58 protein-coding genes (2 of these 58 running past the window's edge) are annotated in these 55,243 nt (G+C 64.4%); 29 read left to right on the plus strand and 29 right to left on the minus strand.

The genetic code is table 11. From position 1 onward, the window contains the following. The 3 genes in view from C7G41_RS21910 to C7G41_RS21920 are tightly spaced (at most 46 nt apart) and all read left to right on the plus strand, a layout consistent with a single transcriptional unit that may run on beyond the window. Nucleotides 1–80: the end of an O-acetyl-ADP-ribose deacetylase gene (locus C7G41_RS21910; RefSeq protein ID WP_106944474.1), read on the plus strand. Its footprint begins 472 nt before the window's first position; only the last 80 of its 552 coding nucleotides appear in the window; its start codon lies off the left edge, out of view; it ends in the stop codon at nt 78–80. Between the two features lie 46 nt (nt 81–126). Next, nucleotides 127–1,413, plus strand: coding sequence for a serine hydrolase (locus tag C7G41_RS21915; protein WP_199198529.1), 1,287 nt, complete (start codon nt 127–129; stop codon nt 1,411–1,413). Between the two features lies 1 nt (nt 1,414). Continuing rightward, nucleotides 1,415–2,674, plus strand: coding sequence for a serine hydrolase (locus C7G41_RS21920; RefSeq protein ID WP_199198530.1), 1,260 nt, complete (start codon nt 1,415–1,417; stop codon nt 2,672–2,674). A gap of 98 nt (nt 2,675–2,772) precedes the next feature. Here the strand turns inward: C7G41_RS21920 and C7G41_RS21925 are convergent, their stop codons facing one another. The 6 genes from C7G41_RS21925 to murI form a co-directional block, all read right to left on the minus strand. Continuing rightward, nucleotides 2,773–3,840 carry a low specificity L-threonine aldolase gene (locus C7G41_RS21925; protein ID WP_106944477.1) on the minus strand — a complete coding sequence of 356 codons (1,068 nt, stop codon included), beginning with the start codon at nt 3,838–3,840 and terminating at the stop codon, nt 2,773–2,775. A gap of 279 nt (nt 3,841–4,119) precedes the next feature. Continuing rightward, nucleotides 4,120–4,737, minus strand: a complete 618-nt coding sequence (rpsD, locus tag C7G41_RS21930; protein WP_106944478.1) for a 30S ribosomal protein S4 — start codon at nt 4,735–4,737, stop codon at nt 4,120–4,122. 196 nt (nt 4,738–4,933) lie between these two features. Beyond that, nucleotides 4,934–5,701 carry an acyltransferase gene (locus C7G41_RS21935; RefSeq protein WP_106944479.1) on the minus strand — a complete coding sequence of 256 codons (768 nt, stop codon included), beginning with the start codon at nt 5,699–5,701 and terminating at the stop codon, nt 4,934–4,936. A 105-nt stretch (nt 5,702–5,806) separates the two neighbouring features. Beyond that, nucleotides 5,807–6,190, minus strand: coding sequence for a cupin domain-containing protein (locus C7G41_RS21940; protein ID WP_106944480.1), 384 nt, complete (start codon nt 6,188–6,190; stop codon nt 5,807–5,809). Between the two features lie 62 nt (nt 6,191–6,252). After that, nucleotides 6,253–7,026 (minus strand): HpcH/HpaI aldolase/citrate lyase family protein, encoded by a 774-nt coding sequence (locus C7G41_RS21945; protein ID WP_106944481.1) that lies wholly within the window; start codon nt 7,024–7,026, stop codon nt 6,253–6,255. A 61-nt stretch (nt 7,027–7,087) separates the two neighbouring features. Next, the gene (gene murI / locus C7G41_RS21950; RefSeq protein ID WP_106944482.1) at nt 7,088–7,885 is read right to left on the minus strand and encodes a glutamate racemase; all 798 of its coding nucleotides are present in this window, start codon (nt 7,883–7,885) and stop codon (nt 7,088–7,090) included. Between the two features lie 173 nt (nt 7,886–8,058). On the opposite strand from murI, the gene C7G41_RS21955 reads away from it, so the two are divergent. Beyond that, nucleotides 8,059–8,610 (plus strand): cytochrome b, encoded by a 552-nt coding sequence (locus C7G41_RS21955; protein ID WP_106944483.1) that lies wholly within the window; start codon nt 8,059–8,061, stop codon nt 8,608–8,610. A 165-nt stretch (nt 8,611–8,775) separates the two neighbouring features. Continuing rightward, a complete protein-coding gene (locus C7G41_RS21960; RefSeq protein WP_106944484.1) occupies nt 8,776–9,417 on the plus strand; it encodes a glutathione S-transferase family protein in 642 nt (213 codons plus the stop codon). Between the two features lie 18 nt (nt 9,418–9,435). Here the strand turns inward: C7G41_RS21960 and C7G41_RS21965 are convergent, their stop codons facing one another. Both C7G41_RS21965 and C7G41_RS21970 read right to left on the minus strand, forming a co-directional pair. Then, entirely contained in the window at nt 9,436–10,242 is an 807-nt protein-coding gene (locus C7G41_RS21965) for a Crp/Fnr family transcriptional regulator (RefSeq protein WP_085384281.1), read from the minus strand. A 278-nt stretch (nt 10,243–10,520) separates the two neighbouring features. Next, nucleotides 10,521–11,618: a preprotein translocase subunit SecD gene (locus tag C7G41_RS21970; protein WP_106944485.1), complete on the minus strand. Its 1,098-nt coding sequence runs from the start codon at nt 11,616–11,618 to the stop codon at nt 10,521–10,523. Nucleotides 11,619–11,878: 260 nt separating this feature from the next. Between C7G41_RS21970 and C7G41_RS21975 the strand changes: the two genes are divergently transcribed. From C7G41_RS21975 to C7G41_RS21990, 4 genes are all read left to right on the plus strand, one after another. Further along, nucleotides 11,879–13,786, plus strand: a complete 1,908-nt coding sequence (locus C7G41_RS21975; RefSeq protein WP_106944486.1) for an acyl-CoA synthetase — start codon at nt 11,879–11,881, stop codon at nt 13,784–13,786. A gap of 194 nt (nt 13,787–13,980) precedes the next feature. Beyond that, complete coding sequence (locus C7G41_RS21980) at nt 13,981–15,822, plus strand: caspase domain-containing protein (protein WP_373681142.1); 1,842 nt, start codon at nt 13,981–13,983, stop codon at nt 15,820–15,822. Nucleotides 15,823–15,852: 30 nt separating this feature from the next. Next, nucleotides 15,853–17,661: a caspase domain-containing protein gene (locus C7G41_RS21985; protein WP_199198531.1), complete on the plus strand. Its 1,809-nt coding sequence runs from the start codon at nt 15,853–15,855 to the stop codon at nt 17,659–17,661. Nucleotides 17,662–17,785: 124 nt separating this feature from the next. Further along, nucleotides 17,786–19,111 (plus strand): LVIVD repeat-containing protein, encoded by a 1,326-nt coding sequence (locus C7G41_RS21990; RefSeq protein ID WP_106944487.1) that lies wholly within the window; start codon nt 17,786–17,788, stop codon nt 19,109–19,111. A gap of 143 nt (nt 19,112–19,254) precedes the next feature. Here C7G41_RS21990 and C7G41_RS21995 read toward each other — a convergent pair whose 3' ends face one another. Beyond that, the gene (locus C7G41_RS21995) at nt 19,255–20,427 is read right to left on the minus strand and encodes a M20 aminoacylase family protein (RefSeq protein ID WP_106944488.1); all 1,173 of its coding nucleotides are present in this window, start codon (nt 20,425–20,427) and stop codon (nt 19,255–19,257) included. Nucleotides 20,428–20,534: 107 nt separating this feature from the next. Then, nucleotides 20,535–21,842 (minus strand): adenylosuccinate lyase, encoded by a 1,308-nt coding sequence (gene purB, locus C7G41_RS22000; protein WP_106944489.1) that lies wholly within the window; start codon nt 21,840–21,842, stop codon nt 20,535–20,537. Nucleotides 21,843–22,420: 578 nt separating this feature from the next. On the opposite strand from purB, the gene C7G41_RS22005 reads away from it, so the two are divergent. Further along, the gene (locus C7G41_RS22005; protein WP_199198532.1) at nt 22,421–23,005 is read left to right on the plus strand and encodes a TetR family transcriptional regulator; all 585 of its coding nucleotides are present in this window, start codon (nt 22,421–22,423) and stop codon (nt 23,003–23,005) included. Between the two features lie 46 nt (nt 23,006–23,051). Here C7G41_RS22005 and C7G41_RS22010 read toward each other — a convergent pair whose 3' ends face one another. From C7G41_RS22010 to C7G41_RS22020, 3 genes are all read right to left on the minus strand, one after another. Then, nucleotides 23,052–23,354: a hypothetical protein gene (locus C7G41_RS22010; RefSeq protein WP_106944491.1), complete on the minus strand. Its 303-nt coding sequence runs from the start codon at nt 23,352–23,354 to the stop codon at nt 23,052–23,054. Nucleotides 23,355–23,495: 141 nt separating this feature from the next. Further along, the gene (locus C7G41_RS22015) at nt 23,496–24,146 is read right to left on the minus strand and encodes a response regulator transcription factor (protein WP_106944492.1); all 651 of its coding nucleotides are present in this window, start codon (nt 24,144–24,146) and stop codon (nt 23,496–23,498) included. 7 nt (nt 24,147–24,153) lie between these two features. Further along, the gene (locus C7G41_RS22020) at nt 24,154–25,524 is read right to left on the minus strand and encodes a sensor histidine kinase (RefSeq protein WP_106944493.1); all 1,371 of its coding nucleotides are present in this window, start codon (nt 25,522–25,524) and stop codon (nt 24,154–24,156) included. Nucleotides 25,525–25,722: 198 nt separating this feature from the next. On the opposite strand from C7G41_RS22020, the gene C7G41_RS22025 reads away from it, so the two are divergent. From C7G41_RS22025 to C7G41_RS22045, 5 genes are all read left to right on the plus strand, one after another. Continuing rightward, on the plus strand, nt 25,723–26,538 hold the full coding sequence (locus C7G41_RS22025; RefSeq protein WP_106944494.1) for a MotA/TolQ/ExbB proton channel family protein: 816 nt from the start codon (nt 25,723–25,725) through the stop codon (nt 26,536–26,538). Then, nucleotides 26,535–27,221: a hypothetical protein gene (locus C7G41_RS22030; RefSeq protein ID WP_106944495.1), complete on the plus strand. Its 687-nt coding sequence runs from the start codon at nt 26,535–26,537 to the stop codon at nt 27,219–27,221. The genes C7G41_RS22025 and C7G41_RS22030 overlap by 4 nt, the downstream gene beginning before the upstream one ends. Beyond that, nucleotides 27,214–27,819, plus strand: coding sequence for a hypothetical protein (locus tag C7G41_RS22035; protein ID WP_106944496.1), 606 nt, complete (start codon nt 27,214–27,216; stop codon nt 27,817–27,819). Before C7G41_RS22030 ends, C7G41_RS22035 begins: the two co-directional genes overlap by 8 nt. A gap of 114 nt (nt 27,820–27,933) precedes the next feature. Next, nucleotides 27,934–28,674, plus strand: a complete 741-nt coding sequence (locus C7G41_RS22040; RefSeq protein WP_106944497.1) for a metallophosphoesterase — start codon at nt 27,934–27,936, stop codon at nt 28,672–28,674. A 6-nt stretch (nt 28,675–28,680) separates the two neighbouring features. Beyond that, nucleotides 28,681–30,105 carry a bifunctional serine/threonine-protein kinase/universal stress protein gene (locus C7G41_RS22045; RefSeq protein ID WP_106944498.1) on the plus strand — a complete coding sequence of 475 codons (1,425 nt, stop codon included), beginning with the start codon at nt 28,681–28,683 and terminating at the stop codon, nt 30,103–30,105. Nucleotides 30,106–30,130: 25 nt separating this feature from the next. Here C7G41_RS22045 and C7G41_RS22050 read toward each other — a convergent pair whose 3' ends face one another. The 3 genes from C7G41_RS22050 to rpe form a co-directional block, all read right to left on the minus strand. Beyond that, on the minus strand, nt 30,131–30,322 hold the full coding sequence (locus C7G41_RS22050) for a hypothetical protein (RefSeq protein WP_007602380.1): 192 nt from the start codon (nt 30,320–30,322) through the stop codon (nt 30,131–30,133). A gap of 202 nt (nt 30,323–30,524) precedes the next feature. Next, nucleotides 30,525–30,665, minus strand: coding sequence for a hypothetical protein (locus tag C7G41_RS37885; protein ID WP_199198533.1), 141 nt, complete (start codon nt 30,663–30,665; stop codon nt 30,525–30,527). 150 nt (nt 30,666–30,815) lie between these two features. After that, on the minus strand, nt 30,816–31,517 hold the full coding sequence (gene rpe / locus C7G41_RS22055; protein ID WP_106944499.1) for a ribulose-phosphate 3-epimerase: 702 nt from the start codon (nt 31,515–31,517) through the stop codon (nt 30,816–30,818). Nucleotides 31,518–31,767: 250 nt separating this feature from the next. Between rpe and C7G41_RS22060 the strand changes: the two genes are divergently transcribed. Then, entirely contained in the window at nt 31,768–32,562 is a 795-nt protein-coding gene (locus tag C7G41_RS22060) for an EF-hand domain-containing protein (protein WP_106944500.1), read from the plus strand. Between the two features lie 12 nt (nt 32,563–32,574). Here C7G41_RS22060 and C7G41_RS22065 read toward each other — a convergent pair whose 3' ends face one another. From C7G41_RS22065 to C7G41_RS22075, 3 genes are read right to left on the minus strand one after another with little or no spacing between them, the layout of a single operon-like run. Further along, entirely contained in the window at nt 32,575–32,787 is a 213-nt protein-coding gene (locus tag C7G41_RS22065) for a KTSC domain-containing protein (protein WP_106944501.1), read from the minus strand. Nucleotides 32,788–32,836: 49 nt separating this feature from the next. After that, entirely contained in the window at nt 32,837–33,832 is a 996-nt protein-coding gene (locus C7G41_RS22070) for a P1 family peptidase (RefSeq protein WP_106944502.1), read from the minus strand. 58 nt (nt 33,833–33,890) lie between these two features. Continuing rightward, on the minus strand, nt 33,891–36,701 hold the full coding sequence (locus C7G41_RS22075; protein WP_199198534.1) for a PAS domain S-box protein: 2,811 nt from the start codon (nt 36,699–36,701) through the stop codon (nt 33,891–33,893). Between the two features lie 240 nt (nt 36,702–36,941). On the opposite strand from C7G41_RS22075, the gene C7G41_RS22080 reads away from it, so the two are divergent. Beyond that, complete coding sequence (locus C7G41_RS22080; RefSeq protein WP_106944504.1) at nt 36,942–37,328, plus strand: response regulator; 387 nt, start codon at nt 36,942–36,944, stop codon at nt 37,326–37,328. 83 nt (nt 37,329–37,411) lie between these two features. On the opposite strand, the gene C7G41_RS22085 is transcribed toward C7G41_RS22080, so the two are convergent. The 5 genes from C7G41_RS22085 to C7G41_RS22105 form a co-directional block, all read right to left on the minus strand. Beyond that, nucleotides 37,412–38,530, minus strand: coding sequence for a branched-chain amino acid ABC transporter substrate-binding protein (locus tag C7G41_RS22085; protein ID WP_007602405.1), 1,119 nt, complete (start codon nt 38,528–38,530; stop codon nt 37,412–37,414). 158 nt (nt 38,531–38,688) lie between these two features. Next, complete coding sequence (locus C7G41_RS22090; RefSeq protein WP_106944505.1) at nt 38,689–39,429, minus strand: ABC transporter ATP-binding protein; 741 nt, start codon at nt 39,427–39,429, stop codon at nt 38,689–38,691. After that, nucleotides 39,426–40,259 (minus strand): ABC transporter ATP-binding protein, encoded by an 834-nt coding sequence (locus tag C7G41_RS22095; protein WP_106944506.1) that lies wholly within the window; start codon nt 40,257–40,259, stop codon nt 39,426–39,428. The genes C7G41_RS22090 and C7G41_RS22095 overlap by 4 nt, the downstream gene beginning before the upstream one ends. Continuing rightward, nucleotides 40,256–41,575 (minus strand): high-affinity branched-chain amino acid ABC transporter permease LivM, encoded by a 1,320-nt coding sequence (gene livM, locus C7G41_RS22100; RefSeq protein WP_306768047.1) that lies wholly within the window; start codon nt 41,573–41,575, stop codon nt 40,256–40,258. The genes C7G41_RS22095 and livM overlap by 4 nt, the downstream gene beginning before the upstream one ends. Nucleotides 41,576–41,586: 11 nt before the next feature. Next, nucleotides 41,587–42,504 (minus strand): branched-chain amino acid ABC transporter permease LivH, encoded by a 918-nt coding sequence (locus tag C7G41_RS22105; RefSeq protein ID WP_106944508.1) that lies wholly within the window; start codon nt 42,502–42,504, stop codon nt 41,587–41,589. A 265-nt stretch (nt 42,505–42,769) separates the two neighbouring features. On the opposite strand from C7G41_RS22105, the gene C7G41_RS37890 reads away from it, so the two are divergent. Both C7G41_RS37890 and C7G41_RS22115 read left to right on the plus strand, forming a co-directional pair. Beyond that, on the plus strand, nt 42,770–42,964 hold the full coding sequence (locus C7G41_RS37890; protein ID WP_199198535.1) for a hypothetical protein: 195 nt from the start codon (nt 42,770–42,772) through the stop codon (nt 42,962–42,964). 195 nt (nt 42,965–43,159) lie between these two features. Then, nucleotides 43,160–43,696: a hypothetical protein gene (locus tag C7G41_RS22115; protein WP_106944509.1), complete on the plus strand. Its 537-nt coding sequence runs from the start codon at nt 43,160–43,162 to the stop codon at nt 43,694–43,696. Here the strand turns inward: C7G41_RS22115 and C7G41_RS22120 are convergent. From C7G41_RS22120 to C7G41_RS22130, 3 genes are all read right to left on the minus strand, one after another. Beyond that, entirely contained in the window at nt 43,658–44,050 is a 393-nt protein-coding gene (locus C7G41_RS22120; protein ID WP_027567707.1) for a carboxymuconolactone decarboxylase family protein, read from the minus strand. The genes C7G41_RS22115 and C7G41_RS22120 overlap by 39 nt on opposite strands. Nucleotides 44,051–44,179: 129 nt before the next feature. Next, nucleotides 44,180–44,962: a 3-oxoadipate enol-lactonase gene (gene pcaD / locus C7G41_RS22125; protein ID WP_106944510.1), complete on the minus strand. Its 783-nt coding sequence runs from the start codon at nt 44,960–44,962 to the stop codon at nt 44,180–44,182. A gap of 36 nt (nt 44,963–44,998) precedes the next feature. Beyond that, nucleotides 44,999–46,354 (minus strand): 3-carboxy-cis,cis-muconate cycloisomerase, encoded by a 1,356-nt coding sequence (locus C7G41_RS22130; protein ID WP_106944511.1) that lies wholly within the window; start codon nt 46,352–46,354, stop codon nt 44,999–45,001. Between the two features lie 185 nt (nt 46,355–46,539). On the opposite strand from C7G41_RS22130, the gene C7G41_RS22135 reads away from it, so the two are divergent. The 8 genes from C7G41_RS22135 (at nt 46,540) to C7G41_RS22170 (ending at nt 53,337) form a co-directional block, all read left to right on the plus strand. Next, nucleotides 46,540–46,986: a carbon monoxide dehydrogenase subunit G gene (locus C7G41_RS22135; RefSeq protein WP_018455582.1), complete on the plus strand. Its 447-nt coding sequence runs from the start codon at nt 46,540–46,542 to the stop codon at nt 46,984–46,986. A gap of 135 nt (nt 46,987–47,121) precedes the next feature. Continuing rightward, on the plus strand, nt 47,122–47,607 hold the full coding sequence (locus C7G41_RS22140; RefSeq protein ID WP_007602418.1) for a (2Fe-2S)-binding protein: 486 nt from the start codon (nt 47,122–47,124) through the stop codon (nt 47,605–47,607). A 33-nt stretch (nt 47,608–47,640) separates the two neighbouring features. Next, a complete protein-coding gene (locus C7G41_RS22145; protein ID WP_106944512.1) occupies nt 47,641–48,447 on the plus strand; it encodes a xanthine dehydrogenase family protein subunit M in 807 nt (268 codons plus the stop codon). A gap of 62 nt (nt 48,448–48,509) precedes the next feature. After that, on the plus strand, nt 48,510–49,433 hold the full coding sequence (locus C7G41_RS22150) for a MoxR family ATPase (RefSeq protein ID WP_106944513.1): 924 nt from the start codon (nt 48,510–48,512) through the stop codon (nt 49,431–49,433). 63 nt (nt 49,434–49,496) lie between these two features. Next, entirely contained in the window at nt 49,497–50,699 is a 1,203-nt protein-coding gene (locus tag C7G41_RS22155) for a VWA domain-containing protein (RefSeq protein WP_106944514.1), read from the plus strand. 9 nt (nt 50,700–50,708) lie between these two features. Then, nucleotides 50,709–51,032 carry an XdhC family protein gene (locus C7G41_RS22160; protein ID WP_007602422.1) on the plus strand — a complete coding sequence of 108 codons (324 nt, stop codon included), beginning with the start codon at nt 50,709–50,711 and terminating at the stop codon, nt 51,030–51,032. A 2-nt stretch (nt 51,033–51,034) separates the two neighbouring features. Then, the gene (locus tag C7G41_RS22165; RefSeq protein ID WP_106944515.1) at nt 51,035–51,736 is read left to right on the plus strand and encodes an XdhC family protein; all 702 of its coding nucleotides are present in this window, start codon (nt 51,035–51,037) and stop codon (nt 51,734–51,736) included. Next, complete coding sequence (locus C7G41_RS22170) at nt 51,733–53,337, plus strand: NTP transferase domain-containing protein (protein ID WP_106944516.1); 1,605 nt, start codon at nt 51,733–51,735, stop codon at nt 53,335–53,337. Before C7G41_RS22165 ends, C7G41_RS22170 begins: the two co-directional genes overlap by 4 nt. 153 nt (nt 53,338–53,490) lie before the next feature. Here C7G41_RS22170 and C7G41_RS22175 read toward each other — a convergent pair whose 3' ends face one another. After that, nucleotides 53,491–53,982 (minus strand): avidin/streptavidin family protein, encoded by a 492-nt coding sequence (locus C7G41_RS22175; protein ID WP_106944517.1) that lies wholly within the window; start codon nt 53,980–53,982, stop codon nt 53,491–53,493. A gap of 183 nt (nt 53,983–54,165) precedes the next feature. Between C7G41_RS22175 and C7G41_RS22180 the strand changes: the two genes are divergently transcribed. Further along, nucleotides 54,166–54,555, plus strand: coding sequence for a DUF4189 domain-containing protein (locus tag C7G41_RS22180; RefSeq protein ID WP_007611990.1), 390 nt, complete (start codon nt 54,166–54,168; stop codon nt 54,553–54,555). Nucleotides 54,556–54,618: 63 nt separating this feature from the next. Next, entirely contained in the window at nt 54,619–55,029 is a 411-nt protein-coding gene (locus C7G41_RS22185; protein WP_106944518.1) for a DUF2000 family protein, read from the plus strand. A 162-nt stretch (nt 55,030–55,191) separates the two neighbouring features. Here C7G41_RS22185 and C7G41_RS22195 read toward each other — a convergent pair whose 3' ends face one another. After that, nucleotides 55,192–55,243 carry the final stretch of a GFA family protein gene (locus C7G41_RS22195; RefSeq protein WP_106944519.1) on the minus strand. The gene runs 362 nt beyond the window's last position, so 52 of the gene's 414 nt are visible here — the last part of the coding sequence; the start codon falls outside the window, past its right edge — the gene reads right to left on this strand; it ends in the stop codon at nt 55,192–55,194.

Below are 55,243 nucleotides of genomic sequence, written 5' to 3' on the forward strand. Positions count from 1 at the left end.
TCATATTTTGTTGTTTCTCGGAAAAGAGCGCCGCGCTCCACGCGGACGTTTTGGCGCGGTACGGCGGCCCTTGTGGTTGATGACGCGGTCGGTACACTCCCCCGGGCCATGTTCCGGGGAGGGGATATGATTTCACAGTCTGGACTGCGTGCGCTGGCCTGCGCCGCGCTTGTGTCGTTGGGTACGATGTCGTTCGCGCGGGCGGAGGGCACTTACGAGATTCCGGCCGGCGCGCATTTCAATCCGGACAAGCTGGCCAAAGTCACCGAGTTCTTCAAGAACGAGGTCGCGACCGGCAAGATCGCAGGGGCTAACGTCCTCATCAAGCAACATGGCAAGCCGGTCTACCACGAAGTCTTCGGCGTGCAGGACGCGGTCAGCAACGCGCCGATCACCGACAAGACGATCTTCCGCCTGTTCTCGATGAGCAAGGCGATCACTTCCGTCGTCGCAGTGAAGTTGATCGAGGAAGGCACGATCAAGCTCGACGATCCCGTCTCGAAATACATTCCGTCCTTTGCCAATGTGAAAGTCGGCGTCGAGAAGAAGGCCGAGGACGGCACCAAGTCGCTCGAGCTGGTGCCGCCCAACCGGCCGATGACGGTGCACGATTTGATGACGCACACCTCGGGCGTCACCTACGGCTTCTATGGCGACAGCCTGGTCCGCAAGGCCTATCGCGAGGCCAACATCTATGCCGGCGATTTCGACCTCGCGGAGTTCGCCGAGCGAATCGCAAAACTTCCGCTGCACAACCAGCCGGGCGCGCTGTGGCAATACGGCCATTCCACCGACATCCTGGCGCGGGTCATGGAAGTCGCGGCCGGCAAGCCGCTCATCGAGATCGAACGGGAGAAGCTGCTCGACCCGCTCGGCATGGTCGACACCGGCTTCTTCGTCACCGATCCCGAGAAGCAGAAGCTGCTGGCGCAGCCGGTGCCGAACGACAGCGATTTCCGGGTCGGGCGGATCAACGATCCGACGGTCGTCAAGAAAATCCAGTTCGCCAGCGGCGGTATGGTCACGACCATGGCCGATTATGAGCGCTTTACGCAGATGCTGCTCCAGGGCGGCAATCTCGACGGCAAGACGATTCTCAAGCCCGAGACGTTCAAGCTGATGGTGACCGACCGGATCGGCCCCAAGTCGGGCGTCGATCGCGATTATTTCTATTTCCCCGGCGACGGTTTTGGCTTCGGTCTCGGACTTGCGGTCCGCACCGACCCCGGCAACGCGAAACCGCCGCCACCCGGCGATCTCGGCGAATTGAAATGGGACGGCGCCTCCGGCTGCTATTTCGTGGTCGACCCCAAGCAGGAGATGTTCTTCGTGCTGCTGGAGCAGACCCCGACCGAGCGTCAGCGCGTGCAGCGAACATTGAAGCAGCTGGTTTATGAAGCGATGGAGAATTGACATGTTCGGGCGTCGCGCGCTGGTCGCGGCGCTCGTTGTTCTGTTCGGCGTCGTTGGCGCGAAGGCCGGCTCCGAGCGCGCCGCGCACAATCTCTCGCCCGAAGGCCTGGCAAAAGTCTCCGACTACATTCGGAAAGAAATCGCCGCTGGCACGTTTCCGGGCGCGATCCTGCTGCTCCAGCAGCACGGCAAGCCGGTCTATTACGAGAATTTCGGCGTCCGCGACGTCGCGACCGATTTATCGATGAGCGCGGACACGATCTTCCGCCTCTACTCGATGTCGAAGCCGGTCACGTCAGTCATGGCGATGATGCTGGTTGAGGAGGGCAAGCTTTCGCTCGACGACCCCGTCTCGAAATACATTCCGGCCTTTGCCGGCATGAAGGTTGGCGTCGAGAAGAAGGCGGAGGACGGCAAGGTTGCGCTGGCGCTGGAGCCGCTGGAGCGACCAATCACGATCAAGGATCTGTTGCGCCACACCTCGGGACTGCCTTACGGCTATCAAGGCGGCGGCGCGGTGCGCGAGCTCTATGCTGAGGCCAATCTCTTCAACAGCGAACTCACCAACGCCGACTTCGTCGCCAAGATCGCCACGCTGCCGCTGGTCGAGCAGCCGGGCACGGTGTGGGACTACGGCTTCTCCACCGACGTGCTCGGCCGCGTCGTCGAGGTGATCTCCGGAAAGACGCTGCTGCAGTTCGAGAAGGAACGGTTGCTCGATCCGCTTGGGATGACCGAGACCGCGTTCTTCATCGCCGATTCCGCCAAATTTCCGCGCATCGCCGAGCCGATGCCTGGGGATCGCAACATCAATCCGACGACGCAGGTCCGCGACATCAGGCGGCCCACGAGATGGGAATCGGGCGGCGGCGGCATGGTCGGCACGGTCGACGACTATGCCCGCTTCGCACAGATGCTGCTCAACGGCGGCACTTATGAGGGCCGGCGCTATCTCAAGCCAGAGACCATCGCGCTGATGGCCTCGGATCACATCGGGCCGGAGACGAAGATTGCGCGCGACCAGAACTATTATCCGGGCGGATCTTCCGGCTTCGGCCTCGGCTTTGCCGTGCGCACCTCGGTGCCCCCCGGAACAACGTGGCCGCTCGGCGAATATCGCTGGGACGGCGTCGGCGGCACGTTCTTCTTCATCGATCCCGAGGACGATCTGTTCGGGATCTTCATGGTGCAGACCCCGACGCAGCGCGGCCGGATTCAGCTGGCGCTGAAGACGCTGATCTATCAGGCGATGGGGCGGTAGTCTTTTTGCGGTTTGCGTAGCCCGGATGAGCGCAGCGACATCCGGGATCTCTGCGAGTGAAGTCCCGGGTATCGCTGCGCTCACCCGGGCTACGGGGCCTACGCTCCGCGCACGATCTCTCGGACGTAGCCGATCGTTTCCTCGACCTGGGCCGCATTGACGTCGAGATGGGTGCAGGCACGGATGCGGCCATCCATCATCGCAAGCGTCACGCCGCGTTGGCGCAGAGCCGCAACCATCTTGTCGCCGGGAATGCCGGAGCCATCGGGCTTGAAGAACACCAGGTTGGTCTCGGGCTCCTGCACTTCGACGCCTGCGATCTGCGACAGTCCGCGGGCGAGCGCGCACGCGTTGGCGTGATCGTCGGCAAGCCGATCGACATGATGGTCGAGCGCGTAGATGCAGGCCGCCGCGCAGATTCCGGCCTGTCGCATCGAGCCGCCAAGGCGCTGCTTCCACTGCCAGACCGCATCGATGAAGGCCCGCGAGCCCGCGAGCACGCCGCCGATCGGCGCGCCCAAGCCCTTCGAGAAGTCGATCCAGGCCGAATCCCAGCCCGCGGTCATGTCGCGCGGGGAGATGCCGCTCGCGACAGTGGCGTTGAGCAGGCGCGCGCCATCCATGTGGGTGACGAGGCCATGTTGTTTCGCGATCGCGACGATCTCGTCGAGCGCGGCCTTCTTCCAGATCGTGCCGCCGCCGATATTGGCGGTCTGTTCGACGCTGACCACCGTCTGCGGCGGCTGGTAGCGGGTGCGCGGATGCAGCGCTCTGCGAAAGGTCTCCGGCGTGAACTGGCCGTCGGGTCCCTTCAATTGCGTGACCTGGAAGCCACCGATCGCGGCATGCGCGCCGCCTTCGCGGGCGATGATGTGTGCGCTCTCATGCGCGAGGATCTCGTCGCCGGGGCGGCAATGCACCAGCGTCGCGGTGACGTTGCACATCGTGCCTGAGGGCATGTACACCGCGGCTTCCTTGCCGAGCAGTTCGGCGACGCGCTCGCATAGCGCATTCACGGTCGGATCGTCGCCGACCTGCTCGTCGCCGACCTCCGCCCGCGCCATCGCCTCGCGCATTGCAGGTGTCGGCCTGGTCTGCGTGTCCGAGAGCAGATTGATGCGCACCGGCGGCGCCTTGGGATCAATCGGGGGAGGGGTGTAGAGCATCACAAACCGTGTTTCTTCCACATGGCGCGAACTTCGTCGGCACTGGCTAACTCGCCGCGGGCGATCTCAGCTTCTGCCTCTATGAGTTCGGCCTCTTCCATCAATGTTAGCCGTAGCGGAGGTCAATCATCAACCTTGTCGAAGGCTTCGTCGAGAGGACGCGTCATGATCAATCTCCATCGATGGCGACTGTAGCACGCGAGGATCGCGACATGGAGTAGCGGCCCAAACAAAAAGGCCCCGGAAAACCGGGGCCTTTGAACTTTGATCTGCCGATTATCAGCGCGAATAGAATTCGACGACCAGATGCGGCTCCATCTGCACCGGGAACGGTACGTCGGAGAGGTGCGGGATGCGAATGTATTTCGCGGTCATCTTGCCGTGGTCGACTTCGAGATAGTCGGGGGTGTCACGCTCGGAGAGCTGGCTGGCTTCGAGGACGTGGGCGAGCTGCTTCGAGGATTCCTTGACCTCGATCACGTCGCCGAGCTTGACCTGATAGCTCGAGATGTTGACCTTGCGGCCGTTCACCTTGATGTGGCCGTGGTTGATGAACTGGCGCGCGGCGAAGATCGTCGAGACGAACTTGGCGCGGTACACGACCGCGTCGAGACGGCGCTCGAGCAGGCCGATCAGGTTCTCGCCGGTATCACCCTTGAGGCGGCTGGCCTCGACATAGATGCTGTGGAACTGACGCTCGGAGATGTTGGCGTAATAGCCCTTCAGCTTCTGCTTGGCGCGCAGCTGCACGCCGAAGTCGGAGAGCTTGCCCTTGCGGCGCTGGCCGTGCTGGCCGGGGCCGTATTCGCGGCGGTTCACGGGGCTCTTCGGGCGGCCCCAGATGTTCTGGCCCATACGGCGATCGAGTTTGTACTTCGCCTCACTGCGCTTAGTCATCGCGTCCTCTTCAGGTACTTGGTTTGAGGAAACGCGCCCTCCTGTGTGACGGGCTAGCCCGCCACTGACAGGTCCGATCCCAAAGCTTAAGGGACAGGACCACGGGTCGCGAAACGCTTCGCGGGCCGAAATCGGCCCGCGAGCAAGCGGCTTTTAGGGGGATTTGGGGCTCGCTGTCAATGCGAATAGCCCGGAATCACGTCCCGACTGCCCGGATCGGCTTGGGGCCCGCTGCTCGCAATTCGGCAGCGATTTCAGTGTTCAGGACCTGTTCCAGCCGGGTGAGGACCCGGGCGATCGGGGCGGCATCGGTGACCCGGTGATCCCAGCGGATCACGACATGGATGGTCCGATCACGCCCGACCACCCCATAGCTGACGATGAAAGGCCCCGGTGTGATGGGGTGAAGCTCGCCGCCGCCATAGGCGGCCACCGAACTCACCGCGAAGCTGCCGAACCAGTTGCCACGCTGCCGGCCGAAATTCAGTCCTATCGCCCAGGACAGCCGCCGCAGCGGCAGCGGCAGGCGGGTCACCCGCATGATCTTGCGGAACATGGGAATTTCGTCGATCGGGGCGGTCTTGGCGTGGCGGATCTCGGCGTCGACCGCAGCCAGCGTCATGGCCTCGGGAGCCGCGATTCGCTGCGGGATCACGCATTCCTCGCCGCCCTCGACCCGGGCAATGGCCACCGACGCCACGCTCTTCGGCAGCTCGTAGAGCGACGGCCAGGGCCATTTGACATACACGGTACGCAGGACCGGCTCGTCCCTGGCGACGAGGGCAAAAGCCTTGACGAACATGGCCGCCCAGCCGGCTGGTGCCATCGCGCCCGCGCGGGCCTCCAGCAGGGGGCCGATATCGAGCGAACGGGAAAGGGACACGAAGGGCACGCCCATCGACGCGTGCATGAGGTCGACAATCAGGCGACGCGGCAGCGAAATGGTCTTGGGCGTCCCGCGCATCGCTCTTTAGTTTCCCCGGATTAAAGTTTGTGCAGCGAGCAGGGTTCCCGCTCGCCGCCTGCTCTAGCACGAACCAACCCGCGTAGGGCCGGTCGGTTCGCCGCATCAGGGCGCCGGCGAGGCCAGCGGCTTGGTCTTGTCGACGACGTAAACCCCAAGCACTTTCATAGCCTTATCGCCGTGGGCTTTGGCGTCATGCACGACGCCTGCCGGTATCTGGTAGGAATCGCCGACCTTCAGCGTCTTTTCCGGCTGCCCGTCGATGAGGAGATTGAGTTCGCCTTCGAGCACGTAGCCGGTCTCGATGCCCGGATGGGTATGGCGTCCGGCTGCGCCGCCCGCCGGGACCTCCGCGATGGCGGTGATGGTGTTGTAGCCATCGGGAAATTCGACCTTCTGGAGCGGGGTACGCTTGATACCGGGCTGCTGGGCGAAGGCCGTGAAAGCGACGGCGGTGAAGGCGAGAGCGAGCAAAGTCTTTTTGAACATGGTTTTTCCTCCCTGGAACGGCCGACCCTAGCAGCGCCGTGGTTCCCGGCAAGGCTCAAAGGCTAGCGCTTGATCCCCTCGAAGGCCGCCATGATGCCGCGCTGGAATAGCGACCAGTCGAAGCCGAGCGCGATCGCACGGTAGCCGCGGTCGACTAGGGCGTTGGCTTGGTCTGCGGTACGCGCGACGCCGCCGATCGGCACGCCGCTCCTGAGGATGCCGGCCTCGGCCCGCGCCACCAGCTCCAACAATTCCGGATCGTCCATCTGTCCGCGCTTGTTGATGGAGGTGGCGAGATCGCCCGGGCCGATCACAGCGACGTCGATGCCGGGCGTGGCCATGATCTCGTCGATGCGGTTGACGGCGTCGACGTGCTCGATGGTGATCATGCAGATCATCTCGTCGTCCGCGCTGGCCATGTAGTCCGGCATCGACTGGCCCCAGCGGAACGGCGCATGGAACGGACCCCAGAGCCGATCGCCGCGCGGCGGATAGCGCACGCTGCGCACCGCTTTCTCGGCTTCAGCGCGATTGGTGATCATCGGGAAATTGATGCCGAAGGCGCCGATGTCCATCGGTGCCTTCGCAAGCCATGGCTCGTTCGCCGCGATCCGCACCAGCGGTGTGCACGGCGTGCCGGTGGTGGCCGCGATCATCGCGTGTGCTTCGGTCAGTCCAATCGGGCCATGCTCGAGATCGACGATGATCCAGTCGAGCGAGCGCGCCATGATCTGCACGGTCTGCACGCTCGGGATCGTCGCGATCGCGCCAAAGGCGGGACGACCCTCGCGCCAGAGCTGGCGGAGACGGTTGAGCGGCGTTGCGGGGACCGACATGGGAAGAACCTGCAGGAAACGATGACGGCGGAGCCTAGCAGCGCGCCGTCGAGGCGCAAGGTCAGGCTGGAATGCGGCCGCCAAAGAACGGCATCAGCGTGGCCGAGAGGCCATGCACGCGGTTCGAGGTGAAGATCATTTCGGCGCCGGATTGCGCGATGCCACCGGCGTGTGGGCCGAGCAGATCCGAGACGCGGCGGGCGATCGCCGGCGCCGGATCGATCCAGTCGACCGGCCAGGGGGCGAGCTTTTTCAGCCGGTCGAGCAGCAGCGGGTAATGCGTGCAGGCGAGCACCACGGTGTCGGTGCGTGCGCCTGCGTCCCCGGCATCACCGACGAAACATGGGGCGAGCTCGGCGAGGATGGCGTCGTCGCTGACGGGAAAGCCGCTGAGCTCTGCTTCAGCCAGCGCGGCCAGCTCAGGCGACCCGACCAGTGTCACCTCGCAACCCAGCGCGAAATCGCGGATCAGCGCCTTGGTGTATTCGCGCTTCACAGTGCCCTTGGTGCCGAGCACCGACACCCGCCGGCTCCTCGATTGCGCGCAGGCCGGCTTGATCGCCGGCACCGTGCCGACGAAGGGCAGGGAATAAGCGGCGCGCAGATGCGATAGGACCAGGGTGGAAGCCGTGTTGCAGGCGATGACGACGAGGTCAGGATCGTGCGTGCCGACCAACTCCCCCATCAACGGCACCACCCGGGCGATGATCTCGTCCTCGCTGTGGTGGCCGTAGGGGAAGAAGGCGTCGTCCGCGACGTAGACGTAATGCGCATCGGAGCGCGCGGCCACGACCTCACGCAGGACCGTGAGCCCGCCAAGGCCGGAATCGAACACCAGAATCGTCGGGGAATTGGTCACATGATCACCCTAGCCCGACATGGTTACCATTCGGTTTTTGGGGCGGTTTTGCGGCAGGGGCACTCAGGGCTAATTTGGAACGATTCGATTTCGCGATTGCCGCATGGTCCCGGTAATCAGCTGCCGTACTGCGGTGCGGATAGGGAAGGCCCGCAAAACTCCGGAGAGCCGACATGATCAGAAATACCAACAACGGCTGGGGCAGCATTTCCCGATGGCTGCACTGGATTTTGGCGCTGACCATCATCGGCATGATCGGCTTTGGGTGGTGGATGAACCACATCCCGGCGCGTCCCGACCGCTTCTTCTACCGCTCGATCCACGCCGATATCGGCTATGTGATCCTGCTGCTGACCGTGCTGCGCCTGCTGTGGCGCCTCGTCAACCCGACGCCGACCATGCCGGCCGAGACCTCGCGCTGGCAGAAGGTCGCGGCCCATGTCAGCCACGGCGCGCTCTACCTCGCCGTCATCGTCGTCACCGTGCTCGGCTGGGCGCATTCCGGTGCGCACGCACCTGATTATTCGGACTTCTTCGGCTTGTTTCACGTGCCGCAATTCACCGCTCCCGATCGCGCGGCGGCGGGCGCCTATGAAGACCGCCACATCCTCTTTGCCTATGTGCTGCTCGCCTTGATTGCGGTTCACTCGATCGCCGCCCTCTGGCACCACTTCATTCGCCGCGACCGCGTCGTGGCGCGGATGGTGACGGACGAGGCGGGGTAGGGCGGTCTCTCCACGTCGTCATTGCGAGCGCAGCGAAGCAATCCAGAGTCCCTCTGCGGAAAGATTCTGGATTGCTTCGCTGCGCTCGCAATGACGGAGTATGATGCAGCATCACGACAAGCACATGCCGGCGCAATCGCCGAAATCATCTGTCCAGGAGGCCTCATGCTCACCGTCCATCATCTCGGCAAGTCGCAGTCCGAGCGTATCGTCTGGCTGTGTGAGGAACTGGGGATTCCCTACGAGCTGAAGCGCTATACGCGCGATCCCGTCACCATGCTGGCTCCGGCCGAGTACAAGGCACTGCATCCGATCGGGGCGGCGCCGGTGATCACCGACGGCGAACTGGTGCTCGCGGAATCCGGCGCGGTCGTCGACTACATCGTTGCAAAATATGGCAACGGTCGACTCGTGCTCGGTCCCACTGATCCCGCCTTCGCGCAGTTTCTGTATTGGCTTCAATTCGCAAATGGCACCCTGCAACCCGGCATGGGGCGGATGATGATCCTGAGCCGGCTCGATCTCGCCAAGGACAATCCGACCCTGCTCGCGATGAAGGGGCGTCTCGATCGGGCCTACGATCTTCTCGACGCAAGGCTTCGCGAGGCCGAATATCTTGCGGGCAGCGCTTTCACGACCGCAGATATCATGACAGTTTTCTCGCTCACCACGATGCGTTATTTCCAGCCCTATGACCTCCAGCGCTGTCCGAATGTGGTCGAATATCTCGGCCGCATCAGTGCGCGGGCGGGCTATCGGCGTGCGATGCAGAAGGGCGATCCGGGCATGGCGTTGCTGCTGAACTGAGCGGCGACGCGCAATCGATCACGCGATCCTGTTCGTGGTGGCCGCGCGCTCCGACGCCAGCTGCTTCTGCAAGCGATCGATGTTCTGCAGCAGCCGCTGGCTGGTCAGCACCAGGAAGTAATAGCCGAACTGCGGATCCTGGAAGTAGATCTCGAGCAACCGGTCATAGGTAATCGTCAACACCTGCCCGTCTTCGATGCATTCGATCGTTCCGGTGCGCCGGTTGCCCGGCGTGAGGAAGCCGAGCTCTCCCATCAGCGCGCCCGGCATGATCTCGATATTGATCTCCTTGACCAGGAACTTGCCGGTGACCGTCAGGAGCATCTCCTTGGCTGGATCGCCCAGTTTGAACAGCGTGTCGCCGCGGCGATATTTGCGTTCGGTCATGAACGGCTTGAGCCATTCGATCGACATGTCGCCTTCGGCCGCATGGCGCGCCTTCTTGACGAGCTTGAGCATCTGCCGCAGGCGCAAGGCGTTGATCGGTAGCAGCAGGAGATAGAGCAGGAAGGTCGAGACGTTAGCGGAGAGCGCGCCGAAGACGGCGAAGAACGCGCAGCCGACCATGTTGGCGACGCGCAGCGGCACCATGGTCCGCATCAGGAGGGTGGCGACGAAGAAGCCGGCGCCGACCGCGGCGAACATATTGGCCAGCGTGATGTTCTGGACGAAGATCTCCAGCATTCGATTGAAGATCGAATCATAGGTGACGTTGTTTGGATCGAGGCCCATCTGGACCAGGATTTTCGCGATCCTGAGGTTATCCGTCGCCGCCTCGAGAATGCGGTCGAGGATCGACGAAATGTCTGCGCTGCCGGACGGCATGGTACTATCCCCGCGTAAGGCCTTCAGTCACGGTCGGTCTTCTCGACACCTATAGCCGAAATCGAACGACGACCGCTTGAATGAAGCTTTCGGCCGCCGTGCCGCAAGAGGCAAATTTTAGCCTGATCGGGCGTTTCGGCAATTGCCAGTTTGGCGGTGCGTATGGCCGCGGCGCGCTCGCGATTCGGGGGCCACCCGGTACGAGCCTCGGCGTGGTGGATCCCGGCCGCCGACGGGGCGGGACGGGACCAGGTGTGGGCGTGGGGCGGTCCCCCGCCTTAGGGCTTGGCGGCGGGCGGCACGACCTGCTGCTCGACCAGGCCGAGGTGCCCCGGCAGCGAACCGGCGCGCAGCAGCATGGCGACGCTGTTTGCTTCTTCCAGGGTGAAATTGCCGGAGATCTGGCCAGAGCCGCCGGTGATGGGCTCGCGGATCACGGGGGCGGAGATCACCTTGCCGTCGAGCACGATGGCAAAGGGCTTTGCGATATTCTCTTCGGTGATGTGGGCAAAGCGCCGCGTGCCGCGGCCGTTGAAGCGGAACGAGGCGATCGGCTCTTTCGTGGCGCTCGCAAAACCCGGGCCCGCATAGCTGATGTCGTCGCCGTCGAGCACGCTGTCCTTGGCGACCAGATAAAGGCTCTTGTCCTTGAAGCCGGGCAGGACCTCCGTGCCCGCCGGCGGCGTGCCGGATTGTGCCTGCTCCGGCGGCATCGAGAGGTCGATCAGGCGGAAGCCGACCTTGACCCTTCGGGCGAAGACCGTGGTGACGCGCTCGGGCTCCATCACGCCGGGCAGGAAGATGCGGATGCGGTCGGTCCCATCGGGCTGGACGCTGGCGAGCTGGACGCCGGCCTCCTTGAGACGCTGCTCGATCATGGCGATGGCATCTTCGACGAGTTCGTGCAAGCGCGCGGCGGATGCCGCATCGGTCGGCGCGAGCCTGACCAGTCCGTCGCCGCCGTCGGTCACGGCGAGTGCATGCGACGGCAATCCCTCCGCGGCTGACGCGAGCTTGCGCGCGAGTTGCTCGCGGCCTTTGACGTCGGCGATCTTCAACTCGACGCCGCCGTTGCGGATCGCGAGACCGGAGAAGGCGATCTTGCCCTCGCGCAGGGTCTTGTAGACGTCGTCGCGCAAATCCGTGACGACGCTCTCGCGCAGGCCATCGGTGTCCACCTTGTAGACGATGCGTGACCCGCCGAGCTTCTCCATCTTGTCGCTGATGAAGGCCGAGATCTTGGCGCGCATCTTGTCGAGCTGGCTGTCCTCGGCGAGTGCCGCGCGGGGCAGGGCGATCACCGATGTCATGATCCCCGCTGTCACGGCGAGCGCGATGAACAGCCGGGTAGCGCAATCCCGCGGGGGCGTGGTCATGATCACCTCAAGTCTTGCGCCAGGGCGCTGGCAAGGACGCCGGCATGTGAGTCCAATGCCAGTTCTTGGTCCCCGGATCGGGCGCGCAGGTTCAAAGGCCTTTGCCAGAGCCCTTCTGTCGCCGACGTTAGGTCATGGACGAACGCCAAATCATCGATCATTCTGCCCTTGCTCGGCCGGCCAATCGGTCGAGGCCCCGCGAACCCAAAAAGTCAAAAGACCCGGCGCGGGGAAATGCATCTGAGGGAGGACGGAATTCCATGGCGGGCATCCACGCGCTCGATCGGCTCATCGGCAGCGACTATCCAGACCTGGCGACGGACGCAGAGGTTCGGGCCTTCGAGCAGGTCCCTTACGCCGATCGCGTCGCGGCCGAGAGCACTTACGACGCCATCAGGCTCGGTGCGGCCCGTAACCCCGACGGGCCGGCGATCCAGTTCTTGCAAAATGCCGGTCCCTCCGACACGCCGGTCGTGGTCACGTACCGCGACTTCATCGCGCGCGTCACGCAAGCCGCCAACATGTTTCACGCACTTGGCGTGGAGAAGGGCGATGTCGTCAGCTTCATGTTGCCGCTGGTGCCGGACGCCTTCGTGACGCTGTTCGGCGCGGAGGCCGCCGGCATCGCCAATCCAGTCAATCCGCTCCTGGAGCCGCACCAGATCGCGGAAATCCTCGAGGCCGCGAATACGAAAATCCTGGTGGCGCTCGGGCCGATGCCGGGCACCGACATCTGGCAGAAGGTCGAACAGATCCGGCCGCAACTCAAGCACCTCAAGGCCATCGTGCAGGTGTTCGGTGGCGGTGACCCAGGGAAGGGAATCTTTGCCTTCAACGACCTGATCAAGCAGCAGCCTTCAGACCGTCTTATCAGCGGCCGCAAGATTCTAGGGGGCGATATTGCCGCCTATTTCCACACCGGCGGCACCACTGGCACGCCAAAGCTGGTGCGGCACACGCATTCCAACCAAGTCTATCAGGCCTGGGCGCTCAATCTGCTGCTGAAGTCGAAGCCAGGCGCCAACATGCTGTTCGGCATGCCGCTGTTTCACGTCGGGGGCTCGTTGACGCAGGTGCTGACGACGCTGTCGGCCGGCGGCTCGCTGGTCGTGCTGTCGCCGAGCGGATGGCGCAATCCGAACGCGGTCAAGAACATCTGGCAACTGGTCGAGCGCTTCAAGCCGGAGGCGCTGTCGAGCGTCCCTACGGTGCTCGCCGCAACGCTCGCGGTGCCGCCTGGGAATGCCGACATCTCCAGCCTGAAATATGCAGCCGGTGGCGGCTCGGCGATCCCGGTCGCGGTGGGGTCTGCGATCCAGGACAAGCTCAAGCTGCCGGTCGTCGAGGTCTACGGCATGACCGAGACCTCGAGCGTGCACACGCTGGCCTATCGGTCGCGGCCGATCCGGCTCGGTTCGGTCGGCCTTCCCATGCCTTATGCGCGAGTCCGCATCGTCCAGCTCGATGCCGAGGGCAAGCTGAACCGCGACTGCGCGCCGGACGAGATCGGCGTCGTCATCATGGCCGGGCCCGGCGTGTTCGGCGGCTATCTCAACGACGAGCACAACAAGGGTGCCTTCGTCGACGAGGTCTGGGTCAATTCCGGCGATCTCGGCCGGCTCGATGCCGATGGCTATCTCTGGATCACCGGCCGCGCCAAGGATCTCGTGATCCGCGGCGGCCACAACATCGATCCGGCGCCGATCGAGGAGATCATGTTCCGGCATCCCGCCGTCGGCTTTGCCGCGGTGGTCGGCCAGCCCGACGCCTATGCCGGCGAGTTGCCTGTCGGTTACGTGCAGCTGAAGCCGGGCGCGACCGTCGAGCCGGGCGAGCTTGAGACGTGGGTGCGCGAGCGTACGCCGGAGCGTGCGGCTGTCCCGGTGCAGGTCATCCCGATCGACCCGATGCCGGTGACGGGCGTCGGCAAAGTGTTCAAGCCGCAGCTGCGCTGGGACGCAGCCCAGCGCGTGTTCACGAAGGTGCTGACACCGCTCGCCGAGCGCGGCATCGACTGCAAGGTCAGGGTCGGCGCTCACGGCAGCCACGGTTCGATCGCCACCGTGACGCTGGCGGGCCTGCAGGCGGATCAGCGCGAGGCGGTCGCGAGTGAGGTGCACGCACTGCTTGCACCGTTCGTGATGCGTCATGAGGTGGTGCAAATGTAGCGGAACCAACAGACGGCTTCGGCCCTCAGCTCGAAAGCGGGGCGACGCTTCGCCGCATTAGCCATACCCCCGATAGAGCACCTTATGTGACAAATATCACATAGGAAGAATTGGCAATTGAGCGATGGTCCGAATAGTCTCGTGGAATTGCATCCGGGGGGACGCAAGTGATTCCGTTTCGGATATTTGCTTTGTTGATTTTGGCCATTGGCCTCGCCTGCGGACCGGCCCATGCGGACCGGCGGGTCGCGCTTGTCATCGGCAATTCCGCCTACAAGAGCGCGCCCAAGCTCGGCAATCCCGTGAACGATGCCACCCTGGTCGGCGGCATGTTCAAGAAGGCGGGGTTCGATTCCGTCGATGTCAGGCTGGATCTCAGTGCCAGCGAGATGCGGCGCATGTTGCGTGAGTTTGCCGGCAGGACGCGCGATGCCGACATGGCGGTCATTTACTACGCCGGTCACGGCATCGAGCTGGAAGGCACCAACTATCTCATTCCGATTGACGCGACGCTGGAGACGGATGGCGACGTGCTCGATGAGACCATCCCGGTGGAGCGCGCGCTGTTCGCGGTCGAGCCGGCCAAGCAGCTGCGCCTGATCATCCTGGATGCCTGCCGCGACAATCCGTTTTCGAAGACCATGAAGCGGACGCTGGCCTCGCGCGCGATCGGACGCGGGCTTGCCAAGGTCGAGCCGACCAGCCCCAACACCATGATCGCCTTCGCGGCGAAGGCAGGTTCGACCGCGTCCGACGGTGACTCCAGGAACAGCCCGTTCGCCCTCGCTTTGGTCGAGCACCTGCCCAAGCCGGGCCTCGATTTGCGCAAGGCGTTCGGCTTCGTGCGCGACGATGTGCTCAAGAGCACCGGCTACAAGCAGGAGCCCTACGTCTATGGCTCGCTCGGCGGCGACGATGTGCCGCTGGTCGCGACCAAGCCGGCAGCGACCGGAGCGCAGGCCAATCCGCAGGATTCTATTCGCAGGGATTACGAACTCGCGCTGCAGCTTGCCACGCGCGACGGTTGGGAAGCCTTCCTGGCGCAATATCCCGAGGGGTTCTATGCGAATCTGGCCAAGGGCCAGATGAACAAGATCGCCGCTGAAGAGACGCGCGCGTCGGCCGAGCAAAAAGCGAATGCGGCCGAGCAGCAGAAGGCAAGGCTTATTGCCGAACGTGCTCAGAAGGCCGAGCAGGACAAGGCGGCCGCGGTGGCGAAGGCGGCCGAAGAGGCCCGGATCACGGCGGAGAAACAGAAGCAGATCGAGCAGGCAAGAGCGGACGCGGCGGAGCACCAGCGGAAGCTTGCCGAAGCCGCTGCGGCGAAAGCGCAGGCCGAGAAGCAGGCCGCCGAGAGGGCCAAGGCCGAGCTTGCCGCCAAGCAGGCCGCCGAGAAGGCAGAGCAGGTGGCAAAGCCGACGGCCGATCGGCAGATGCCTGAGGTCGAGCAAAAAGTTGCAGCCCTTGCGCCGGCGCCGGCATCCACATTGTCGGCGGCTGATGTGACAAAATCCGTGCAGAGCGAATTGCGCCGTGTCGGCTGCTTTGCCTCGGCTGCGGACGGCGACTGGAATTCAGCCTCGCAGCGCTCGCTGACACTGTTCAACAAATATGCCGGCACTAAGTACGACGCGAAGGTGGCCAGCGTCGACGCACTCGATGCGCTGAAAGCGAAGCCGGGACGGGTCTGCCCGCTCGTGTGCAATTTCGGCTTCAAGGCCGACGGCGATCAATGCGTGAAGATCACCTGCCGCGCCGGCTATCGCGTCGGTGACGACAACGAGTGCGAGAAGATTGCCGACAAGAAGCCAGTGGCGACGCGCGAAGAGCCCAAGAAACGAGACAGCGACCGTCAACAGAGGGAGGCCGCGCCCACAAGCCCGCAAGCCCGATCACCGGGCCAGATCTATTGTGGCTCAGGTGGCTGTCGTCCGGTGCGGTCCGGATGCAGGCTCGTGGCCGCAACCGGCTCATGGGGAACGGGAGGAGCGGTTGGGGCGGTCGGTCAAGGAAATGTAGCAGAGGTCTGCAATTAGTCGGTGCATCAAGCCCGTAGGTGATTTTTCGTGCGCATCAATCGACTTTATCTAGCATTGGTTTTTGCCTCTCTCGTCGCCAGCGCGCCTGCGCAGGCCGACAAGCGCGTTGCGCTCGTCATCGGCAACTCGGCCTACAAGAACGCACCGCGGCTCGCGAACCCGGTGAACGACGCCGGCCTGGTCGGCGGCATGTTCAGGAATGCAGGCTTCGATACGGTCGAGATCAAGCTGGACCTCAATGCCAGCGAAATGCGGCGATCGCTACGCGACTTCGCGGCCCGGACGCGCGATGCCGACATGGCGGTGATTTACTATGCTGGCCACGGCATCGAGCTGGACGGCAGCAACTATCTCGTTCCGACCGATGCCATGCTGGAAACCGACGGCGACGTCCTCGACGAGACGATCGCGCTTGATCGCGCGCTGTATGCCGTCGAGCCGGCCAAGCAACTCCGTCTCGTCATCCTCGATGCCTGCCGCGACAACCCTTTCGCCAAGACGATGAAGCGCACCCTGGCCTCGCGCGCGATTGGTGGCGGGCTTGCCAAGGTCGAGCCGACCAGTCCGAACACGATGATCGCCTTTGCGGCCAAGGCGGGATCGACGGCGTCGGATGGCGACTCCCGCAACAGCCCGTTCGCAGTCGCGTTGACCGATCATCTGCCGAAGCCCGGACTCGACCTGCGCAAGGCGTTCGGGTTTGTCCGTGACGACGTCTTGAAGAAGACCGGCAACAAGCAGGAGCCGTATGTCTATGGATCCCTGGGCGGCAGCGATGTGCCGTTGGTGCCGGCAAGGCCGGCCGCCACAGCCGGTCCGCAGGCAAATCCACAGGACAGTGTGCGCAAAGACTACGAGCTTGCCCTTCAGGCTGGGCTGCGCGAGGCCTGGGAAGCATTCCTCCAGACCTATCCGGACGGCTTTTACGCCAACCTCGCCCGCGTGCAGTTGAAGAAGATCGCCGCCGAGGAGGATCGCACGCTCGCGACGGAGAAGGCGCGTCTGGCCGAACAGGAGAAGGCGAGGCTCGCGACCGAACGAGCCCAGAAGGCCGAGCAGGAGAAAGCTGCCGCCGCTGCGAAAGCCGCGGAAGAGGCGAGAATTGCGGCCGAGAAAGCCAAGCAGATCGAGCAGGCCAAGGCCGAGGCAGCCGAACGAGATCGCAAGGCGGCGGAAGCTGCCGCGGCCAAGTCGCTCGCGGATAAGCGGTCGATGGAGAAGGCGGCGGCTGAGGCGGCAGCGAAGCAGGCCACGGACAAGCAGGCGGCTGATGCCGAAAGCAGGAAGGTCGCCGCGCTGTCGCCGCCGCCAAGCTCCCTGCCGCCCGGCGATCTCGCGAAATCCGTGCAGAGCGAACTGCGCCGGGTCGGCTGTCTTTCGGCCGCCCCCGACGGCGACTGGAACGCCGCAACGCAGCGCTCGCTGACGCTGTTCAACAAATATGCCGGTACCCAGTTCGACGCGAAGCTTGCGAGCATCGACGCGCTCGATGCGCTGAAGGCGAAGCCGGGCCGCGTCTGCCCGCTGGTGTGTAATTTCGGCTTCAAGGCCGACGGCGATCAATGCGCGAAGATCACCTGCCGCGCCGGCTATCGCGTCGGCGACGACAACGAATGCGAGAAGATTCAAGAGAAGAAGCCGGTCGCGACGCGCGAGGATTCGAGGAGGCGCGATAGCGACCGCAAAAATGCCGAGTCAACGGCACCAAAGTCACAAGCCTCCGGCCAGATGATCTGCAACGGCGCCGGCTGCAGGCCGGTCGCAAAGGGTTGTCACCTCGGGCCGGTGCCCAATGCGAACGCCAGCGCCAAGATCACCGGCGAGGTCTGCAACTGACGGCCAGGCGGCGGTGATGTCCGGCCGGACCAGACACGTCTGCGGTTGAGGCGAGGGCAGGCGACACGAGGCTTGCGTGCCCCGCCGCAAGCGAGCATCATTCCCAAAAAAATGGGGGAAACCGATGCTTGAGCTCTCGCGCCGCAGTCACCTTCAGCAATTGTCGGCCGTGTTCGGATCCGCCGCGCTGCCTGGGTGGTCGAGGTCCGCAGGGGCTTCGGAGGCAGACATTCCGCCGGAAGGCATCGGCAAGGGCATCAAGCACATCTCCTATAGCGACATCGGCGGACGGCCCGACAGCGTGCAGGTAATGTTCAACCGGCAGCACGTCTATGTCGGACACATGTTCAGTGACGGTGTGACGATCCTGGACGCATCCGATCCGCGTGCGCTGAAGCCGGTCAATTTCTTCACCGCAGGGCAATACACCCGCACCCATCATTTACAGGTGGCGGAAGATTTGCTGCTGCTTGCGAACGGCGCCAACATCGTCGCGATGCAGTCCTACGACAACATGCGCGGCTATTTCGAGAACACGCTGGTCGACAGCATCACCAAGGCCAAGAAGTTTCGCTGTGGGCTGTCGATCCACGACATCTCCAAGCCAAACGAGATGCGCGAGATCGCGTTCCTTGAAATGCCCGGCTTCGGCATCAACCGGCTGTGGTGGCCAGGCGGCCGCTATGCCTATGTATCGGCGCATCTCGACGGCTTCACCGACCACATTCTTTGCGTGGTCGATCTCAAGACCATCACCAAGCCGGAGATCGTTGCGAAATGGTGGCTGCCGGGCATGAACCGCGCGGCCGGCGAGCCGGCGACGCCCAAGGGCAAGCGCTTTGCGCTCCATCACATGATCACGGCGGGTGATCGCGGCTATGCTGCCTGGCGCGATGGCGGCTTCACCATTCATGACATCAGCGATCCCACCAATCCGAAGCTGCTGTCCCACATCAACTGGTCGCCGCCCTTCGCCGGCGGCACGCATACGCCGTTGCCGCTGCCCAAGCGGCAGCTCGCGATCGTCGCGGACGAAGCCAATGCGGACAATTGCGCCAAGGGCCTGTTCCATACCTTCGTTCTCGACGTGCGCGCGCCTGGAAACCCGGTGCCGATCGCAACCCTGCCGACCCCGCGCGACCGCGATTTCTGCACGAACGGCACCTTCGGGCCGCATAATCTGCACGAGAACCGCCCGGGCTCGTTCCAGAGCGAGGAGACGATCTTCGCGACCTACAACAATGCCGGCGTCAGGGTGTTCGACGTCAGGGACGCCTTCGCACCGAAGGAGATCGCGTATTGGGTGCCGCCGACACCGAAAAAGCTCATCGACCCCCGCCCGAACGTCGCGCTCGCGGCCAAGACCTGTGACGCCTATGTCCGGCCCGACGGGATGATGTTCGTCTCCGACTGGAACGCCGGCATGCACGTGCTGCAATATCAGGGATGAGCGGTGCAGGGTGGTTTGTTGTACCCACCCTGCAATCTTAGCCTGGATCAGCGGCAATATCCGGGCCCCCGCGACGAGTCTGACGCGAGCGTTCCCGGGTGTCGCTTCGCTCACCCGGGCTACGAGTGTAGCGATACGCGACGCTAACCCGCCGGCATCCGCGTCTCCACCAGGCGTGCCCAATACGATGCGCCGTGGCCGAGGATGTTGTCGTTGAAGATGTAGCTGGGATGATGGCACTCGTTGCCGTCGCCCATGCCGACCAGGATCATCGCGCCGGGGCGCGCTTCCAGCATGAAGGAAAAGTCTTCGGCGCCCATCATGGGAATGAACTTGTCGTTGACGCGCTCGGCACCGACGATGTCGCGGGCGACGTCGGCGGCAAGGCCGGCCTCGCGCGCATGGTTCATCGTCACCGGATACATGCGCGTGTATTTGGTCTCCGCCGAACCGCCATAGGCGCGCGCGACGCTGTCGGCGACCTCGCCGATGCGGCGCTCGACGAGATCGCGCACCTCAGGGTCGAGCGTGCGCACGGTGCCGCCGAGCTCGGCGATCTCCGGGATGATGTTGAAGGCCGTGCCGGAGTGGAATTGCGTGATCGAGATGACGGCGGATTTCAGCGGATCGACGTTGCGCGCGACGATCGATTGCAGCGCGTTGACGATCTGCGCGCCGATCAGCACGCTGTCGATCGACTTGTGCGGACCCGCACCGGCGTGGCCGCCTTTGCCGTGGACGGTGATCTGGATGTTGTCGGAGGAGGCGAGCATCGCACCCGGCGTGGTCGCGAAATGTCCTTCGGGCAGGCCCGGCATGTTGTGCATGCCATAGACCTCCTGAATGTTCCAGCGCGTCATCAGCCCGTCCTCGACCATCGCCTTGCCGCCGCCGCCGCCTTCTTCCGCGGGCTGGAAGATCACGACCGCGGTGCCGTCGAAGTTGCGCGTCTCGGCGAGATATTTGGCGGCGCCGAGCAGCATCGCGGTGTGGCCATCATGGCCGCAGGCATGCATCTTGCCGGGGACCTTGGAGGCATAGGCGACGCCCGACGTCTCCATGATCGGCAGCGCGTCCATGTCGGCGCGCAGGCCAATGGTCTTGCCCGAGGCGGATTTGCGGCCACGGATCACACCGACGACGCCGGTGCGGCCGATTCCCGTCACCACCTCGTCGCAGCCGAACTCGCGCAAGCGGTCGGCGACGATGCCGGCGGTGCGGTGGACGTCGTATTGCAGCTCCGGGTTCTCGTGGAAGTCATGGCGCCAGGCGGCCATTTCGTCGGAGAGGGCGGCAACGCGGTTGACGATGGGCATGGGGAAGGTCTGCCTTGATTTGTAGCCCGGATGAGCGAAGCGAAATCCGGGATCTATGTGAGAGAAGTCCCGGGGATCGCTGCGCTCACCCGGGCTACGAATGACGTTCAGCTCTCTCCGAACACGCGCTTGAAGATCGTGTCGACGTGCTTGAAGTGATAGCCGAGGTCGAACTGCTCCTCGATCTCGGCGTCGGTGAGATACTTCTTCACCTCAGCGTCCTTCTTCAGGAGCTGGAGGAAGTCGCCTTCGCCGCGCCAGACCGGCATGGCGTTGCGCTGTACCAGCTTGTAGGCGTCTTCGCGGCTCGCGCCCTTCTGCGTCAGCGCCAGCAGAACGCGCTGCGAATGCACGAGGCCGCCGAGGCGGTCGAGGTTCTTCTGCATGTTGGCGGGGTACACCAGCAGCTTGTCGATCAGGCCGGCGAGGCGCACCAGCGCGAAGTCGAGCGTCACGGTCGCGTCGGGCGCCATCATGCGCTCGGCGGAAGAGTGCGAGATGTCGCGCTCGTGCCAGAGCACGACGTTCTCCAGCGCCGGCGTCACATAGGCGCGCACCAAGCGCGACAGGCCGGTGAGGTTTTCCGAGAGCACCGGATTGCGCTTGTGCGGCATCGCGGACGAGCCCTTCTGCCCTTCGGAGAAGAACTCTTCAGCCTCCAGCACTTCGGTGCGCTGCATGTGGCGAATCTCCACCGCGAAACGCTCGACCGAAGAAGCGATCACGCCGAGTGTCGAGAAATACATCGCGTGACGGTCGCGGGGGATGACCTGCGTCGAGATCGGCTCGGGGACGAGGCCCATGGCCTTGGCAACATGCTGTTCGACGCGCGGATCGATCTGGGCAAAAGTGCCGACCGCACCGGAGATGGCGCAAGTCGCGACTTCCTTCCGCGCCGCGATCAGGCGCTCCCTGGCGCGCGAGAATTCCGCATAGGCATAGGCGAGCTTGAGGCCGAAGGTTACGGGTTCGGCGTGGATGCCATGGCTGCGACCGATGGTCGGCGTCATCTTGTGCTCGAAGGCGCGCTTCTTCAGTGCCGCCAGCACCTTGTCGAGGTCGGCGAGCAGCAGGTCGGCGGCGCGGGTGAGCTGAACGTTGAGGCAGGTGTCGAGCACGTCGGAGGAGGTCATGCCCTGGTGGACGAAGCGCGCTTCGGGGCCGACGATCTCGGCGAGATGGGTGAGGAAGGCGATGACGTCGTGCTTGGTCTCGCGTTCGATCTCGTCGATGCGGGCGACGTCGAAAGTGGCGTCCTTGGCCTTGGCCCAGACCGTCCTGGCGGCCTCCTTGGGAATCGTGCCGAGCTCGGCAAGGGCGTCCGCCGCATGCGCCTCGATTTCGAACCAGATCTTGAACCGGGTCTGCGGCTCCCAGATCGAGGCCATTTCCGGGCGGGTATAGCGGGGGATCATTGGACTGCTCCAGGAAGGTGGGCGGGCGACCCACGAGGGGGGCGACCTGCCAGAATGTTTTTTACGCCGTGATTTAACAGAGCGGGGAGGGCGAAACAAACGGCGGAGGCAAGGTAGCGGGGGATGATTGGGCTGGGCGGGGTGATCGGCCCGTCCGCGGCGGGCGATGGGTGGCCCGCGCCCCAGGGGGCGCAGATATTAACTGTCAATCACGGATCATTGACTGACAGATATTGAAATCTGTCAGCGAGACGTGTATATCCGCTCTCGGACGCTCCGATTGGGCGTCTGGCGGCATCCCGGGAGCCCGACGTCCCAAGTAAATGGGGGATTGAGGGTCGCAATTGAACAACGGGGACCGCCAATTGATTGGAGACTTACGACAATGACGACCGAAATCATCAATTTGACCGGGACGATTGGGCATTGGCTCAATTTACTGGTTGCGCGCCAGATCGCGGCGCAGGCTGCAAAACTGCCTCATTAAGGCGAGAGCTTTCCGAAACGACCGGCACGGGCGCTTCGGAAGCAGCCCCATCGCCGGGTAACTGAGCCCTCAACGGGAACATGGTGCTGGCATGAACGAAGCCGTAATCTTGACGCCGGAGCGGATCCTCGAAGTCACCGAGGACGTGCTGCGGCGTTACGGACTCGCCAAGGCCACCGTGGTCGACGTGGCCCGTGCGCTCGATGTGAGCCACGGCAGCGTCTACCGCCATTTTCCGAGCAAGGCCTCGCTGCGCGAGGCCGTCGCCAAACGTTGGCTGGACCGCATCGACGCGCCGCTACGCCAGCTCGCCGAAGAGCAGGGCCCGGCCCCGGCGCGGCTCGACCGCTGGCTGCGCACCCTGTTCGCCGCCAAGCGTTCGCGCGTGCTCGACGACCCCGAGATGTTCGAGACCTATCTGACTCTGGCGCGCGAGGCCTGTGCAGCCGTCAAGTGTCACAAGGACACCATGATCGACCAGATTGCGGCGATCCTGACCGATGGTGTGAAGCAGGGCGTGTTCGAGGTGGGCGACGTCAAGGCCACCGCGCGCGCCATCTTCGATGCCACCGTCCGCTTCCACCATCCGGCCCACGCCGACGAATGGAAGGACGCCGATCTCTCGGCGCGCGTCGATGCGACGCTCGCGCTGTTGCTGCGCGGGTTGAAGGCATAGGCCGAATGCCTCCAGGCCGTTCGATAGCCGGCCTGGGCGGCGCTTGTTATCCCTCGACCTTGTGGGCGAGAGCACCATCGCGGAGCGAACGCGAATGGTGGGACTTTTTCCGCGCGCGAAGAGCGTTACCTGCCAATGGCACGACCGGCGGGCTTTCCGGATACGCATTGACTTCAATTTCGACGAGGTCCTTCGCCCGCTTTCGAAGCCGGTAGAATGCAAGCTCCTGTTCGAGCATGGGGCAGTGGAATCGAATCGTTGCTGTGTCCGGCAAGCGACAGAGTTCATCGATGAGCTCGCCGACAGTGATGAGCGCGGGATAGGTAGCTTCGCGGATAGCCTTACTCATGGCGGAACTCCTTCACTCCTGTACTAACCGGAGTTCGACGGCCTCCGTTCCATCCGCATGGCGAGGCGGTCAAAATATCCTTGGAGACGCCCGCATACGGAGGAGAGCTCTGTGCGCCTGGCTCCAGGGAGGGGCGAACATCTAGATTCTGGTCAGCCCACAATTGGCCGCCAATCGCACGAGTTGCGCGTCCGTTCGCGCGCCGGTCTTGGTCTTGATCAGATAGTGATAGTTCTGCACCGTCTTTACGCTGAGATTGAGATGCGTTGCGATCTGTTCGGTCGTGGCGCCGCCGGCGAACTGGCGCAGGATCTCGATCTCGCGTTCTCCCAATTGATCCAGCGCCGAGCCCGCCGACAGGCTGTCCTCGGCCAGGATGTGCGCGATGTCGTCGCTCATGGCGCGTTCGCCGCGCGCAACGCTGCGGATCGCGGATACGACCGCGGACGGCTCGCTGCTCTTGGTGACGAAGCCGCTGGCGCCGGCACTGAAGGCTGCCTTCACCAGCACGGCCTCGTTGTGCATGGTGAAAACCAGGATCCGCGCCCGCGGGCTGCGCGCGCGGATGTTGCGGATCGCCTCCAGTCCGCTCGCGCCGGGCATCGAGATATCCAGCAAGACCACTTCGGGATCGTGCGCCTTGAAGGCGCTGTAGGCATCCGCGGCGTTGTCGGCTTCCGCCACGACATGCAGATCGCCCTGGCTTTCCAGCACGCGCCGATAGCCTTGCCGCACGATCGGATGGTCGTCGACCAGCAGCACGGAGATCCCTGTTGCCGTAGTCTCGTTCATCCCGGCCTCACGCGGCGAGAGGGATGGTCGCGGCGACACTGAGTCCGCCTCGGGCGGGCAGGATCGACAATGATCCGCCGGCCGCAGCGAGGCGCTCGCGGATGCCGGTGAGGCCGAAGCCGGCCGACTGCGCGACGCGTGCCGCGTCGCCGCCGCCATCGTCTTCGACGCGGATCAGCAACGCATCGTCGTATCCCGCGCGCCGCTCGACGCTGAGCGAAATCTCGCGTGCCGCGCCGTGGCGCAAGGCGTTGGTCAGGCATTCCTGCGCGACGCGATAGGCGGTGGTGGCGGCCGGGCCGCTGATGTCGGTGAGGTCGCCCTTGAGATCGAGCTGGATCGTCGGCCGCGCCGCGCTCTGTGAGCGCCAGCTATCCACCAAATTCACGAGGCTCGCCTCCAGTCCAAGCTCGGCGGGCAGGGGATTGCGCAGGCGCTTCAGCGCGTCGCGCAACGAGGCCATCAGATGGTGCGTGGCCTGCGAGATCATCCGCGCGTCCTGCATGATGTCGTCGCGCTTGTCTGCCTTCGTGCTCGCCGTCTCGATGGTGTTGGCGAAAGCGAGGATGGCCGAGAGATTTTGCCCGAATTCGTCATGCAGCTCGCGGGCGAGCGCGCGGCGCTCGTCGTCGCGGATCTCGATCAGGCGCCGCGTCAGCGCCGCGCGCTGCTCGGTCGCTTCCTCCAATCGGCCGCCGAGCTCGCCGACCGCGCTGCCGATCATCGCCAGCTCCATCGAGCGGAAGCGCGGCAGTTTCGTGCGATACTGACCGCGCGCCATGCGCTGCAAGGCGGTCACGATCGTGCGCGCCGGCGCCAGCGCATGCGCGATCGCGAGCGAGGCCAGCAGCGCGATCGCCGCCGCCATCAAAAGTGCGACGTCGATCACGTTGAGGACGTATTCCCAGGCGAGCGAGATGGCGGCCGATTCATCCGGCGTCGCGACCACCGTTCCGGCGGTCGCCGCGCGGGGACTGACAGGCCGTATCACTTCGGCATGACTGCCGAGGAAGGTCGGCACAATCGACGCGAACCAGCGCGGCGGCGCCTTGCCCAGCCCCTCGCTCTGGCCGCAGAGCGGCTTTTCGAATGCGATGGCCGGTTGGAATTCGACGCAGACACCGGGTGAGATCAGCTTCATCGTCTCCAGCGTGCGCCACTCCGGAACCGGCAGAAGCTGCTCGCGTGTTCTGCTGCTGCGCAACAGGAATTCGTGCCAGTACAGGGCTTGAAGCGCCTGGGCGACCCGCTGCGCCGAGGCCGCAGTCGCCCGGTCGACGCTGCGATAGGCGTCGAACGTCGCCCAGATGGTCGCCGCCCCAAGGCAGAGCGCGACGATGAGAAACAGACGGGCGACGAGCTGAAGCACAAGGCGCATGCGATCACCCCAAAGTTTGGTAAGGTCAGCCTAACAACGTCGCCGCGCCTTGCCAATTGCGAGGCACGGCAAGATGGCAGCTCGGGCAAATTTCCCAAGCCGGATTGGGCATGGCTCTTTGGACCGGGCGCGGCGGCTTTGATCTAATGGGCGGGAAATCGCGGCAGGCCAATCTTTAGAGGCCAGGAGCAGTGCAGCATGAGTTCGATGACGATTGGGCCGATCGCGGGGCCTGCTGCCGACCCATCCGAGCGCAGCGCGCTCCTGTTCTGGATGATCTTCACCGGGCTTTCGATCTTCGCCGTCGTACTGCTGTGGCGGTTCGGCCTGATCCGTCTGATGTTGACCTCGGACCGGACCTACATTTCCAGCGTGATCGCGCTGCTCTATGTGCTCACCTGTGGTCACTGCTTCCTGCGCACGCGGGCCATTGCCCGTGAGGGCGCGGCGGCCCGGCGCTGCCGCGCGGTGCTCGCGGCGCCAGAGGGCGGCAGGGCGCTCGACGCCGGCGCAGCCGCGCTGCCACGCGGGCTGGTGCGGGACCACATCGAGAGCCTCGTGACCAAGGCCGCGGCGCAGGACTACCGCCCGCTCGACCAGACGCTGTTGCTGCGGACGCTCGCCGACCGGCTGCGCGGCTCCAACGGGTTCGGGGCCTTCGTCTCGGATACGCTGATGAAGCTCGGCCTGCTCGGCACCATCGTCGGCTTCATCATCATGCTGGCGCCGATCGCGGGGCTGGATGCCGCCGACAAGGTCGCGATGCGATCCTCGATGGGACTGATGAGCGACGGCATGGCGGTCGCGATGTACACGACGCTGGCGGGCCTCGTCGGCTCGATCCTGGTCCGCATCCAGTATTACATGCTGGATGCCGCGACCCAGCGGGTGTTCTCGGATGCGGTGGTGCTGACCGAGACCTATGTGACGCCGGTACTGGAGCATAAGGGTTTTGGAACCAAGGGTTCTGGAATCTCGGGTTCTGGAATCATGGGGGCCGGAACCCAGTCATGATGGATGATTTCGGTCTCTATCCGCGCGAGGAGCCGTTCGATCCGCTGGGCGTGATGCTGTTCAAGGCGCTCCAGGTGATCGCTTTCCTGTTCTTCCTCGCGCTGCTCGCGGTCTCGCCGGACGCCAAGGACGGCAAGATCGATTCCAAAGCCGAGTTCATGATCACGCTGGATTGGCCGGACAGCCATCCCGACGATCTCGACCTGTTCGTGCAGGATCCCGTGGGCAATATCGCCTGGTATCGTCACCGCGAGGCCGGCTTCCTCACGCTCGACCGCGACGATCGCGGCGGAGCCAACGACTTCATCGTGGTCAACGGCAAGAAGATTGCCTCGCCGATTCGCGAGGAGATCGTCACGGTGCGCGGCATCATTGCCGGCGAATACACCGTCAACGTCTCACATTTCGTCGCGACGACCGGCGAACCCGTCACGGCCAATGTGAAGGTGCAGAAGCTCAATCCGACAGCGCAAGTGGTCTTCGACAACAAGTTCACTCTCGACCACACCGGCGACGAGAAGACCGCGGTGCGGTTCCGGCTCGATGCCGAGGGTAAGGTCGTCAATGTGGACCAGCGGCCGAAATCGCTGCTGGAGACGTTCCGCAGCGGCTGGCGCAATGGCGCCGATCTCGACCCGAGCACCGGTGTGAGCAAGAACGCTACGAGGGTGCGCCGTGACTAGCTTGCAGACGGTCATCCTGACGCTGTCGATAGCCTACGCCGTCATCGGCGCACTGCTGCTGGTCGTGCTGGTCTATGCGCGGCTGCATTGGTCGTTGAAGGCGGTTGCGGTGGTCGTGACAAGCGCCTTCTATGTCGTCAGCTTCACGGAAATGCGCGGGCTGCTCGGCTGGGCCAGCGCCGACCGGTTGCCGACTTCCTTCAAACTGCTGAAGGCCCGCATCGTCGAGCCGCATTCGCTGGAAGGCGATCCCGGCTCGATCTATCTGTGGGTCGAGCGGCTGGATGAGGACAATCGCCCGAGCGGCATACCGCGCGCCTTTCGTGTGCCCTACAATGACAGGCTGGCCGACAAGACCCATGCGGCGGAGAACGAGATCGCGCTGGGACATCCGCAAGGCGGCCGCGCCGCCGATTTCGGCGGCGGCGATGGAAGCCTGATCGACATGGTGCGGGAATATGTGACGCCCAAGACCATCATGGAGACGAGTGGCGGAGACTCCTCGACCGGCGAGTTCAGCGCTCCGCAGGCGGGTGCGCAAGGCGCCGTGTTCACGCCACTGCCGCCGCCCCGGATGCCGCCGAAGGACGAGCAATAGGCCCTTCACCATCCCCGCAGAAGCCCGTTGGAAAACAGATCCACGCAGGCGCATCTTGACGTCCCTCAATTTGGCCTTATCGGCTTCCGATAAGACCTTTGGGGTGGAGGGTGCGTGCTTCTCGCTGTCTTCTCGGATATCCACGGCAACCGGCAGGCTTTCGAGGCGTGCCTGAAGGTCGCGCGGGCGCGTGGCGCCGAGCGGTTCATCCTGCTTGGCGACTTCGTCGGCTATGGCGCCGATCCGGAATGGGTGGTGGATACCGCGATGGAGCTGGTCGCCCAGGGCGCCATCGCCGTGCGCGGCAATCATGACCAGGCGGTGAATTCCTCCGCCGAGACCATGAATGCCGAGGCGCAAGTCGCGATCGAATGGACCCGCGGCCGGCTTGACACCGCGCAGCGGCGGTTCCTGGCGGAATTGCCGATGGTGGTGGAGGACGGCGATCGCCTGTTCGTGCATTCGGAAGCCTCCAGCCCCCGAAGCTGGCACTATGTCCGATCGACGGCGGATGCCGCCAAAAGCCTGATCGCGACGCCGGCTCATGTCACGTTCTGCGGCCACATCCACCGCCCGGCGATCTATTCGATGTCGGTGACGGCGAAAATGTCGGGGCTCGTGCCCAAGACCGACGTCTCGGTCCCGCTGCTGCGCGGGCGGCAATGGCTTGCGGTGCTCGGCTCGGTCGGCCAGCCGCGCGACAGCGATCCATCCGCGGCTTTCGTGCTGTTCGACACGGTCTCGTGTCTGATCACCTATTGCCGCGCGCCCTACGATGTCGAGACGGCCGCGAACCGGATCCGTGAGAACGGCCTGCCGCATTGGCTCGCCGACCGGCTGTCGCAGGGGCGCTAGAGGCCGATGCCGAAACCCCTCGTCAAATCAGGCGCAGAGATCGACGGCTACACGATCGGCGAATGCGTCCATGCTGGCGGCATGGCGACGCTGTGGTCGGTCATCCATCCCGGCATCGACGTGCCGCTGCTGATGAAGATTCCGCGGGTATCGGAGGGCGAAGACCCCGCGGCGATCGTCTCCTTCGAAATGGAGATGATGATCCTGCCGCGGCTGGCTGGGCCGCACGTACCCTCCTGTTTCGGCACCGGCGATTTCGCCCACCAGGCCTACGTCGTGATCGAGCGCATCTCCGGGACCACGCTCTACAAGCGGCTTGCCGACCTGCCGCTGCCGTATGACGAGGCGCGGCAACTCGTCGCCAGGATCGCGACGGGGCTTGCGGATTTGCACCGGCAGAACGTGATCCATCACGACATCAAGCCGAGCAGCATCATGTTCCGCGAGAGCGGCGAGGCGGTGCTGATCGACTATGGCCTGTCCCATCACAACCATCTGCCGGACCTGTTGCAGGAGGAATTCCGCCTGCCTTACGGCACCGCGCCCTATATGGCGCCGGAACGGCTGTCAGGGGTGCGCGACGATCCGCGCAGCGATCTGTTCTCGCTTGGCGTGCTGCTCTATTTCTTCACGACCGGCGAGCGGCCGTTCGGCGAGGGCGAGACGCTGCGTGCGATGCGGCGCCGGCTGTGGCGCGATCCGCATCCGCCGCGCGGCTTGCGCGCCGACTATCCGCCCTGGCTTCAGGAGGTGGTGCTGCGGTGCCTCGAGATCGAGCCGGTGCGGCGCTATCCGACGGCGTCGCAGCTCGCCTTCGATCTGACCCATCCGGACCAGATCAGGCTCACGATGCGATCGGAGCGGCTGAAGCGCGATCCGCTCAGCGTCGCCTGGCGCCGCCGGTTCAACCAGGGCGTCATGGCGCCCCGCGCGAAATCGGATGTCGCAGCCCAAATCGCATCGAGCCCGATCGTTGCGGTCGCGCTCGATACGGCGGAAGGCGAGCCTGAGTTGAACGAGGCCCTGCGCGTGACGACGGAACGCATTCTCGCCACGCTGCCGTCGGCGCGGCTCGCCTGTCTCAACGTGCTGAAGCTCAACCGGATCGCGATTGACAGGACGCTGGATGAGCAGGGCTCCAACAAGCATATCGACCGGTTGGTGGCGCTCCGGCACTGGGCCACGCCGCTGAAGCTTGATGAGAGCCGGCTGTCGGCTCACGTGCTGGAAGCCGTCGATCCCGCCGCGGCCATCCTGGAGTTTTGCGAGGTCAACCACGTCGACCACGTCATCCTCGGGGCGCGGCAGACCTCGTTCCGCCGCACGCTGCTCGGCAGCGTCTCGGCCAAGGTGGCCTCGGAAGCGGCCTGCACCGTCACCGTGGTGCGCCCGCCGCGAATGGCTGCGGATGGGGGCGAAGAGGCCGGATAGGCCGGTGCTCTGGATCTTGGAAGGTTCAGGCCGCGTGAGCGGTGTGGACGGAGCGTTTGCGACGGATCGGCCAGGAGAATTGCGGGCCGGGCTCGCCGTGATCCGCGCTGCCGCCGAAGAACTGGATGATCTCGCGGCAGGGCTCGCAGTTGAACAGGTTACGCGACGCGGATGCCTTGGTCATTTCCTTCAGGCAGTTCGGGCAATGCGGCTTCATGGGCTTGATCCAGACAAGAATTCAATGCCGGCGCGGTGACCGGAGCGGGTGATCCAGGTCCGCCTCGGGCCCGGTGTCGTCGCGCATCTCGCCTTCGGTGCGTTCGAGCCGACCGAAGAAAAAATCGAGGTCAGGATGTGGGCGCCGTGGGATTCGGCATCGGCGCTTCGGCTGACGCTTCACGAGCGCGATCTGCATGGGGTCAGGCCCGATACCAGTCGCGACGGGCGATGCGGGTCGGGCGCGCCGAGACCTTCACCGGACCGACCGATGGACCAAACACAACAAACGCACTGAAACCAAGCCACAACGCCACGCCAGTCCAAACCAGGGTCGTCGTCATGATGTGCTCCCGCGAAAACAGGCAAGAATCACTTGCAGTGATTTGCGCGAATCAGGGAAGCCCGGAGGAGTACGGATCAAGGTTGCAAGTTTAGGCGTTGCGCGCCGCAACACCCGTAGAAGCCGCACCTTTGCGAAAGTGCGTGAGGCCTCAGATCGCCTCGCCGCGCGCGCCCGCGGCGGCGTTGCGGATTGCGGCGATGTTGGTCTTGTAGGCGTCCGGCGTGCCGCCCCTGAACACGGACGTGCCCGCGACGAAGGCGTTGGCGCCGGCCGCGGCCAGGGGACCTGCGACGTCGGCGCCGACGCCGCCATCGACTTCGATGTCGATCGGACGGCCCGCCGTCATCGCGCGGATGTCGCGGATCTTGCCGATCGCGGAGGGGATGAAAGCCTGGCCGCCGAAGCCGGGATTGACCGACATCACCAGCACGAGGTCGACCAGGTCCAGAACGTATTCGAGCGCGCTGATCGGTGTGCCCGGATTGAGCGAAACGCCGGCCTTCTTGCCGAGTGCGCGGATCGCCTGAAGCGAGCGGTGCAGATGGGGACCGGCCTCGGCATGCACGGTGATGTGGTCGCAGCCCGCTTTCGCGAAGGCCTCCAGATAGGGATCGCAGGGCGAGATCATCAGATGCGCGTCGAAGATCTTCTTGGTGTGCGGGCGCATCGCCTTGATGACGTCGGGGCCATACGAGATGTTGGGAACGAAGTGCCCGTCCATGACGTCGAGATGGATCCAGTCGGCTCCGGCGGCGTCCACGGCGCGCACCTCCTCGCCGAGCCTGGAGAAATCCGAGGCCAGGATCGAAGGCGCGATTGCCAGGGGGCGGGGGGCGAAGGCTTGGGTCATGGCGGTTTCCCGTGGCGGCCGTGAAAGATGGACTCGCCTAACATGGGCCTCTCAGCCGGGCAATGCAGGGGCGCAGTGCTTCCTGTGGGCGGAAATTTCTGCCGCGACCGGCATGAATTGCCGGTGTTTCCGGGCCGTGCAAAGTGCGTGAAAGCGGATTTCATTGAGCTTTTTGCGCTGGCACGGCGCTTGCTGACTTCACCTGAACAGAACATTGGCCGCGGCATGCCGCATCGGTTGGAGTTGTGCAATGTTGTTCGCTCTTGGGGCCGTATCGAGCGCGCTCGACGCGATCCAGTCGCTGACGAATTCGAAATCGTCCTCGTCGACGCAGAAGACGGGATCCTCGCAAAAGCCGGCGACCAATCCGTTCGCGATCGACAGCGGCAGCAACAGCACGACCGGCGCGGCCTCGTCGGTCAATGCGGGCAAGACCCCGCAGATTTCGCCGGAGACGATGAACGCGCTGTTCGCCGCGCAGAGCCAATCCTCGGACACTACGAGCAGCACAGCCAGCTCGACCTCGTCGAGCTCGACGTCCTCGTCCTCGACGCGCCGCGACGCCGCCCTGAAGGATCTGTTCTCGCAGATCGATGGCGACGGCGACGGCAAGATCACCAAGTCGGAATTCGAGAATGCGCTCGGCGCCGGCGGCACCAACCTCGCGCAGGCCGACGACGTTTTCTCGAAGCTGGATTCGAATTCCGACGGCAGCGTCAGCCTCGATGAGATGTCGAAGGCACTGAAGAGCGGCCATCGCGGCCACCATCACGCGCAAGGTGCGGGCGATGCGTCCGGCAGCGGTTCGAATTCCTCCTCGCCGTCCAGCGGCGGCTCGACCTCGACCTCGACGACCGGCGCCGACGGCTCGACCACCACCACCGTCACCTACGCCGACGGCTTCAAGATGTCGACGACGGTCCCGGGCGCCTCCAGCTCCCGTAATTCGGCGTACGATCTGTTCGCGCAGTTGATGCAGCGGCAAGGCGGGCAGGGACAAGGCGCCTCAGCGACTGTCGGTTCATCGATGTCGATGAGCGTGTAACCTTGCTCAGGGCTAGCCCGCATATTCGTGAGTGATGTCACGGTAGACATAACGGTCGCGGATTTCGCGGTTGAAGAACGTACCCTTTGAGCGCACATTCTTGAACGCGGCGGCGACCTCGGGCGGAACGTCCGCGTAGACATAGAGGCGTCCACTGACGAAAGTCACCGTCAGCTCGCGCCTATCGGGGGCGTAGCGGAAAAAGCGGATCACGGAAGACGGCATGGCTGTGCACCTTGTCCGCCAGGGTAACGCCGTGTCAGCCGTTTCGTTTCTACCCGAACTGATCCTTCCACGCCGGCAGCGCGCCGGCAAAGGGCAGCGCCGTCGCATTGTAGACGCCGCGTGCGATTGCGCGTGCCACCACGTTGGCGGCGACCGTGCCGAGCTCGGTAAGGCCGACCAGCGGCTCGATCGGCTTCTCGCCAGTTGCGGCGGCGAACAGCACGTCGCCGTCGGTCGGGGCATGCACCGGATAGATCGCGCGTGCGAAGCCGGTGTGCGCGATCATCGCGAGACGTTTGGCCTGGGGTTTGGTCAGCGTGGCATCAGTGACGACGAGGCCGATCGTGGTGTTCTCTCGCGCGCTCGCGGCGGGACCGCCCTTGATGCGCATTGTCAGCATGTCCGGCGTGAACGCGGACGGCAGGCCGCGCCCGCCGAACTCGCCGTTCTCCTCGAACGGCGCAGCCCAGAACCAAGGCCCTTCGCCAACGGTTGTGCTGCCGACCGCGTTGACGACCACGATCGCGGCGACATTGACTCCGTTGGCCAGGACCGCGGAGGCTGACCCCAGTCCACCCTTGAAGGTCGCGGTGGTGGCACCGAGGCCGGCGCCGACGCTGCCCAGCGCGAAATCGTCGCTGGCGGCCAACGCTGCGGCGTAGCCGAGATCGCGATAGGGCGCGAAGCGTCCCCATGCCTTGTCGCCACCGTTGAGCAGGTCGAAAACGATCGCGCCCGGCACGATCGGAATCACCGCCTCGCGAATCCGCAAGCCGCGGCCCTGTTCGGCGAGCCAAGCCTGGATGCCGCCGCCGGCGTCGATTCCGAAGGCGGAGCCGCCGGACAGCGCAATCGCGTCGATGCGATCGACGGTGCTGGCGAGGTCGAGCAACGCGTCTTCGCGCGTGCCGGGCCCGCCGCCGCGAACGTCGATGGCCGCAACCGCGGGGGTGTCGAAGATGATCGCGGTCGTGCCAGTGGCGATTTTCGCATCCTCGGCATGGCCGACGCGGACGCCGGCGATATCGGTGAGAAGGTTTTTCAAGGCGGCTCCGCAGGCTGAAAGGCGTTCGCTTCAGCGATATCGCAGGGATGCCGCAGGCTCAACCCGCGAGCGCAGTCCTCAGCATCTTGGCGAGCTCGGACTTGCGGTAGGGTTTTGCCAGCAGCAGCACGCCGGAATCGAGCCGCCCGTGATGGACGATGGCGTTCTCGGTGTAGCCCGAGGTGAACAGCGTCTTCAGGTCGGGGCGGCGGCGAGCGGCCTCGTCGGCGAGCTGGCGGCCATTCATGTTGCCGGGCATGATGACGTCCGTGAACAGCAGGTCGATGTCCTTGTCGGCGTCGATGATGACGAGGGCATCGGCCGCGTTGGCGGCTTCGAGGGCGGTATAGCCGAGGCTCTTGATCTGGGTCACGACATATTGGCGCACCAGCGCGTCGTCCTCCACGATCAGTATCTTTTCGTGGCCGCCGGTGACGGGCGCGTTCTGCAGCGCCTCGAATTCGGTCTCCTGCACGCCGCTCGAGCGTGGCAGGTAGATCTTCACGCTCGTGCCGTGGCCTTCCTCGCTGTAGATCTTGATGTGCCCGCCGGACTGCTTGACGAAGCCGAACACCATGCTGAGCCCGAGGCCGGTGCCCTTGCCGACCTCCTTGGTGGTGAAGAAGGGATCGAACACCCGGTCGATCAACTCCGGCGGAATTCCGGTGCCGGTGTCGCTGACGGCGATCATGACGTAATTGCCGGCCAGTACGTCGGGATTCATGCTGGCATAGCCGTCGTCGAGGAAGATGTTGCGGGTCTCCAGCACCAGCGTGCCGCCGTCGGGCATCGCATCGCGCGCGTTCAGCGCCAGATTGAGGATCGCGGTGGAAAGCTGACCGGGATCGATCAGTGCCGGCCACGCATCCTCGGTGAGTTGCGGCATGATGGTGATCTGCTCGCCGAGCGTGGGATGCAGGAGCTTTGCGGCCTCTAGCGTCAATGCGTTGACGTCGATTTCGCGCGGCTGAAGCGGCTGCTTGCGGGCGAAGGCGAGCAGATGCTTGGTCAGTTGCGCGCCGCGCTCGGCGGCGTCGTCGATCAGCTTGGTGATGGCGGCGAGCTCGGGACGGTCAGCGACGGCGTCCGCCAAAATGCCGATCGTGCCGGTGATGACGGTCAGCACATTGTTGAAGTCGTGCGCGACACCGCCGGTCAATTGACCGATGGAATCCATCTTCTGGACGTGCCTGAACTGCGCCTCGGCGGCTTGCTTCTCGGTGAGGTCGCGGCCGATGAAGAAATGGCGTTTGACCGGGTCGGACCAGGTGCCCATCCAGTTCAGCGTGACCTCGTGACCGTCGTAGTGGTAGTAGCGCGCCTCGAAGCTGCGCTTGACCGCGCCACGCCGCGCCGCGCGCATCTCTTCGCGCGTCTTCTGGAGGTCGTCGGGGTGAATAAACTCGGTGGCGCTGTGCCCGATCATGTCGTCCGGGCTCAAGCCTAGAATGGTCTTCACGCTCGGGCTGACCTGGATGAAATTGCCAAAACCGTCGGTGACAAGGATCAGGTCCTGTGAGGTCTCGAAGATCCGCTCCCGCTCCTCGACCTCGCGGCGCAGTTTTTCTCGTGCCTGCTTCTCTTCCGTGATGTCGTGGGCGATCTTGGAGGCGCCGATGATCTGTCCGTTGGCTGATTTCAGCGGAGAAACATTGAGGAGGACGTCGAGCGCCCGGCCGTCCTTTCGGATCCGGACCGTCTCGTGCTGGGCGATCGTTTCGTTGCCGCCGACCCGGTTCAGGATACCCCTGACCTCGGCCTTGCGGTCCTCCGGCACGATGATGTCGATCGGCTGGCCGATGGCCTCCGCGGCGGCATAGCCGAACAGATGTTCGGCGGCCTTGTTCCAGCCCGTGATGATACCGTCGAGCGTCTTCGTGATGATGGCATCATTGGCGGATTCGACGACGGCGCCGTACAGGGCAAGGCGCTTGCCATAGTAGTCGCGATCCAATGCCGACTGCTGGCGCAGCCTGCCGACGAGGCCCAGCGTGTGCGCCTGGAGGCGGACATTTTCGATCAGAAGCACCGCAAGCACGAAGGTCGCCGCGCAGAGGCCGTAGACGCGACCCGCGTAGAAGCCGAGATCGAAGCGCGCGACGTTGACGATCGCCGACAGCGCGATATCAAACAGCCACGCGCACATCACGACCATGAGCCAGACGTCGATGACCGAATGCGGACGGCGGAACCACAGCGACACCAGCGCGGCAAAGCTCAGGGACCAGACAAAGGCCACCACGCCGATCATGATCTGCGTGTAACTGCCGTCGCGCAGCAGGACCGGAAGCAGGTCGTGCTGGGCAGTGACGATCCAGGTCAAGACGATCATGACCGCACTGACGCCGACCACGCTGGCGTAGATCGCCTTGGTTGCAGAGCCCGCGATCCGGGCGCCGCCGTCGGCCTCCTTCAGCCAGGCGTAAGCCAGCACGCAGAGCGGGAAGCCGCCGTGCCAGATCATGTAGAGCCAGACCGTGGTCTGCTGGTCGGCCCCCAGCAACCCGGTCGGCGAAAAAAGTCCGGGGAAGGTGAGGGCGTGGACCACCGCCGCGGCGGCGGTGAACAGATAGCCCGTCGCGAGCACGAGCAGGGCGCGGGTCCTCAGCACCGCAAACTGCGACAACAGCAACACCGCGGTGACGATGTCCGCGACGACGAGGGCGGACTGATAGCTCGCAACGAAGGCTGGTACAGGCAGCAGCGGGATACCTGCGAATGGCACGGCCACTGCGAACAGGATTGAGGAGACCCCTACGATCGCCAATGCTGCGGTGCGGTCTTTCGGGGTGGCCGGCAGCGTCGAAAGGAATGTGTTCCGATCGGTCGGCCCGGACACGTGCAGCTCTCGCAGATCGGTCTTGAGCATCTTCGCCAATCTCATTTGGCCCAATCGATTTTGGTCCATGGTAGCGGGTTCTGGGCACGCATCATGACAAAACCCACCGCGACTCAACCGAAGGTTACAGCTTACTTAATTTTATGGGGAACGCGCACGGGGGATCGGGTAAGATGCGCTTTACTGGACGGTGCCATAATGCTCTCCCGCAGCTGCGGGTTCCAGGTTTGAATCAGGGATTTTGATTTCAGGATCCGGGAGTTGTTCCCTATGCCCCGCGTTCTCATCATCGACGACCAGAAGGACGTCCGTGCGATGGTCGCGATCGTGCTGCGCGTCAACCGTTACGACGTCGTTGAGGCCGATAGCGGCGCAGCCGGAGTGAAAGCCTTCACCGAGGCCTGCTTCGACGCGGCAATCGTGGACATTTTCCTGGGCGATACCAGCGGCGTCGAGGTCATCGCGACCCTGCGCGAGCTTGCACCGAGCCTCCCGGTCGTTGCCGTGTCGGGGATGACGGCGCTGGACTTCATGGAACAATCGCCCCACCTCACCAACGTGATCTGCCTGCAAAAGCCGTTTCGGCCGAACGATCTTCTTCAAGCACTGCGGAAGGCCCAAGCCGCGGCGGACGGCGCGCTGCCTGCAGCCGTCTGACCCTGACGCAGGAAGAAACGCCCCGGGCCAAGCCGGGGCGCGATGATGATTGAATGAGGCGTTCAGGCCCCCGGCAAGCGTGCTTAGGTGCCGTTGCCGCTGATCGCGGCGTAGCCGCCCTTGGCGTCCCATTTGTAGACGACGTAGTCGAGCTGCTTGATGTCGCCCTTGGCGTCATACTCGATCGGCCCGATCACGGTGTCCCACTTGCCGGCCTTGATGGCCGCCATGACCTTCTTGGCATCGGTGGTGCCGGCCTTCTTGGCCGCCTGCGACCAGACCTGCATCGCCGCGTAGGTGTAGAGCGTGTAGCCCTCGGGGTCGATGTTCTTGGCCTTGAAGGCCTCGACGATCTTCTTCGCGGTCGGCTTGTTGCGCGGATCGGGGCCGAAGGTGAAGAGCGTGCCTTCGCCGGCCGGGCCGGTGATGGAGGCGTACTCCTTGTCGGCGAGCGCGTCGCCGGCCATCAGCACGGTCTTGAGACCCTGGTCGCGCATCTGGCGCAGGATCAGGCCGCTCTCCTGATGGTAGCCTCCGACATAGACGAGATCGATGTTGTCGCGCTTCAGTCGCGAGACGATCGCGTTGAAGTCTTTGTCGCCTTTGTTGTAGGACTCGTACATCTTCTCGGTGACGCCGGCCTTGTTGAGCGCCTTCTTGGTCTCGTCCGCAAGACCCTTGCCGTAGGTGGTCTTGTCGTTGAGGATGGCGATATTCTTGCCCTTGTAGTTCTTGGCGATGTACTGGGCGGCGACCAGGCCCTGCTGGTCGTCGCGGCCGCAGACGCGCGCCACGTTCCACAGTCCGCTGTCGGTGAACTTCGGATTAGTGGAGGCGGGAGTAATCTGGAGCACGTTGCCGTCGGCATAGGCTTCCGACGCCGGGATCGACGACGACGAGCAATAATGCCCGGCCACGAACGGGATCTTCGCGCCGGCGATCTTCTCGGCGATCGAGCGCGCCTGCTTCGGATCGCAGGCGTCGTCCTCGACGGAGAGCGCGAGCTTCTTGCCGTTGAGGCCGCCGGCGGCGTTGATGTCGGCTACGGCCATCTCGGCGCCGTTCTTCATTTGGCGGCCGAAAGCGGACTCGCCGCCGGTCATCGGACCTGCGACTGCGACGGTGACATCCTGCGCGAATGCCGCGCTCGACAGCGCGATCGATGCGCCGAATGCCAGACCGATGAGCTTCAGTGATTTCATGAGATACCTCGAGGGTGGTCGCCTGTGGAAGTTACCGGGCATGCCCGGTTCAAACCGGCGCCATTCTTGAATGAATTCGAGGAGAAGTCACCGGCAAAATACGGGCATTGGCAGAGATATCTCGCCACATTCGGCAGCACGGGTCGTCTTGGGCGGCCTCAGCCGTGCCGGCCGCCTTCCAGGTAGGCGGCGCGAATCTCGGGGCGCTGCAACAACTCGGCGCCGGTCCCGGCCAGCGTGATCAGGCCATTGACCATGACATAGCCGCGATGGGCGAGCTTGAGCGCATGATTGGCGTTCTGCTCGACGATCAGCACGGTCAGGCCGTCCTGCCGGTTCAGAGTGCGGATCGCATCGAAAATCTGGCGCGCGATCAGTGGCGCCAGACCGAGCGAGGGTTCGTCGAGCAGGAGCAGGCGAGGACGGCTCATCAAGGCGCGGCCGATGGCCAGCATCTGCTGCTCGCCGCCGGACAGGGTTCCCCCGCGCTGGCCGTAGCGTTCCTTCAGCCGCGGAAACAGCGTGAACACGCGTTGTAGCGTCGCCTCGCGTTCGGCATCAGTGCATTCGGTGGCGTCCGCCCCCATCTGAAGGTTTTCCGCCACGCTCATGCGCGGGAAGATGCGGCGGCCTTCCGGCGATTGCGCGATGCGCAAATGCGCGATCTCGTGGGTGGGCACTTCGGTGATGTCACGGCCTTCGTACAGGATCTGGCCGGCACGGGCGCGCGGCTTGCCGAAGATCGTCATCATCAGCGTCGACTTGCCGGCACCGTTGGCGCCGATCAGCGCCACGATCTCGCCGGCATTGATCTCGAGGTCGACGCCCTTCAGCGCCTCGATCTTGCCGTAGGCGGCGCGAAGGCCGCGGATCGCGAGCAGGGCAGTGGGCGACGTCACGACCCGCTCTCCATCACGGCCGCCGCCTCTTCCTCATCGGTGCCGAGATAAGCGGCGATCACCTTTGGATCGTCGCGAACCTCGCGCGGGGAGCCTTCAGAGATCTTCACGCCGTGGTCCATCACCACGATGTGGTCGGAGATCTCCATCACCACAGACATGTCGTGCTCGATCAGCAGGATCGAGGTGCCGAGCTCGTTGCGGATCGACAGCAGCAACTCGCTCAGGGCGGCACTCTCGCGCGCATTGAGGCCGGCGGCGGGTTCGTCCAGGCACAATAGCGCGGGCTCGGTGCACATCGCGCGTGCGATCTCGAGCCGTCGCTGGTCGCCATAGGCGAAATTACCGGCGGCATCGTCGGCGCGATCGAGCAAATTGACCCGCTTGAGCCAGTCGGTGGCGAGATCGATCGCCCGCTTCTCGGCGTCGCGGTAAACGGGCGCGCCAATGAGCCCGAGCAGGGTGAAGCCGGAGGCGCGCATCAGCGCGTTGTGCTGCGCCACCATCAGGTTTTCCAGCGCGGTCATGCCGGGAAACAGGCGGATGTTCTGGAAGGTGCGGGCGACCTTGGCCTGCTTGGCGATGCGGAAATCGTTCAGCCGTTCCAGCGCGATCACCTTGCCGTCGTCATGGCTGAGGCGGATGGCGCCGCCGCTCGGCTTGTAGAACCCGGTAATGCAGTTGAACACCGTCGTCTTGCCGGCGCCGTTGGGGCCGATCAGCGCGGTGATCTTCTTCCGCTCGGCAGCAAATGACAGGTCCTGCACCGCGACGATGCCGCCGAAGCGCATGGTGAGCCGGTCGACCTCGAGAATCTGGTCGCGGCTCATCCGTGCCCCTCCTTGACGAGGTCGGATGAGATCGCGTGGGCCTTGGTCAGGTACACGGTCGGTGCGCGATGGCCGATCAAGCCGCGCGGCCGCCAGATCATGATCAGCACCATGGCCATGCCGAACACCAGCATGCGATAGCTCTCGAGGCTTCGGAACAGCTCGAACCCGCCGATCATGGCGAGCGCGGCGAGCGCCACGCCAAGCTGCGAGCCCATGCCGCCGAGCACGACGATGGCGAGCACCAGCGCCGATTCCTGGAAGGTGAAGGATTCCGGGCTGATGAAGCCCTGGCGGGTCGCGAAGAACGCGCCGGCAAAGCCGCCGAACATGGCACCGGTCGCGAATGCCGTGAGCTTTGTCGTCGTGGTGTTGATGCCGAGCGCGCGGCAGGCGACCTCGTCCTCGCGCAGGGCTTCCCAGGCGCGGCCGATCGGCAGGCGGCGCAGCCGGATCGTCACCCAGTTGGTGAGCAGCGCGAGCGCCAGGATCAGGTAGAACAAGAAGATGATGCGGTGGGTCGGCGAATATTCGATACCGAGCCTGGCGGCGAGCCCGTTGTCGCTGTTGTCGAGCGGGATGCCGAAGAAGGAGGGGCGGGGAATGCTGGAGACGCCGTTGGGACCGCCGGTCAGATCCTGCCAGTTGATGATGACGAGGCGGATGATCTCGCCGAAGGCGAGCGTCACGATGGCGAGGTAGTCGCCGCGCAGGCGCAGCACGGGAAAGCCGAGCAGCACGCCCCAGAATGCGGCGAGGACGCCCGCTAGCGGCAGGCAGATCCAGAATGACCAGCCGAAATTGGTGGCGAGCAGCGCGTAAGAATAGGCGCCGACTGCATAGAAGGCGACGTAGCCGAGATCGAGCAGGCCGGCCAGCCCGACCACGACGTTCAGCCCCCAGCCCAGCATCACATAGGTGAGCACGAGGATGGCGAGATCGAGGATGTAGCGCTGGTCGTAGAAGATCACGGGCACCAGCAGCGTGAAGATCAGGAGCGCCGGTGCGAGATAGCTGCCGACGAACGACATTCCGCTCCGCACCGCCGGGGGCACCAGCTTCTCGGCGCCGCTCGGGCCGATCCATTGCTTGAGCAGCTCGAGCACGATCGAGCCGCCGAATACCGCGGCAACGAGGGAGGCGACCTCGCCGAAGCGCGTCCAATAGGTGAGCTGGCCGTCGGAACCGGCTTCGGTGCGGACGCCGACCATCAGCGAGAACAGCACCAGCGCGATCAGCGCGTTGAAGCCGGCGGTCTTCAGCAGAGCGGGGATGCCCGATGCGGCTTTGGCCGTATTGCTTGAGGAAGTTTTCACGCGCGCGACCGTCAGACTTTTTCGACTTCGGGGCGGCCGAGCAGGCCGGTCGGCATGAAGATCAGCACGACGATCAGGATCGAGAACGCGGCGACGTCCTTGTACTCGACCGAGAAATAGGCCGACCAGAACGTCTCGATCAGCCCGATCGCGAGCCCCCCGAGCATGGCTCCGGGCAGCGAGCCGATGCCGCCGAGGACGGCCGCGGTGAACGCCTTGATGCCGGCGACGAAGCCCATGAAGAAATCGACCAGGCCGTAATAGAGCAGGTACATCAGGCCGGCCACCGCGGCGAGCGCAGCGCCGATCACGAAGGTCATGGAGATGGTGCGGTCGACGTTGACGCCGAGCAGCGCCGCCATGGTCTGGTCCTGCTCGCAGGCGCGCATGTCGCGCCCGAGCCGGGTGCGCGACACCAGCCAGGTGAAGATCGCCAGCAGCACGATGGTGGTGACGACCACCACGATCTGGATGTTGGAGAGCTGGATGACGAAGCCGTCAGCGCTTTCGTGCAACGTATAGCCGCCGGTGATCACTGGCGGCACTGGCTTCACCCGCGCGCCTTGCGCCACCTGCGAATAGTTGGTCAGCACGAACGACATGCCGATCGCCGACAGCATCGGCGCGAGGCGGAAGGAGTGGCGCAGCGGACGGTAGGCGATGCGCTCGATGGTCCAGCCATACAGAGCGGTGACCGCCATCGAGACCAGGATCACGATCAAAAGGATCACCGGGACCGCAGTCAGGCCGGTCGAGACCAGGAGAAGGAAGGTGATCAGCGCGATGAAGCCGCCGATCATGAAGACATCGCCATGGGCGAAGTTGATCATACCGACGATGCCGTACACCATCGTGTAGCCGATCGCGATCAGCCCGTAGATCGAGCCGAGCACGAGGCCGTTGATGAGCTGCTGGGCGAAATAATCCATAGGCTGCCGTACCCAAATCTGACGCGGCTCAAAGGGAGCTCTTTGAAGAGTTCTCGGGCCCCGGCAGCCCTTGAGCGTTCTCTGGTTTTGTAACAGGAGGGAACTGGCGGCTGCAACCGGCCCCACCTCCGCACAAAGGCTTTTACAGAGATCATTTGATTTGGCGCTCGGTTCCGGCATTCGAGAAGGAACCGGGTTCCGAGGCAACCAACATGAGCGCGAGCGGTTATCTCGGACCTGACGTCCAACAAGGGAGTTTCCCCGAATGACGAAGCAGCAGAACCAAAATCCGGGTCAGCAGAGTCAGAATCCCGGCCAGCAGCGCCCCGATCGGCAGCCAGGGCAGCAGCAGGGCGGTGGTCAGAAACCCGGCCAGCAGCAGCAGCAGAACGATCCGATGCGCCAGCGCGATCGTCCCGGCCAGCAACAGGGCGGCCAGCGCGGTCAGGACAACGAGTAGTTTGGGAGCCCATGAGCCGGGAACCCAGGAGTGACGAAGGGCCCCGCCGGAAGGCGGGGCCTTTTCGTTTGGTGCGCGGTCCATCGGGGCAGTTAAGGTAAACAAAGGGTTTAAATTGCCGCCACAGTCTGATGCGAGTTAGCTCCCGGCAAAGCCTTCCATCGAAGGCGCGGGCCAGGCGAAGCGGGAAGCGGCATGTTCGGAAATTGGCGGATCGGTTCGGTCAACGGCGCACTTCTGGCGGCCTATTTCATCCCGGCCTGGACCCTCGTTGCCTTCAACATCATGGTGGCGCCGGTGCACGGCCTCTATGAGCGGCCGAGCGTCGCAGTGGCTCTTTTCCTCAGCGACCATCTCCAGATGGCAGGGATGGACACCGTGCGCGCCGCCTGGCTGCTGGCACTGGGGCGACTGACCGTGGTGGCGTTCTTTGCGATCTACCTTGCGCTGCTCTGCATCCCCCGCGTCCGCAAGAACGGCGGCAGCGACGAAGCGCTCGGCATCGCGCTTGCGATCGGCAGCCTGATCTCGTTTGCGAGCATGATCATGGCTTCGAAGGTCGGCGAGATGGCCGCGCTGCGGCTGCACGCCACCGAACTTCTGCTCCTGCTCGGTGCCGCCATCGTGGTGGTGGTCGAACGGCCCGAGGCGGCGCCCAAGATCGTTCAGAAGACCGTTGAGGCCACCCCGCCGCTAGGTCTTGAGCAGGCCGAGCTCCTGCACAATCGCTGAGGCTTCCTTGACGGCGTGGTTCGCCGCCGGAACGCCGCAATAGATCGCCTGCTGCAGCAGGATTTCCTTGATGTCGTCGGGCGTGAAGCCGCCCTCGGCAAGCGCCGCGCGCACATGCAGGCGGAATTCGTCCCATTGGCCAAGCGCAACCATGGTGCCGATCACCAGCACCCGCCGCGTGCGCTCGTCGAAATGCGGCCGCGTCCAGATCTCGCCCCAGGCATAGCGCGTGATCATGTCCTGGAAATCGGTGTTGAATGCATTGCGGCCCGCGATCGACTTGTCGACCCAGGCATTGCCCAGCACTTTTCGGCGCACGTTCATGCCGGCATCGCGGCGTTTCTGGTCGTCCATGCTGTTTCCTCCGGATCAGTCATTCCGGGGCGCCTCGGAGAGGCGAACCCGGAATCTCGAAGTGGGTGAAATGCGGATCGAGATTCCGGGTTCGATGCTTCGCATCGCCCCGGAATGACGATGGCGCGATCAGCGTTGCGTCAAAAAGCCCACGACCGCGTCGGTGAACGCGTGCGGCTGCTCGACATTGGAAATGTGGGCGGCGTCGATGATGGTCATGCTTGCGCCGGGAATGTTTGAGCGGATCAATTCACCCGCCGAAATCGGCGTCGCCATGTCGTGACGGCCGGCGATCACCAGCGTCGGGCTCTTGATCTTCGGCAGCAGCGCGCGTTGGTCGAGCGTCGACAGCGCCTCGCAGCAGGCGAGATAGCCTTCGACCGGCGAGGCCAGCAGCATCGCCTTCATCCTGGCGGCGATGTCGGGTGCGCGCTCGCGGAAATCCTGGGTGAGCCAGCCGGCAATAACGGCATCGGCGACGGCGGCGATGCCGCCCTTCTTCACGGCGTCGATGCGCTCGAGCCATTTGGTCGGCTCGGCATAGTAGCAGGAGGTGTTGGCGAGGATGAGCTTGCCGAAGCGCTCCGGCGCGTTCGCGCCCAGCCATTGCCCGACCATGCCGCCCATCGACAGGCCGCACCAGTGCACTTTTTCGATATTGAGGTCGTCGAGGATCGCAAGCACGTCGCGGCCGAAGCGCTCCATCGTGTAGGGGCCGGGCGGAACGTTGGACTTGCCGTGGCCACGGCGGTCGTAGCGGATGACGCGGAATATCTGCGTCAGCGCCTTCATCTGCGGCTCCCACATCTGCAGCGTGCAGCCGAGCGAGTTCGAGAGCATCAAGGTCGGCCCGCCATCGCGGCCCTCGACGGAGACGTTGATCAGGCAACCGTCGGCATCGATCATGGGCATGCGCGCGTCTCCGTTTTATGTGCGCTCAGGACTGCTTTATTCGCGTTCGAGGCTGTCGAGCAGGCGGTCGATCAGGGCTTGGGAAACGCCTTGATAGGCCATCGGCTCGAACAATGCCGCAATTTTCTGGGCCGTAAGATGCGCGGTGACCTGCGAATCAGCCGACAGCACTTCGCGCAGATGCTTCCTCTCGGCCACCGCGCGCTTGCTCGCGGCTTCGACGAGATGATGCGCATCGCTCTTGCCGATCGCCTCGGCGAGCGCAAAGGTGACCGCTTCCGCCATGATCAGGCCGTGGGTCGCATCAAGATTGCTGCGCATGCGCGCCGCGTCGACATCGAGGCCTTCGGCGATATCGACAATGGCCGCGAGCGCACCGGAGGTGACCAGCATCAATTGCGGTAGCGTCGGCCATTCCGCATGCCAGGGCCCGGCGCTGCGCTCATGGTCCTGCACCTGCGCAGCAAATATCGTCGCGGCGAGCTGCGGCGCCATGGTTGCGCAGCCCAGCGCGCTTGCGGCGGCCACCGGGTTGCGCTTGTGCGGCATGGTCGAGGAGCCGCCGCGGCCTTCCCCGGCGGGCTCGAACGCCTCGGCGACATCAGTCTGCATCAGCAGCGAGACGTCGCGCGCGATCTTGCCGCAGCTGCCGGCGAGAATCGCAAAGCTCGATGCGGCTTCCGCGATGCGGTCGCGATGGGTGTGCCAGGGCGCATCGGGCAGCGGCAGGTTCAGCTCCTGCGCCAGCCGTTCGGAAACGACCAGCCCCTTGTCGCCAAGCGCTGCAAGCGTGCCGGCCGCGCCGCCGAATTGCAGTACAAGGCCCTCGCGGGAGAGCCGCCTCAAGCGGCAGCGGGCGCGGGCAAGGCTTGCGGCGTATTCGGCGGCCTTCAACCCGAACGGCATCGGCAGGGCGTGCTGGAGCCAGGTTCGTGCCACCATTGCGGTGTTGCGGTGGGCTCGTGCCAGCGCGGCAAAGCCCTTGATGGCGCGGCTGAGATCGGCGTCCAACGCATCGATGCCGGCGCGAAGCGTGAGCATGGTTGCGGTGTCGATGACATCCTGGCTGGTCGCGCCCCAATGCACGTAGCGTGCGGCCTCGGCATCGGCCCTGCCCACATTGGCGGTCAGCGTCTTGACCAAGGGGATCGCGAGATTGCCGGATCGCGTGGCGGCCTCGGCCAGCGCGGCCATGTCAAAGGTATCGGCCTTGCACGCGGCTTCGATCGGGCCCACCGCGGACGCGGGAATCACACCCGTGGCCGCTTCGGCTCGGGCCAGGGCTGCCTCGAAATCGAGCATATTCTGGAGGGTCGATCGGTCGTCGCAGACCGCGCGCATGGCCACGCTCGACAGCATCGGCGCGAGCAGGGGGGAGAGGGATGTGCTCATATTGTGCGGGACCTAACCACCATGGCCCGCCTGTGCCAATCCCAAACCGGCGGAGCAAGCTTTTTGCAGTTGCGAATATGCATTGCACGTGACCGAGGCCCACCCTTTCTTTTGCCGCCTCCCTGCGGTACTTGAGCAGCCTTAATAGTTGCGCGATCCAAGTTCGATATCCCGGGAGGCACCCAATGGCCATGACGATGAACGGCGAAGTTCAGCTTGCGGCGCCGCGCGAGGCCGTGTGGGCCAAGCTCAACGATGCCGAGGTGCTGAAGGCCTGCATCCCCGGCTGCGAAGAGCTCGAGAAGACCGACGATGGCGGCTTTCGTGCGACTGCGAAAATGAAGGTCGGTCCGGTGTCGGCGCGCTTCAAGGGCAAGGTCACCCTGTCCGATCTCGACCCGCCGAACGGCTACAAGATCTCCGGGGAAGGCGAGGGCGGAGTGGCCGGCTTTGCCAAGGGTGGCGCCGTGGTCAAGCTTGCGGAAAAGGACGGCGGCACGCTTTTGTCCTACGAGGTCGAGGCGCAGATCGGCGGCAAGTTGGCGCAGCTCGGCCAGCGCCTGATCAATGGCGCCGCCAAGAAACTGGCCGACGAATTTTTCGCGAACTTCGCCAAGGCGGTACAGGGCTGAACGCTATCGCCTTTCGGCATGGCGCCTTGCATTCCGGGTGATGTTGCCCCGGGGCATAATGGCCCATATGATGGGTTGGAATAATTATAAGAACCGCTTCGACGGGACCCGTCGGGGCGCTGATAGAGAGTGCTTATGGCAAAAATCTCCCTCATCGTGAACGGCAATCCTGTCACGGCCAATGTCGATCCCCGCACCCTGCTGGTGCAGTTCCTGCGCGAGAATCTGCGGCTTACCGGCACCCATGTCGGCTGCGACACCTCGCAGTGCGGCGCCTGCGTCGTGCATCTGGACGGCAAGGCCGTGAAGTCCTGCACCACGCTCGCCGTGATGGCCGATGGCCACGAGGTCAAGACGATCGAGGGGCTGGCCGCCGACGGCGCGCCGCTGCATCCGATGCAGGAGGCCTTCCGCGAACACCATGGCCTGCAGTGCGGCTTCTGCACGCCCGGCATGATCATGACCGCGATCGACATCGTCCATCGCAAGGGCAACGAGCTCGACGACCACACCATCCGCGAGGAGCTGGAAGGCAATCTCTGCCGCTGCACCGGCTACCAGAACATCGTCACCTCGATCTCTGCCGGCGCCAAGGCGATGGCGAAATCCGATCTCGCGTAAACCACGCGCGCACTCTGCGATCAGGACATTCAGATGTACGATTTCAAATACCATCGCCCCGGGACCGTTCGGCAGGCCGCCAACCTCCTGGTGAAGAACGAGGACGCCAAGGTGATCGCCGGCGGTCACACGCTGATTCCCGTCATGAAGCAGCGCCTCGCCAGCCCGCCGCATCTGGTCGACCTCTCCCATATCGAGGGGCTCAACACGATCGAGATGAAGGGCCGCGCTCTCGTGATCGGCGCCACCGCCAGACATGCCGAGGTCGCAAGCTCGGCCATCGTCGGCGAGGCGATCCCGGCGCTCGCGAACCTTGCCAGCCAGATCGGCGATCCCGCCGTGCGCCACAAGGGCACGATCGGCGGCTCGCTCGCCAACAACGATCCGACCGCGGACTATCCGGCTGCGGTGCTTGCGCTGGGCGCCACCATCGTCACCAACAAGCGCCGCCTCAAGGCGGAAGAGTATTTCCAGGGCCTGTTCACGACGGCGCTCGAGGCCGACGAGATCATCACCAAGGTGATGTTCCCGCTGCCGAAGAAGGCGGCCTATATCAAATTCCGCAACCAGGCCTCGCGTTACGCGCTGGTCGGCGTGTTCGTGGCGCGGCGTCCCTCCGACGTGCGGGTCGCGGTCACCGGCGCCGGCTCGGAAGGCGTGTTCCGTGTCACCGCGTTCGAGGAGGCCTTGAAGAAGCGCTTCGCCGCGAAGGCGCTCGATGGCATCGAGGTGCCGGCGGACGGCCTCAACAGCGACATCCATGGCAGCGCCGAATACCGTGCGCACCTCATCGGCGTGCTGACGCGGCGTGCCCTCGACGCCGCCAACGCCAAGGAGTGAGCGATCCTCACGCCTCGGCCCAAACTTGTCCCCGGTGAGGGCGTAGCGAGACTGGCTTTTTCATGACCTCAGCGGCCAACACGCCCAGTGCCATGCCGGCATCGGTCGATGCGATGCTCGAACTCCTGACGTCGCGCGGCTATCTCGCCGAGCGATCGCTGGCCACGGTGACCTATCTGTCGCTGCGCATGGGCCGGCCGCTGTTTCTGGAAGGTGAGGCCGGCGTCGGCAAGACCGAGATCGCGAAAGTGCTGTCGGCGGCCCTGGGGCGGAAGCTGATTCGCCTGCAGTGTTACGAAGGCCTCGACGTCTCCTCCGCGGTCTACGAGTGGAATAGCGCCGCGCAGATGATCGCGATCCGGATGGCGGAAGCCGCCGGCGACACCGATCGCGATCAATTGTCGTCCGATATTTTCGCCGATCGCTACATGATCAAGCGACCGCTGCTCCAGGCGCTGGAGCCCGACGTCGCCGGACCGCCGGTGCTGCTGATCGACGAACTCGACCGCGCCGACGAGGCATTCGAAGCCTATCTGCTCGAAATCCTCAGCGACTTCCAGGTCACGATTCCCGAATTCGGCACCGTGAAGGCGCCGAGCCCGCCGATCGTCATCATCACCTCCAACCGCACCCGCGAGATCCACGACGCGCTGAAGCGGCGCTGTCTCTATCACTGGGTCGATTATCCCGACGCCGATCGTGAGCTCGCGATCGTCAAGTCGCGCGTACCGGGCATCTCCGCAAAATTGTCGCAGCAGGTCGTGCGCTTCGTCCAGGCGCTGCGCAATCAGGATTTCTACAAGTCCCCCGGCGTCGCCGAGACCATCGACTGGGCCACCGCGCTATCGGAGCTCGACGCCCGCTCGCTGACCCCGCAAGTGGTCGGCGACACACTGGGCGCGCTGCTCAAATACCAGGACGACATCACGCGGATGCAGGGCGACACCTTGCAGAAGGTGCTGAAGGAAGCGACGAGCGAGAATTGAGGTTGTCATTCCGGGGCTCGCGCCGAGAGGGCGCGGGAATGACGAGGGGATGGATACGAGACCATGGCCATCAACCACCTTGCGCCTGAGCAAACCGAGCAATTCGCCGACAATATCGTCGGCTTCGCCCGTGCGCTGCGTTCGGCGGGCATGCCGGTCGGGCCGGGCGCGGTCATCGATGCCATGAGCGCGCTCCAGGTGATCGACATCGGCAACCGCGCCGACGTCTTCACCACGCTGGAGGCGATCTTCGTCAAGCGCCACGAGCATGCGCTGATCTTCAAACAGGCCTTCAACCTGTTCTTCCGCGCGTCGGAAGAGTGGAAGCACATGCTGGATTCGGTGCCGTTGCCGGAGCAGGCCAAGAAGAAGCCGCAGGCCGGCTCGCGCCGCGTGCAGGAGGCGATGTCGCAGCCGCGCATGACGGAGACGCCGCAGCACCAGGAGCAGGATTTGCGCCTGTCGGTCTCAGACAAGGAAATCCTTCAGAAGAAGGATTTTGCGCAGATGAGCGCGGCTGAGATCACCGAAGCGCTCCGCGCCGTCGAGCGGATGCGGTTGCCGCAGTCCGAGCTTCTGACGCGCCGGCACCGGCCCGATCCCCGCGGCCTGCGCCTCGATCTCCGCCGCACGCTGCGCGCCTCATTGCGCACCGGCGGCGACATCATCGACATCCATCGTCTCGGGCGGATCGAGAAACCGGCGCCGATCGTCGCACTGCTCGACATCTCGGGTTCGATGAGCGAGTACACCCGCCTGTTCCTGCATTTTCTGCATGCCATAGGGGACGCGCGAAAACGTGTTTCGGTGTTCCTGTTCGGCACTCGCCTCACCAACGTGACCCGGGCGCTGCGCCAGCGCGACCCTGATGAGGCGCTGGCGAGCTGCTCTGCCTCGGTCGAGGACTGGGCCGGCGGCACGCGGATCTCGGCCTCCCTGCACAATTTCAACAAATTGTGGGCACGGCGCGTGCTGAGCCAGGGCGCCATCGTGCTGCTGATCTCCGACGGGCTGGAGCGGGAGGCCGATTCCAAGCTCGCCTTCGAGATGGACCGGCTGCACCGCTCCTGCCGGCGGCTGATCTGGCTCAACCCGCTGCTCCGGTTTGGCGGCTTCGAGGCCAAGGCCCAAGGCATCAAAATGATGCTGCCGCACGTTGACGAATTCCGCCCCGTACATAATTTGAGTTCGATCCAGGAGCTGATCGCCACGCTCTCCCGGCCGCTGCCGCCGCATCACCGCAGCCTGATCCGCTCCGCAGCCTGAGAGGTAGCCATGCTCGATCGCGACGAGGATATTCTGAAGGCGGCGGAGGACTGGCAGAAGGCCGGCCGTGGCGTCGCGCTCGCCACTGTGGTGGAGACCTGGGGCTCGGCGCCGCGTCCGGCGGGCTCGAGCCTCGTCATCAACGACGAGGGCACGTTCCTGGGGTCCGTCTCCGGCGGCTGCGTCGAGGGCGCCGTGGTCACCGAGGCCATGGATGTGATCCAGAGCGGCAAGCCCAGGATGCTGGAGTTCGGCGTTGCCGACGAGACTGCCTGGAATGTCGGGCTGTCCTGCGGCGGCACCATCCGCGTCTTCGTCGAGAAAGTCGGCTAGCCGTGAAGCTCGCAATCCTGCACGAACTCAATGCCGAGCGCGCCGCGCGCCGCCCGGTGATCCTGGTGACCGACACCGAGAGCGGCGAGCAGCGCCTGGTGAAGGCGAAGGATTTTGCCAAGGATCCCTTGGGCGCCGAACTCGATAAGCAGCTTCGCATGGGCAAGAGCGCCAGCGTCGAAGCTGGCGGCAAGAAGCTCTTCCTCAACGTCTATGCGCCGACCGCCAAGCTCGTCATCGTCGGCGCTGTCCATATCAGTCAGGCGCTGGCGCCGCTGGCGCGCTCGCTCGGCTACGACGTCACCGTGGTCGATCCGCGCACGGCCTTTGCGAGCCCGGAGCGCTTCCCCGACGTTCCGCTGGTCGCGGAATGGCCCGACACGGCGCTGCCGCCGCTCAACGTCGATGCCTACACGGCCTTCGTCGCGGTGACGCACGATCCCAAGATCGACGATCCCGCGCTGCTGCACGCTTTCGAGCGCAACTGCTTCTATATCGGCGCGCTCGGATCGCGGAAGACGCACGCCAAGCGCGGCGACCGGCTAAGGGGGCAAGGCGCTAAGGAGGCTGACATCGCGCGCATCCACGCGCCCATCGGGCTTGCGATCGGCGCCGTCTCGCCATCCGAGATCGCGGTGTCGATCATGGCCGAGATCACGGCGGTGCTTCGCCTGCCGCCCAAAGAAAAAGAAGAAGCCGCATGAAATTCGGCCCGGCGAGCCCCAGGGATGCGATCGGCGGGGTGACCGTCCACACCCTGCGCCAGGGACCGCTGGTGTTGAAGAAGGGCACGACGATCGGGCCCACCGAGGTCGAGGCGCTGGAGCGCGCCGGCATCAAGGACGTCGTGGTAGTGCGGATGGAGGCGGGCGATGTCTCCGAGGACATCGCCGCCGCCAGCATCGCGCTCGCCGTCGGTGGCGATGGGATTCATGTCGAGCGCGCCTTCACCGGTCGCGCCAATCTGTTCGCCGCGCGCCCGGGCGTGCTGGTGATCGATCGCCCCGCGGTGGACCGCATCAACAATATTGACGAGGCCATTACCTTTGCCACGCTCTCGGCCTTCAAGCCGGTGGTCGAGGGCGAGATGGTCGGCACCGTCAAGATCATCCCGTTCGGCGTCGAAGGAAACTTGCGTGATGCCGCGGTGGAGGCTGCGGGTCGCGACGTTCTGAAGATCGCGCCTTACGTCATCAAGCGCGTCGGCGTGGTCTCGACATTGCTGCCTGGCCTGTCCTCCAAGGTGATCGACAAGACCTTGCGCGTCACCGCCGAGCGGCTGGCGCCGGCCGGCGCCGGCATCATCGCCGAGCGGCGGGTCCCGCATGAGGAGCAGGCGCTGTCGGCTGCGATCAAGGAATTGCTGGGACTTGGCGCCGAGCTCGTGATCGTGTTCGGGGCATCCGCGATCGCCGACCGCCGTGACGTGATCCCCGCGGCCGTGACCGGCATCGGCGGAGAGATCGAGCATTTCGGCATGCCGGTCGATCCCGGCAATCTGCTGCTGATTGCCCGGGCCGGCAGCGTGCCGGTGCTGGGTGCGCCCGGCTGCGCGCGCTCGCCGGTCGAGAACGGCTTTGACTGGGTGCTGATGCGGCTGCTGGCCGGCATCAAGGTGACGCGGTCCGAGCTGATGGGCATGGGCGTCGGCGGCCTCCTGATGGAGATCGTCACGCGCCCGCAACCACGCGCAAAACCGGAGATCGAGGGCAACAACCAGGTCGCGGTCATCGTGCTCGCAGCAGGCCGCTCGACCCGGATGGGCGGACCGAACAAGCTCTTAGCCGAGCTCGACGGCAAGAAGCTGGTGCGGATCGCGACCGAGCAGGCGCTGGCCTCCAAGGCGTCCGAGGTGATCGTCGTCACCGGCCATCAGACCGAGCTGATCGAGCAAGCTTTGCAAGGCCTGAAGGTACGTTTCATCAAAAATCCGGATTTTGCCGGCGGCATCGCAAGCTCGGTCAAGGCCGGCATCGCGGCCGTTCCCGAGACGTCCGACGGCGCCGTGGTCTGCCTCGGCGACATGCCGCTGATCGATGCCGGTCTGATCGACCGTCTCATCGACGCGTTCGCGCCGGATCGCGGCAATCTCATCGTCGTGCCCGTCAGCGAAGGCCGCCGCGGCAATCCCGTGCTGTGGTCGCGCCGCTTCTTCAAGGAGTTGATGACGCTCGACGGAGATGTCGGCGCGCGTCACCTGATCGCGAAGCACACCGAGGCGGTTGCCGAAGTGCCGGTCGACGGCGAGAGCGCCTTCCTCGACATCGACACGCCGCAGGCGCTGGAAGCGGCAAGACGCGGTTGACGCTGCGATAGGGCGGGCAAAAGCGCACGCCGCCGTGCCCACCATCTCGCTACAACGTGATCTGCGTTTGGTGGGTACGCTTCCGCCTCCGCTCTTCGAGCTACGGCGGACAAGTCGCTTTGCCCACTCGAGACGCCGATGTCCGCGGTTCGCCTACTTCTTCGTGTTCGACAACTTCTCGACCCCGGCCTTCAGCTCGACACCGCTCTTCGTCAACAACGCCTTGTCGCCGCTGTTGAACGTAAACGTGTCGGCGCCCGCGCTGATGCCGTTCCACGCGACGGTTTCCGCGAGGGACAGATACCACAATCCCTGGAATCCCGCTGAATTGTTCAACTGTCCAGTCCACACGGTGGTCGATCCACAGCCGAGGAAGTTCACCGAGAAGCTGATTGCGGTGCCTGTGTTGCCGTAGGCCAGCCAACCCGTCACGCCTTGCGGCTTGCCCTCGTCGCAGCTGTTCGCCGCGTTGTTGGTATAGGTCCCCGTGATGGCACCTGTAGTCGTGTTGAAGTTGGTGATGGCCAGGGTCGAGCCGTACTGGTTGGTCCAGGTCCAGTTCACCGTCTGCGCCTGCGCGGGCGAAAGCCCGATGAGGCAGGCCGATGCGAGCATTCCGAACAGCATTGCATTGATGTGGCGCATGGTCGCTTCCTCCTGCTCTCTGCTTGGAGCTTCACGACCTTAAATAATGCGATTGAGAAATACAACTATAAAGTGTAAATTCACGCCGCTATTCCGGCGCGGCTTTTCAACCACGCGTTCACCAAGTGGAAACGACCGACGCTTAGAGTCGCCTTCACCTGCCTTGGGGGGAGGGGCTTTTCCATGGCTTCGAACGTCGTCGCGCGCCGTTGCGCGATGTTTTTCTTTGCGCTGTCCGTCTGCGTCGCGGGCGCTCGCCACATCACGGATGCGCACGCCGCCGGTGCATTTGCGGTCGGCAAGTGCGGCGCCTATGGCCAGGCCTTTGATTATGGCGCCGAGCACGAAGCGCGAGCGGCGGCGCAGAAGCAGTGCAAGGGCGATTGCACGACCGTAACGATGAAGCGCGCCTGCGCTGCGATGTCGGTCGATCTTTCCAATCCCTGCGGCGCCTATGGCTATGCCGTCAAGCCGAAGATCTCGGCCACGCTCAATGCCGCGACGCGCGAATGCTACAAATATGGCGGCAAGGAATGCGTGATCCGCGCCTGGGCCTGCGACGCGAAGGGTTGATTCCTCTTGCCGTCATTCCGATCGTGCGTAGCATCGAATGCGGAATGACAGTCGGGGATTTGCATGCAGTTCGATACCAAGATCGCCATCGTGATCCGCACCGATCTTCAAGCTTGGCAGAAGCTCAACGTCGCGGCCTTCCTTACCAGCGGCATCGCCGCGGCCTTTCCGGAATGCATCGGCGAACCCTATGAGGACGCGTCGGGCACGAAATATCACGCGCTGATCGGCCAGCCGATCCTGATCTATGGCGCCGACGGTCCCGCATTGACGCGCGCGCTCGATCGGGCACTGACGCGTAGCGTCAAGCCGGCGGTCTATACCGAGGACATGTTCAAGACCACGCACGATGCCGCCAATCGCGAAGCGGTGAGGGTGGTGGCGCGCACCGATCTCAATCTCGTCGGTCTCGCGATGCGCGCCGAGCGCAAGGTGATCGACAAGATCGTCGACGGATTGAAGTTCCACAGCTGAGGTAGGTGCTTGCTGTTTCACCTCTCCCGCTTGCGGGAGAGGTCGCGCCGAAGGCGCGGGTGAGGGCTCTCTCCTCTTGGGGACTGTCCCGTTGCGGCGGTACCCTCTCCCCAACCCTCCCCCGCAAGCGGAGGAGGGAGCGCACCCTTCGTGCGGCAGCTATTACCCCGGCGGCATGCCCGCGAACTTCGGAAGGTCCGGGTCGAGACGATCC

The organism is Bradyrhizobium sp. MOS002 (genome assembly GCF_003020115.1).
Taxonomy (GTDB): domain Bacteria; phylum Pseudomonadota; class Alphaproteobacteria; order Rhizobiales; family Xanthobacteraceae; genus Bradyrhizobium.

What these genes read in the sequence shown, in the direction of transcription:
- C7G41_RS22030 (WP_106944495.1), top strand. Translation starts at nt 26,535, where the DNA reads ATGATGGATGATTTCGGTCTCTATCCGCGCGAGGAGCCGTTCGATCCG.
- C7G41_RS37885 (WP_199198533.1), bottom strand. Translation starts at nt 30,665, where the DNA reads ATGACGACGACCCTGGTTTGGACTGGCGTGGCGTTGTGGCTTGGTTTC.
- C7G41_RS37890 (WP_199198535.1), top strand. Translation starts at nt 42,770, where the DNA reads ATGACGAAGCAGCAGAACCAAAATCCGGGTCAGCAGAGTCAGAATCCC.
- C7G41_RS22005 (WP_199198532.1), top strand. Translation starts at nt 22,421, where the DNA reads ATGAACGAAGCCGTAATCTTGACGCCGGAGCGGATCCTCGAAGTCACC.
- C7G41_RS21935 (WP_106944479.1), bottom strand. Translation starts at nt 5,701, where the DNA reads ATGCGCGGGACGCCCAAGACCATTTCGCTGCCGCGTCGCCTGATTGTC.
- C7G41_RS22065 (WP_106944501.1), bottom strand. Translation starts at nt 32,787, where the DNA reads ATGCCGTCTTCCGTGATCCGCTTTTTCCGCTACGCCCCCGATAGGCGC.
- C7G41_RS21990 (WP_106944487.1), top strand. Translation starts at nt 17,786, where the DNA reads ATGCTTGAGCTCTCGCGCCGCAGTCACCTTCAGCAATTGTCGGCCGTG.
- C7G41_RS21945 (WP_106944481.1), bottom strand. Translation starts at nt 7,026, where the DNA reads ATGTCGGTCCCCGCAACGCCGCTCAACCGTCTCCGCCAGCTCTGGCGC.
- C7G41_RS22145 (WP_106944512.1), top strand. Translation starts at nt 47,641, where the DNA reads ATGTACGATTTCAAATACCATCGCCCCGGGACCGTTCGGCAGGCCGCC.
- C7G41_RS22095 (WP_106944506.1), bottom strand. Translation starts at nt 40,259, where the DNA reads ATGAGCCGCGACCAGATTCTCGAGGTCGACCGGCTCACCATGCGCTTC.
- C7G41_RS21955 (WP_106944483.1), top strand. Translation starts at nt 8,059, where the DNA reads ATGATCAGAAATACCAACAACGGCTGGGGCAGCATTTCCCGATGGCTG.
- C7G41_RS22160 (WP_007602422.1), top strand. Translation starts at nt 50,709, where the DNA reads ATGCTCGATCGCGACGAGGATATTCTGAAGGCGGCGGAGGACTGGCAG.
- C7G41_RS22010 (WP_106944491.1), bottom strand. Translation starts at nt 23,354, where the DNA reads ATGAGTAAGGCTATCCGCGAAGCTACCTATCCCGCGCTCATCACTGTC.
- C7G41_RS22105 (WP_106944508.1), bottom strand. Translation starts at nt 42,504, where the DNA reads ATGGATTATTTCGCCCAGCAGCTCATCAACGGCCTCGTGCTCGGCTCG.
- C7G41_RS22185 (WP_106944518.1), top strand. Translation starts at nt 54,619, where the DNA reads ATGCAGTTCGATACCAAGATCGCCATCGTGATCCGCACCGATCTTCAA.
- C7G41_RS22020 (WP_106944493.1), bottom strand. Translation starts at nt 25,524, where the DNA reads ATGCGCCTTGTGCTTCAGCTCGTCGCCCGTCTGTTTCTCATCGTCGCG.
- rpe (WP_106944499.1), bottom strand. Translation starts at nt 31,517, where the DNA reads ATGACCCAAGCCTTCGCCCCCCGCCCCCTGGCAATCGCGCCTTCGATC.
- C7G41_RS22150 (WP_106944513.1), top strand. Translation starts at nt 48,510, where the DNA reads ATGACCTCAGCGGCCAACACGCCCAGTGCCATGCCGGCATCGGTCGAT.
- C7G41_RS22060 (WP_106944500.1), top strand. Translation starts at nt 31,768, where the DNA reads ATGTTGTTCGCTCTTGGGGCCGTATCGAGCGCGCTCGACGCGATCCAG.
- C7G41_RS22075 (WP_199198534.1), bottom strand. Translation starts at nt 36,701, where the DNA reads ATGCTCAAGACCGATCTGCGAGAGCTGCACGTGTCCGGGCCGACCGAT.
- C7G41_RS22170 (WP_106944516.1), top strand. Translation starts at nt 51,733, where the DNA reads ATGAAATTCGGCCCGGCGAGCCCCAGGGATGCGATCGGCGGGGTGACC.
- purB (WP_106944489.1), bottom strand. Translation starts at nt 21,842, where the DNA reads ATGATCCCCCGCTATACCCGCCCGGAAATGGCCTCGATCTGGGAGCCG.
- C7G41_RS21970 (WP_106944485.1), bottom strand. Translation starts at nt 11,618, where the DNA reads ATGACCACGCCCCCGCGGGATTGCGCTACCCGGCTGTTCATCGCGCTC.
- C7G41_RS22140 (WP_007602418.1), top strand. Translation starts at nt 47,122, where the DNA reads ATGGCAAAAATCTCCCTCATCGTGAACGGCAATCCTGTCACGGCCAAT.
- C7G41_RS21925 (WP_106944477.1), bottom strand. Translation starts at nt 3,840, where the DNA reads ATGCTCTACACCCCTCCCCCGATTGATCCCAAGGCGCCGCCGGTGCGC.
- C7G41_RS22180 (WP_007611990.1), top strand. Translation starts at nt 54,166, where the DNA reads ATGGCTTCGAACGTCGTCGCGCGCCGTTGCGCGATGTTTTTCTTTGCG.
- C7G41_RS22050 (WP_007602380.1), bottom strand. Translation starts at nt 30,322, where the DNA reads ATGAAGCCGCATTGCCCGAACTGCCTGAAGGAAATGACCAAGGCATCC.
- C7G41_RS21965 (WP_085384281.1), bottom strand. Translation starts at nt 10,242, where the DNA reads ATGCCGTCCGGCAGCGCAGACATTTCGTCGATCCTCGACCGCATTCTC.
- C7G41_RS22025 (WP_106944494.1), top strand. Translation starts at nt 25,723, where the DNA reads ATGAGTTCGATGACGATTGGGCCGATCGCGGGGCCTGCTGCCGACCCA.
- C7G41_RS21940 (WP_106944480.1), bottom strand. Translation starts at nt 6,190, where the DNA reads ATGTTCAAAAAGACTTTGCTCGCTCTCGCCTTCACCGCCGTCGCTTTC.
- C7G41_RS22015 (WP_106944492.1), bottom strand. Translation starts at nt 24,146, where the DNA reads ATGAACGAGACTACGGCAACAGGGATCTCCGTGCTGCTGGTCGACGAC.
- C7G41_RS22135 (WP_018455582.1), top strand. Translation starts at nt 46,540, where the DNA reads ATGGCCATGACGATGAACGGCGAAGTTCAGCTTGCGGCGCCGCGCGAG.
- C7G41_RS21975 (WP_106944486.1), top strand. Translation starts at nt 11,879, where the DNA reads ATGGCGGGCATCCACGCGCTCGATCGGCTCATCGGCAGCGACTATCCA.
- C7G41_RS21915 (WP_199198529.1), top strand. Translation starts at nt 127, where the DNA reads ATGATTTCACAGTCTGGACTGCGTGCGCTGGCCTGCGCCGCGCTTGTG.
- pcaD (WP_106944510.1), bottom strand. Translation starts at nt 44,962, where the DNA reads ATGCCCATGATCGATGCCGACGGTTGCCTGATCAACGTCTCCGTCGAG.
- C7G41_RS22080 (WP_106944504.1), top strand. Translation starts at nt 36,942, where the DNA reads ATGCCCCGCGTTCTCATCATCGACGACCAGAAGGACGTCCGTGCGATG.
- C7G41_RS21960 (WP_106944484.1), top strand. Translation starts at nt 8,776, where the DNA reads ATGCTCACCGTCCATCATCTCGGCAAGTCGCAGTCCGAGCGTATCGTC.
- C7G41_RS21920 (WP_199198530.1), top strand. Translation starts at nt 1,415, where the DNA reads ATGTTCGGGCGTCGCGCGCTGGTCGCGGCGCTCGTTGTTCTGTTCGGC.
- C7G41_RS22085 (WP_007602405.1), bottom strand. Translation starts at nt 38,530, where the DNA reads ATGAAATCACTGAAGCTCATCGGTCTGGCATTCGGCGCATCGATCGCG.
- C7G41_RS22155 (WP_106944514.1), top strand. Translation starts at nt 49,497, where the DNA reads ATGGCCATCAACCACCTTGCGCCTGAGCAAACCGAGCAATTCGCCGAC.
- C7G41_RS22175 (WP_106944517.1), bottom strand. Translation starts at nt 53,982, where the DNA reads ATGCGCCACATCAATGCAATGCTGTTCGGAATGCTCGCATCGGCCTGC.
- C7G41_RS22045 (WP_106944498.1), top strand. Translation starts at nt 28,681, where the DNA reads ATGCCGAAACCCCTCGTCAAATCAGGCGCAGAGATCGACGGCTACACG.
- C7G41_RS22120 (WP_027567707.1), bottom strand. Translation starts at nt 44,050, where the DNA reads ATGGACGACCAGAAACGCCGCGATGCCGGCATGAACGTGCGCCGAAAA.
- C7G41_RS21995 (WP_106944488.1), bottom strand. Translation starts at nt 20,427, where the DNA reads ATGCCCATCGTCAACCGCGTTGCCGCCCTCTCCGACGAAATGGCCGCC.
- C7G41_RS22130 (WP_106944511.1), bottom strand. Translation starts at nt 46,354, where the DNA reads ATGAGCACATCCCTCTCCCCCCTGCTCGCGCCGATGCTGTCGAGCGTG.
- rpsD (WP_106944478.1), bottom strand. Translation starts at nt 4,737, where the DNA reads ATGACTAAGCGCAGTGAGGCGAAGTACAAACTCGATCGCCGTATGGGC.
- C7G41_RS22115 (WP_106944509.1), top strand. Translation starts at nt 43,160, where the DNA reads ATGTTCGGAAATTGGCGGATCGGTTCGGTCAACGGCGCACTTCTGGCG.